The following is a 54,332-nucleotide window of genomic DNA, read 5'->3' on the forward strand; positions in this document are numbered from 1 at the left end:
GAACGGCCTTCCTGCACTTCTTTGGCTTTCACGGAAACGACACGCTCATCGCCCGACAGCATTAACATCACAGGCACGACTCGTCGGATGTTCACGCATGGCCGGGAAAGGTGGCGGATGCGCACGAAGCGGAGGACCTGTTTCCCGTGTTAACCGAATATGAGGGAAGCGATTCAGCCTCGGCATGAGTCGGCGACCACCGCCGGTAAGTTTTGAGCACTGGTTCGGCGGCGCAGCCGCACGGGCTGCGCTCCCCGCGGGCACCGTGCTGTAACCGATCGTATGTGGCTGGCGCACAGAACATTTGAACTTCTTGTTGGGTATTTCTCAGCAGCGGCGGACGCGCTAACGTGACGCAGGTAACACTGCACTGCCGGCATTCGCCGCCGTGCACGTCTTATGCGAGAAAGGCACGCTGATGAGAGCTAGAGGTACGAAGACAACGGCAAGAATCGTCGGCGCCCTGCTGGTCGCCGCCTTCGCCGCGGCGTCTGCCGGATGCACCGACCTGGTGAGAAATCCGGCGCCTGCGGTACCGGCCCCGCCAGTTCCGCCGCCACCATCGGAGGTTCCCAGCTGACTCACGAATCCCGCGACGGCTGCACCCTCAGGTACGCCTGAATGGTGGTGCCGTTGGCGGCGGTGTGAGTTCGCACCAGATCCGCCATTGCGTTGACCAGGAACAAACCTCGACTGGCGGTGGCGGTGGCACTCGGGCGGCGAAGCCCGATGAACGGGTCGTGAAGCCGCCCATCGTCGCGGGCCTCGCACACCAGATGGTCGTTGTGGCGCCAGAAGGCGAGGTGACAGGCGCCTCCGGTGTACTGCAAGCTGTTGGTGGCCAGTTCGGTGGCGATCATCTGCAGGTCGTCCAGCCCGTCCCTGGACAGACCCACCCAGTCGGCGTAGTCGGCCGCGAACAAGCGCGCCGAACGCAGGTCCGCGGTGCGGCGGACCATGTAGGTCACCGCACCCGGATGCGGCGGGAGGGGCTGGTTGCAGCGCTCCAGGACATCGTTGGGGGCGTAGCTGTCGCTGCGGTAGGGCGACCCGCCTCTCCAGAGCACCGGGTGTGTGCTGCATGCGTCCGCCAGGACGTTGTCTCGCAGCTGCGTTTCGTCGTAAAGACACAACCCCGTGACGTTCCGATTCTGCAGTGCCCCATTGACCAGGGCTTCGTGCTCCAAGCATGCCAGGCACTCATCGTCGGTGCGCCCGGGAAAGACGAGCTGGCTGACAATCCGCACGGTGTGGCCGGGGTGTTTGTCGGCAAACGCAAGTTCCATTGCGAGGAAGCGACTGGGGTTGCGCGCGACCTCGGTGATATCGATCAAACGTAGATCGGCGTCGGTTCCGGCGCGCGCGGCGCCCAGGGCCGGTCCGAGCAACGCGAGTTTGTCCCCCGGCACCGCTACCAGCACCGGCTCATCGACGGCGAAGCCGTCGGCGGCGAACCGGACCACGAACTCCAAGCACTCGCGTTCGGCTTGAAAAAACAGCGCGCCATGGTCGAAGCCTCGCGTCGAACCAAGGGGATTGGTCTTCGGGCTGGTAGCCATGAACACTCCCCCTCGACGCCGCCGGCACGCCGCTGTACCGGCTGTCACCCAAGTATCGCTGTACCCCGCCGAAGGCGTTGCTATGCGCCGCGTTTGCGGTTGCGCGTGTCGCGGCTTACCGCCACCAGGACGCCGCGGCGTCCAAATGGCGGCGGATGCGGTACCGGGCGAGACTGTCATCTCCGTCATCGATGGCTTCGACGATCCGCCGGTGGGCGGTCGCTACGGCGACCACATCGGTTCCGGTCAGCCGAGCCTGCCCGGTGCTGGACCAATGCCGGGCGAACAGTTCAACGATGATGCGCAGAAAGAGGTCCAGCAGCGCGTTGCCGGCCAACTGCGCGAGACCCACATGGAACGTCAACTCCTCAACGGCCGCGTTGCGCACCTCGTCGTCACCTTCGACCGCCGCACTCGGCCGGGCATGCGCGTCGAGAAAGGCCGCCACGTCGGGTTCGGCGCGACGCTTCACGACTTTGGCGACGTTGTCGATTTCGATCGCGTCGCGCACGCTGCGGAGGTCTTCCCGAGTCGGTCTGCGGTATTGCAGGTAGAGCGCGATGGTGTCGATGCTGGCCTGTGCTTGCGGTGTGGCAACGATCAGACCGCCTCCGGGTCCCCGGCGCATATGCGCCACGGCGTGGTATTCGAGCAGCCGCACCGCTTCCCGCAGTGCCGCACGACTCACCCCATAGCGTTCCAACAGCGCCGTCTCAGTGCCGAATACCGAGCCGACCTGCCAGCCGTCGGCCGCGATGTCGTCGGCGATGTTGGCCGCGAGTACTTCGGCGAGCTTGCCGCGCGGCGCGTCGGAGGCCAGCCGCATCCGCTGACCGGCAAAAAGGGATCCGGCCTGCCTTGCCGGGTGCCGGTGTTCGGCCAGCCAGGCCGTCACGCGCTCCACATGCCGTTCACTGAGCGTCTTCGCCCTGGCCGAGTCACCCGTGGTGACGGCTTCGACGATGTCGGCATGGGCGCCGCGCAGCCGGTGGGCGGCGTCGGCCGCCTCGTCGGCGGACTCCGTTCGCGCCGCACGGGCATAGCGTTTGGTCAGTCTCATCAGGACATCGATAAAGAGTTGCAGCACCGGGTTTTTCGATTGCTCCGCCAGCGCGATGTGGAATTCCTCCGGGGGCGCGGGCAGGCCCGGCCGCCACCGTTCCTCGGCGCTGAGCACCGATCGCAGCCGGCCGATCCCGGCTTCGTCGATATTCTCGGCGGCCAGCGCCGCCGCCAGCGGCTCGAGCACCAGACGCGCGTTGAGCAGGTCTGCCAGTGTGGTGCCCAGATATTCGAGGTAGATGACGACTGCGCGGGTCGCCGGGCCGGCGTCCGGCTCACAGATCAATAATCCACCATTGGGTCCGCGCCGCATCCGGGCGACCTGGTGGTGCTCGACGAGACGGACGGCTTCCCGCAGGACCGACCGGCTCACCCCGTAACGTTCTTGCAGCGCCGCTTCCGAGCCGAGCGACTCCCCCACCGCCCAGCCGCGGCGAACGATGTCCTCCTCGATGCTGCGGGCGATCTTGGCGGCCCGCTTGTCCGCACGGACCGCATCCGGACCGGTCGTCACAGCCGGCTCAACATGTGAGCAGCATGCATCCTGCGACGGGACCACCGCCCACGGACACCACGCCGACCTCGGGACGCTGCGAAACCTGCCGCTCGCCCGCTTCACCGCGCAACTGCAAGCACCCTTCGTGCAACGCCCAGTATCCGTGCATGCGGCCGGCCGAGAGCTGGCCGCCGTAGGTGTTCAGCGGCAGCTGACCGTCTCCGGCGATGCGGGCACCGCCCTCGACGAACGGGCCGGCCTCGCCATCACCGCACACCCCCAGGGCTTCCAGCCACGCGAGGGTGAGATAGGTGAAACCGTCGTACAACTGAACGACGTCGAGGTCGCCGGGCGTCAGGTCCGTCCGAGACCACATCTGCGCCGCCGCATCCGACATCGCCATCTTCGGGTAGTCAGCGCGATGAAACCAGCCGCCGGCACCGTCCGAGCCGCCGATGGCCTCGACCCGAACGGCGCGGTGTGGGCAGTCGTCGGCGTAGTCCGCGTGTGAAATCACCACCGCGATCGAGCCGTCAATGGGCACATCGCAGTCCAGCAATCCGAATGGCGTGGACACCGGTCGGGCACTGAGATAGTCGGCCATCGTCATCGGGTCCCGGTAAACGGCAAGAGGATTCAAGCCCGCGTTGCGACGGCCGTTGAGGGCGATCCAGCCCAGCTGCTCCTTGGTGGTTCCGTAGATTTCCATGTGCCGACGGCAGTTCAGCGCGAGCCAATTGGCTGCCGAATACGCGTGCGCGGCAACCAGATCGTTGATGTCGTCCATGGCTCCGACGGCGGGACGCTCACCCTCGGGAGCGTCGAACATGCGGGCCAGCGGTGGAGCAGGAGCGTCTTTGTCCTGCAGGACAGTGCCGCCCAACATTTGAATGGTGCGGTAGACCACCACATGGCGGGCCCGTCGCTCGGCGACGGCACGGCACGCCGACATCACCGGGCTCAGCAGACCTCCCGTACCGAACCCGGAACCACAGTCGGCGGCATCGATACCGAGCTCGGCGTTGACCTCCGAGGCCGGAGTATCGCCCAATGTCGCGATCCCGTCGATGTCGGCGGCCCGCAGGCCGGCATCGCCGCTGGCCGTCCGCACCGCCTCCATCGTCAGATCCAGACCGGCAATTCCGGTGCGACGTCCGATACGCGAGATACCGATGCCGGACACGATCGCGTCTTTCTCGAAGTAATTCATCCGCACCGTCCGTAGGCCAAACCCCGACATACCAGTACGAAATGAGTGTACTGTATTTGTCGTGTCGACCTCCCCACTGCTCGTCGAGCACTGCGACAGGTGCGCGCACTGGGTGCATCCCGCCGCCGGCGAATGCCGCGAATGCGGCGGACCGTTGGTTGCCAGGCCGGTGTCCGGCAACGGCACGGTGTTCACCTACACGGTCAACTACCACCCCTATAACCCTGAGATCCCAACACCGTACGTCATCGCCCTGGTCGAGCTGACCGAACAGGACGGGCTGCTAGTAGCGGCCAATATCGTTGACTGCGAACCGGATTCGGTGAAGTGTGGAATGCCTGTCGTCATCCGGCCGGAGCTCGGCGCCGCCGGCGCGCCTTTGTTCGCACCGGCACCTTAGCTGCGCGAGCAGACGCGAAATCGCACAAAATCTTTGATTTTGGTGCGATTTCGCGTCTGCTCGCCGGGGCCCAGCCTCAGGGGCCCAGCTCGCGGGGCCCAGCTCGCGGGCCCAGCCTCAGTTGATCAGCGGGTCCCGCGGCATGCCGAGAATCCGCTCGGCGATCTGGTTGCGGGTCACCTCGGAGGTACCACCGGCGATCGCCATGCCGCGCGCACCCATCACCATGCGCCCGGCCAGCGCGGCCGGCCCGTCCAGCAGCGCGGTCTCCGGCCCGGCCAGCGCCGTCGAGATGGCAGCGCCTTCGATCATGTGATCGGCCAGCTTCAGCTTGGTGACGTTGCCCTCCGGCCCCGGGCCCGCGCCCTCGACGCTGCGGGCCGCCCGGCGCAGGTTCAGCAGCCGCAGCGCGTTCTCCTCCGCCAGATAGGAACCGACACGAATCACTGTGCTCCCCAACTGATCTGAACGCTTCTGCGCCTGTTTTACCAGTTCCACCGCCAGCCCTTCGTAAAACGACCCGCTGCCGCCGATGCTGACCCGCTCATTGCCCAGGGTTGCGCGCGCCACGGTCCACCCGGAGTTGGGGGCGCCGACCACGTCCTCGTCGGGCACGAACAGATCGTTGAAGAACACCTCGTTGAACTCCGCCCCCCCGGTGATCTGCCGCAGTGGACGCACCTCGACCTCCGGGGCCTTCATGTCCACGATCACGGTGGTGATGCCCGCGTGCTTGGGCGCCTCCGGGTCGGTACGCACGGTGGCCAGACCACGCGCACAGTACTGCGCCCCGCTGGTCCACACTTTCTGCCCGTTGATCTTCCAGCCGCCGTCCACCCGAGTGGCGCGGGTCTTGACCGACGCCGCATCCGAGCCAGCCTCCGGTTCGGAGAACAACTGGCACCAGATCTCGTCCTTGCGCAGCGCCTTCTCCACGAATCTTTCGATCTGCCAGTCGGTTCCGTGCTGGATCAGCGTGAGGATGACCCAGCCGGTGATCCCGTAGTCCGGACGTTTGATGCCTGCCGCGCGAAACTCCTCTTCGATCACCAGCTGCTCCACCGCGTCGGCGGCCCGGCCCCACGGCTTGGGCCAGTGCGGCATGACATAACCCGTCTCGATGAGCTTGTCGCGCTGCGCCTTCTTGTCCAGGGCGGCGAGCTCGGCGGCGTCGGCACGGATCCGGGTCCGCAACTGTTCGGCCTCCGGCGGTAGGTCCAGACTGTTTTCCCGGACTATGCCGGCCGCGGTGAGGTCGAAGACATCGCGGGCCGGGGCGTCCCCACCGAGCAGCGCCGACGTCACCAGTGCGCGCCGCAGATGCAGATGCGCGTCGTGCTCCCACGTGAAGCCGATGCCGCCGTGCACCTGGATGTTGAGCTCGGCATTACGCGCATACGCGGGGAACGCCAGGGTGGCGGCGACGGCAGCGACTAGCCGAAACTGGACTTGCCCTTCCGATGAATCCTCCGACGCCGCGCGGGCGGCATCCCACACAGCGGCCAGCGCGGATTCCGCGGACACCAGCATGTTCGCGCAATGGTGTTTCACCGCTTGGAAAGTGGCGATGGTGCGGCCGAACTGCTTGCGCACCTTGGCGTATTCGACCGCCGATTCGACGCAGTCGGTGGCACCGCCGACCGCCTCGGCGGCCAGCAGCGTCCGCGCCCGGGCGAATGCCGACGCGGCCGCCCCGGGCAGGATGTCGTCGTCGGTCACCTTCACGTTCTCCAGCCGAACGCGTCCGGAGCGTCGGGTCGGATCGAGGTTCTCCGGCACCTCAACGGAGATCCCGGACCGCCCTCGGTCCAACACGAGCACGTCATCACCGGCCGCCAGCATCAGCACATCGGCCAGTCCGGCGCCGAGCACCACCCCGGCGTCACCCTCGGCGATGCCTTCGGAAATACGCACGCCGCCAACCAATCCGACGCCGGCGATGACGGTTCCGTCGATCAGGCCCGGCAACAGGCGGCCCTGCTGCTCGGCGGTGCCGTCGTGGGCGATCACCGCCGAGGCGATCACGGTCGGCACGAACGGCCCCGGCGCCACGGCCCGGCCGAGCTCTTCGACCACGACCACCAGTTCGGGCAGCCCGTAACCGGATCCACCGTGCTCTTCGGCGATGTGCAGGCCGAGCCAGCCCAGTTCGACGATGCCCTGCCAGAATGCGGGTCGCGCCTCCTCGGGCGCGTCGAGCAGCGAGCGCGCCGCCGCGCGCGCCTTCTGCGAGGTCAGGAACCCGCGCGCCACCTCGGCGAGTTCGCGATGGTCGTCGGTCAGTGCGATACCCATGCGGGTCCTCCTCGCGGCGCTGCTAATTCCTTAAAGAGTGTACTCAATGCGCCGCGGGGAACCGCCCCGGGCGGCGTCTACTTAGGCGCGAAGCGCTGTCCGGCGTCCAGCCGCAGGCACTGGCCGTTGAGCATCGGGTTGTCCACGATGGCGGCGACCAGCTTGGCGTACTCCTCGGGCCGGCCGAGGCGCTTGGGGAACGCCGCGTCCTTCGTCAGGGCCGCGGCGAACTCGTCGGGGATGCCCTGGGTCAAGCCCGTCGCGAACAGGCTGGGTGCGATCGCCAGCACCCGGATCCCCAGCGAGCCGAGGTCGCGGGCCATGGTCAGGCACATGCCCGCGATGCCGGCCTTGGCGGCGGTGTAGGCGACCTGGCCGATCTGGCCCTCGAACGCCGCGATAGAAGCCGTGTTGATGATGACGCCGCGCTCATCGTCTTCAGGATCGTTCCGGCTCATGTGCGCGGCGGCCAGGCGGCTGATGTTGAACGTGGCGATCAGGTTGAGGTCGATCACGGATTGGAAGGATTCGAGGTCGTGCGGGCCGGACTTGGTCATGGTCCGCTTGGCGATGCCGCCTCCGGCGGTCGTCACCGTGACGTGCAGGCCGCCGAGATCGTCGACCGCGGCCTGCAGTGCCTGCTCGGTTCCGGCGAAGTCGGTGACGTCGACCGGATAGAACTTGCCATCGATCCCGTCAGCGACCGCTTTGCCGTCCGAACTCTCCCGGTCGAGCACCGCGACCTGGGCACCGCGCTGGTGCAGAAGTTCGGCGCTGGCGCGTCCCATCCCCGAGGCGCCGCCGATGACGACGACCTTCTTCCCGCTGATCTCCACCCGAACCTCCAATATGTGGGTTGTCACTTTGACTGGAATGTGTAACGTTAACCCGTCACGGTAGCTTGTCTTCTCCGAAACCTTGTCACCGAGCCATGCCAAGCTCGAAGGCGTGCTCCTTGTGGACGTAGCAAGCACTTCGCTCAATGTGGGCGCGACCTCGTCGCGGCTGACCAAGGTCGGCCATATCGCCGACCTGTTGCACCGCGCCGCCACCGATCCCGAGCTGGTCGCGACCGTCGTCTCCTGGCTTTCCGGCGAGCTGCGCCAGCGCCAGATCGGCGTCGGCTGGGCCGCGTTGCGGTCCCTTCCACCGCCCGCATCAAGCCCCACGCTGACCGTGGGACAGGTGGATGCGACCTTCACCGAGATCGGCGCCGTCTCGGGCAAGGGATCTCAGACGCGGCGCGCCGCCCTGATCACCGGCCTGTTCGCCGCGGCGACCGAAACCGAGCAGACCTTCTTGCTGCGGCTGCTCGGAGGTGAACTGCGCCAGGGCGCGCTGATCGGCATCATGACCGACGCCGTGGCCAAAGCCGCTGGACTCCCTGCTGCCACGGTCCAGCGGGCGGCGATGCTGGGCGGGGATCTGCCGGCCGTCGCGGCGGCGGCCCTGACCGGCGGGGCGCTGGACGCGTTCACGCTGCAGGTCGGCCGGCCGGTCGGCCCGATGCTGGCGCAGACCGCGTCCGACGTCGCCGATGCGCTCGAACGTCACGATGGCACAACGATTTTCGAAGCTAAGCTGGACGGCGCGCGAGTGCAGATCCACCGCCGCGGCGACGCTGTCACCGTCTACACCCGCAGCCTCGACGACGTCACCGCGCGCCTGCCCGAGGTGGTGGAGGCCACGCTGGCCCTGCCCGTGACAGACCTCATTGCGGACGGCGAGGCGATCGCGCTGCGCCCGGACAACCGTCCGCACCGCTTCCAAATCACCGCATCCCGGTTCGGGAGATCGGTGGACGTGGCAGCCGCGCGCGACAAGCAGCCTCTTTCGGTGTTCTTCTTCGACATCTTGCACCGAGACGGCGCCGACCTGCTGGATGCGCCGACCACCGAGCGCCTCGCCGCGCTGGACGCGTTGGTGCCGGCGCGCCACCGGGTGGATCGACTGGCCACCGCCGATCCGTCGGCCGCCGGGGCGTTCCTGGATGCGACGCTGGCCGCGGGTCACGAAGGGGTGATGGCCAAGGCACCCGGCGCGCCGTATCAGGCCGGCCGGCGGGGGGCGGGCTGGTTGAAGGTCAAGCCGGTGCACACTCTCGATCTGGTGGTGCTGGCCGTGGAGTGGGGCTCGGGCCGTCGGCGCGGCAAGCTGTCGAACATCCACCTCGGCGCGCGGGATCCGGAATCCGGCGGATTCGTGATGGTGGGCAAGACGTTCAAGGGCATGACCGACACCATGCTGGCCTGGCAGACCCAGCGGTTCACCGAGTTGGCGACGGACGGCACCGACGGCTACGTCGTGCAGGTCAGACCCGAGCAGGTGGTAGAAATCGCCCTGGACGGGGTGCAGGGGTCCACACGGTACCCCGGCGGCGTGGCGCTGCGGTTCGCGCGGGTGGTGCGCTACCGCGACGACAAGAGCCCCGCTGAGGCCGACACCATCGACGCCGTGCGCGCCATGTACTGACGCCCCGCGTCGAGTGTGGATTCCACGGCGCGACACGCGGGTCAGGCGTCGGTAGATTCACACTCGCTGACGACGGAGGAGGGGCCCGGGTGGACGACCGGCAGATCAGTTACCTCACCACCGAACCCGATCTGCCGCCCGTCGCAATCGTCGACCGCTCCCCGATCCAGCTCAGACACAAGGTGGCCTTCGGCCTGGTCGCGGCCATCGGTGCCGTCGCCTGGTCGGTCATCGCCTTCGCCCGCGGCGAATCCGTGAACGCGGTGTGGGTGGTGGTCGCGGCGGTCTGCACCTACGTCATCGCGTTCCGTTTCTATGCCCGGTTGATCGAAGCCAAGATCGTGCGCCCACGCGACGATCTCGCCACCCCGGCCGAGATCCTGGACGACGGCACCGACTACGTGCCCACCGACCGGCGGGTGGTGTTCGGCCACCACTTCGCCGCGATCGCCGGCGCGGGTCCGCTGGTCGGGCCGGTGTTGGCCACCCAGATGGGTTACCTGCCCAGCAGCATCTGGATCGTCGTGGGCGCAGCGCTGGGCGGCTGCGTGCACGACTACCTGACGCTGTGGATCTCCACCCGCAGATGCGGCCGCTCACTGGGTCAGATGGTGCGCGACGAGCTCGGCGCGACGGCCGGGACGGCAGCTCTGGTGGGCATACCGGTCATCATCACCATCATCATCGCCGTGCTGGCGCTTGTCGTCGTTCGGGCGCTGGCGCAAAGTCCGTGGGGCGTCTTCTCGATCGCCATGACCATCCCGATCGCGCTCTTCATGGGTTGCTATCTGCGGTTCTGGCGCCCCGGCCGAATATCGGAGGTGTCGGCGATCGGGGTGGCACTGCTCCTGCTGGCGGTGATCTCCGGCGACTGGGTCGCCCGAACATCTTGGGGCGCAAGCTGGTTCACGCTCTCGCCGGTCAAGCTGGCCTGGCTGCTGATCATCTACGGCTTCGCGGCATCGGTGTTGCCGGTGTGGCTGCTGCTCGCACCGCGTGATTATCTGTCGACGTTCATGAAGGTCGGCACCATCGCGCTGCTCGCGATCGGCGTGTGTGTCGCGCGTCCGGTTCTGCAGGCGGCTGCTGTCTCGCGCTTCGCCATCAGCGGCGACGGTCCGGTGTTCGCCGGATCGTTGTTCCCGTTCCTGTTCATCACCATCGCATGCGGTGCGCTGTCGGGTTTCCACTCGCTGGTCTGCTCGGGCACGACACCGAAGCTGCTGGAAAAGGAAGGACAGATGCGCCTGATCGGCTACGGCGGCATGATCACCGAGTCGTTCGTCGCTGTCATCGCATTGCTCACCGCGTCAATTCTCGACCAGCACTTGTACTTTGCCATCAATGCGCCGTCGCCGCAGACGCACGACACGGCGGCCGCCGCCGCCCGGTACGTCAACGGGCTCGGTCTGGCGGGCCCGCCGGTGACCGCGGACCAGGTGAGCCAGGCCGCCGCCGGCGTCGGCGAAAACACGATCGTTTCGCGTACCGGCGGCGCACCGACGCTGGCCTTCGGCATGTCGGAGATATTGCACCGGGTGTTCGGCGGAACCGGCCTCAAGGCGTTCTGGTACCACTTCGCGATCATGTTCGAGGCGCTGTTCATCCTGACCACGGTCGACGCCGGTACCCGGGTCGCACGTTTCATGGTTTCCGACGCTCTCGGTAACTTGGGCGCCCCGATGCGCCACTTCCGCAATCCCAGCTGGCGGCCCGGCGCATGGCTGTCGAGCGTGGCGGTGGTCGCCGCGTGGGGCGGCACGCTGCTGCTGGGGGTGACCGATCCGCTGGGCGGCATCAACTCGCTCTATCCGCTGTTCGGCATCGCCAACCAGTTGCTTGCCGCGATTTCGTTGACGGTCATCACGGTGATCGTGATCAAGAAGGGCTACGTGAGGTGGGCCTGGATCCCCGGTGTGCCGCTGCTGTGGGATCTGGCTGTCACACTGACCGCGTCCTGGCAGAAGATCTTCTCCGGCGACCCCAAGGTCGGGTACTGGACGCAGTACTTCCAGTACTCCGCGGCCAGACGGGCGGGCAAGACCGCTTTCGGGTCGGCGACCAATGCGCGTCAGCTCGACGACGTCGTCCGCAACGCCTTCGTGCAGGGCACGTTGTCGGTCGTTTTCGCGACCGTGGTCGTCGTTGTGGTCGTGGCGGGAATTGTGTTGGCGAGCAAGGCGCTTCGCGGTGCCGGCCGCCCGCTGACCGAGGATGAGCCGGTCCACTCCAGAAGATTCGCCCCGTCGGGTTTGATTCCCACCGCCGCCGAGCGCGATGTGCAACGGCGATGGGAAGCGACGTCCGCCTCGCATCCCGACTGAGTAGTCGCTCAGTTGCCGGTGGGCGGCAGCACGTCGATGGCCACGTCCATGCCGTCCCCGTGCCCTGGCCGGATAGCTGACTGCCGGCGCCGCCACGGCGCGCAGGTGGCGTGGGCTGCTGTCGAACTGCCCTGCCGGGTCCTAGAATCGTGCGGAATGAGAGTCGGTATCGACTTCGGCACCACCCACACCGTCGCTGCGATCGTCGACCGTGGCAACTATCCGGTCGTGGCCTTCGACGGGGTCGACGCGTGGCCGTCGGTGATCGCCGCCAACGCCGGGGGCGAGTTGCGCTTCGGTTTGGATGCCGCGGCTGTCCGCCACGAACCCGGATGGGAGTTGCTCAGGTCGTTCAAGCGGTTGCTCAACGACGCCGGACCACAGACCGCGGTGCGGCTGGCCGGGCGCGAATACCGGTTGGTTGAGCTGCTCACCGGGTTTCTGGCCCAACTCAAAAGCGATCTTCTCCAGCGCTCGAACACGGGCGCAGCCAGCGGCGAGGCCGTCGAGGCAGCGATCAGCGTGCCCGCCAATTCGTCGAGCGCGCAACGCTTTATCACACTGGACGCCTTCGCCGCGGCGGGCTTTCACGTGATTGCGCTGCTGAACGAGCCATCCGCCGCGGGACTGGAATACGCCCACCGCTACCGCTCCACGATCACCGCCAAACGCGAGTACGTCCTGATCTACGACCTGGGCGGCGGCACGTTCGACGCCTCGCTGTTGAAGATGGCCGGGCACGTCAATGAGGTCGTGGTCAGTGAAGGAATTCAGCGCCTGGGCGGCGACGACTTCGACGACGCGATCGCGCAGTTGGTCTTGGCGGACTCCCAGCTGCCGCCGTTGCAGGGGGCACCCTATGAGCTTCTCCTCGAAGAGTGCGCCACGCGCAAGGAGGCGGTCGGCCCGCAGACCCGTCGTTTCCTGGTGGACCTCACCGTGGTCGACGGCGTCGACCGGCCCCCGTTCTCGTGTCCGGTCGACGACGTCTACGCGGCATGTGCGCCACTGGTCGACCGGACCACCGAGCTGCTGTCGCGGGTCCTGCACGACCCGGTCGGTGACGGCCGGGATGTGCCCTGGTCGGAGGTGGCGGGCATATACGTCGTGGGCGGCGCGGGCAGCTTCCCGATCGTTTCGCGGATGCTGCGCGCGAGCTTCGGCGACAAACGGGTCAAACGCTCCCCGCACCCGTTTGCCGCGACGGCCATCGGGCTGGCGGTGTTTCTCGATACGGAGTCCGGTTTCGTTCTCTCCGAACGCTTTTCGCGACATTTCGGAGTGTTCCGGGAGGCGCATGCCGGCGCCGACGTCGTCTTCGACCCGATCGTGCCCAAAGACGCCGCCCTGCCTGCCGATGGTCGCAGCCCGCTTGTGGTCAGCCGGAAGTACCGGGCGGCGCACAACGTCGGGCACTTCCGGTTCGTGGAGTGCAGCCGCGTGATCGACGGACGGCCCGACGGCGACATCACGCCCTACGACCCTGTGCTGTTCCCGTTCGATCCGGCGCTGCGTGAGAGCGCGGACCTTCGGTGCCAGCCGGTGGGACGATGGCACGACGGACCCGACGTCGAGGAGATCTACACGGTAGGCCCTACCGGGGCGGTAGAAGTGACCCTCACCACCGAGCCGACCGGAATTCAGCGCACCTTCCGGTTGGAACGGCGGGGCCATGGAGTTCTATGACGTCCTGCGAAGCACTTTCGCGGCACGAGAGTTCACCGACGACCCGCTGCCCGACGACGTCTTGTACAGGATCTTCGACAATGCCAGATTCGCCCCCAGTGGCGGCAACCGGCAGGGCGCGCACATCACGGTGGTACGTGACGCCGGCACTCGCCGTCGACTCGCAGACCTCGGCGCACCCGCCGCGCGTCGCTATTTCGCGCAGCTGACTGCCGGTGAAAACCCCTGGAACGCAGTGCATCCCAGCGCGGTGCCGCAAGAGCTCATCGACGATACCGAGATCCCCGAGACGTTCGTCGCGCCCATGATCAACGCCCCTGTCGTCTTGGTCGTCTCGGTAGACCTCGACGTGGTGGCCGCTGTGGACCAGGACCTGGGCCGCGTCGGCCTCGCCGGCGGAGCGTCGGTGTATCCCCTGGTGTGGAGCATCCTGTTGGCCGCGCGCAACGAAGGATACGGCGGCACCATCACGACCATGGCGATCCCACGCGAAGACGCGGTCCGCGATTTGCTGGGGATTCCCGACGGGCACGCCGTGGCGGCGTTGGTACCGCTCGGCAGGCCCCTGCGCCAGCTGACCAAGCTGCGGCGCCGGGCCGTTCCCGACTTCGTCACGCAGGAACGCTACGACGGAACGGCATTTGCCGGCTGACCGCCATTCTTAAACGGTCTTGGTGGTGCCGACGTAGGACAACACCACGTCGGATTCGTCGGTGATCCGGGTCAGGGTCGAATAGGAACGGATGAACGACTGGCCGACGCATCCGTCGATCTTGATATGGAAGTCGCTGACCATGATCCAGGGGTTCGGGCTCTTGAACTCTTTCCTGACCACCGGCACCACGACGACGAACCCGGGTTTGAGCCCCACGCTGACCAGACCGTTGTATGACGGGGTGATCAGCGGCAGGAGAACCGGAGGCTGACCGGGCCCCAGGGGCAGCTGGGCGCCGATCGAAGGGGCGAAGCCGCCGCCCTGGGTCTGGGTGACGCCGTTGGCCGTGCTCATATCGATGCCGCAGCCGATCTCATAACCCACCTCCAAGATGCCGTGCGGTGGTTCCGGCCCGGATAGCGAAGCGACGAACACGCCGCTGGAAAGGTATTCTCGTGACGACACTGCAGTGATCAGAGCCGGGACGGGCACCTGTTTTTCGTCCCTGGCGCCCAGTGCCAAAGTCCACCCGTCGGGGGTACTGATCCGCGCCGGCGTCCCCGGCGGCACGGACCCGTCGGCCGACTGTGCCGCACCGGACACAGGCTCGGCGTCGGGTTGCGCGTTCGCCGGCGCCGCCGTCAGCGTTGAGACGCACATAGCGATTAGCGCGGCACGGCGAACCACCGCGGGAATCCGCATCACGACCTCCACGGTATGCAGCGGTACCTCGCTCACGACTGTCGCCGCGTTGTGGCAACTCGGAGTTGTTGTGCGTTTGTAGCTCATTTGCGATGTGGACGCGCCGGGCTGGACGAACGCGTGGCGAGTAAACTCGCGAGGAATGCGGCCCGATCGTGAGGGAGGGCAACCGATGACACGCCACAGATGGGCTTCGGCGCTCTTGGCCATCATGGTCGCGGTGACGGCGCTGCTGGGTAGCTGCGGCGTCGCTCGCGCCGACCCCGACGATGGCGACACGCCAATCCTCGACGACCTGCTGATCATCGTCGCTCCTGGATTGACTCGGGGTCCGGGGGACCGGCCCGCGAAGGAGCACGGCGTCGGCCCGCAAGACTGGACCGGCAGCGGAATGTACTGTCAGAACCGCAACGTCCGGTGTCAGAAGATGGGATTTTAGGCCAAGTCGCGGAATCGGTCCGCCTACTGGCTTAAGCGCCGTTGGAAGGAATCCTGTCCATGTCGACCTGGCTCATTACCGGTTGTTCGACTGGCCTTGGACGGGCCCTCGCCCAAGCGGTTATCGACGCTGGCCACAATGTCGTCGTCACCGCACGCGACGTCACGAAAGTTGCCGAACTGGCCGGCACTGCGTCCGACCGCACGCTGGCCGTGGCTCTGGACGTCACCGAGCCTGAGCAGATCACCAAGGCCGTGCAGCAGGCCACGGAGCGGTTCGGCGTAATCGATGTACTGGCGAACAACGCCGGCTACGGGTATCGGGCCGCCATCGAAGAGGGCGACGACGCTGACGTCCGCGCCTTGTTCGAAACGCACTTCTTCGGCGCCGTCGCCATGATCAAAGCTGTGCTGCCGGGCATGCGGGAGCGCCGGGCCGGCGCGATCGTGAATATTTCCTCGATCGGCGTCCAGTTGACTCCGGTGGGATCGGGCTACTACGCGGCTGCCAAAGCCGCCCTCGAAGCAATGAGCGGTGCGCTACACGGTGAGCTTGCGCCGCTGGGCATTTCGGTCACCGTCATCGAACCGGGGGCGTTCCGTACCGATTTCGCCGGACGTTCGCTGACCCAGTCATCCGCCGTCATCGCCGACTACGCCGACACCGCGGGCCGCCGCCGCAAGGAGAACGACTCCATGCACGGCAATCAGGCCGGGGACCCCACCAAGGCGGCCGCGGCGATCATCACTGCGGTCGAGTCCGACGAGCCCCCCACCTTCCTGCTACTGGGCGAGGACGCCCTGTTCTCCTATCGGCACATCGCCGAGCGGCGCGCGACCGAGATCGCGGCCTGGGAAGAGCTCACTACCAGCACCAACCTGGACAGCTGATGCGGACGCGGAAAGAAGCGTCATGACTGTCATGTATCTCGGAGTCGCCGGTGCGCTGGTGTTCACCGCGGTCGGCCTCACCCTGCTCATCATCGGATTGCGCAGTCGTTCGGCGGCACGCCACCAGCCACCTGTCGGCTATCCCCCCGCGTATCCGGGGTATGCCGGTGGATACGGGCCGCCGCCCTGGACACCCCAACCCCCACCCAGGTCTGGCGGCGCGCTGATCGTCACCGGCGTGGTGTTGCTCGCGGTGAGCGCAATCGGCGCCATCGGCACGGTGGCCCTGGTCGCCGGCCGCAGTTCCCGGCTGGCGGTGGGCGACTGTTTCACCAACGAGATTCTGGACAACCAGCACTGGAAGTCCACCAACTGCCGCAAACCCGAAGCGGTGCTGGAGTACGCCGCGACGGCCGACTCCAACGGCAACTGCCCGGACGGCAAGCTCGACAACAGCTCATACCTGTCCGTGGAACACGACGGCTCTCGGCGCTGCTTCATCCCCAATCTGCTCGTCAGCCAGTGCTATTCGTCTGACCACAACGGCGAGACGATCCGGGTGGCGAGCTGCGGCGCCGGTGGATCGGTTGTTCGGATCATCAAACGGCTGGACAACACGATCGACACGTCGGCCTGTCCGTCGGGCACGCGCACGGTCACCTTTCCGCTGCCCAAGCGGACCTACTGCAGTGAGCGCGCGGGCGGAATCATCTGAGCCGCAGGCGACTTGACGCGCCGACGGCGTAGCGCCCCGGCCCCAGAAAGATGAGCAGCAGAAAGCCGAAGCAGAAGAGGATGGCCGGCGTCCCGCCGTTGCCCTCGGGGGGATTACCGACGGGCCACAGAGCCAGCGGCTGATGCATCCAAAAGTACGCGACCGCCATCTGGCCGCAGGCCACGAATGCCGCGCCGCGGGTGAGCAGTCCCGCCGCGATCAACAGCCCGGTGGCGAGTTCGATCACCCCGGCGTACCAGCCCGGCCATTCACCGAGCTGGACCGGATGCCCGGATGACACGGGCCAGTCGAACAAGATCATCGAGCCGTAGCCGGCGAAGAGCATGCCATAGACCACCCGGAACACACTGATCACCATCGGCGATGCACCGGCCAGGCGCTGATTGAGAGCGTTCTGCATGCCTTCAACGTTACGGTCGCTCGGCGCCACGTCCGAATCGGTGGGATCGATGTCCTTTACGCCACTCACGACAACCTTGCCGCAGCCCCTAAGCTCGACGGCATGCAACCGATCGACTCACAAGTCGCCTGTGCCGCAGTTGATTTCGCGCGATCCACCGAATCGACCCCGGTGTTCAACCACAGCGTGCGGAGCTATCTGTTCGGCGAGTTGCTGGCCGCGCACGAAGGTTTGCGCGCCGGCACCGATTTCGACAGCGAGACCTTGTTCCTGGGTTGTGTCCTGCACGACCTCGGAGCCGGCACGGCCGCCGCCGGCACCCAACGCTTCGAGATCGAGGGCGCCGACCTGGCCGCCACCCTACTGACCGAAAACGGTTGCGACCGCGCGGTGGTGGATGCGGTATGGGAAGCGATTGCGTTGCACAGTTCGTTCGGCATCGCCCAGCGCCGGGGACCGATCTGCTACCTGGTCAACGGCGGCGTGGGCATCGACTTCGGCCGCAACGCGGACTTCATCGACGACCACGCGGCGGTGGAAATCCACGCGCGCTATCCGCGCCTGTCGATGGCGAAGTCGTTGATGGACGCGATCGTGGCACAGGCACAACGCAGTCCGGAGGCGGCGCTGCCCTACACGATGGCCGGCGAGGTGCTGCGCGAGCGTCACGACACCGGAATCACCAGGCTCGAGCAACTTGCCGCGCTCGGCCGTTGGGGTGACTGACCGGGCCGAAGCGCACTGCGGCAATCCTTAGTGTACATTTGTACATGTACGTTTGTGCACAAGGAGAGGTTTCGTGGCTTATCTGTTTTTGTTGATCGCAATCTTCGCGGAGGTGGCGGCGACCAGTCTGCTCAAGAGCACCGACGGTTTCACCCGCCTGTGGCCGACGGTGGTGTGCCTGCTCGGCTATGCCTTCTCATTCGCTCTGTTGGCGCTGTCCATCGCGCGCGGCATGCAGACCGACGTGGCTTACGCCCTCTGGTCGGCGATCGGGACAGCCGTCATCGTATTCATCGCCGTGGCCTTTCTCGGGTCACCGTTGTCGGCGGCGAAGTTGATCGGCGTCGGACTGATCATCACCGGGGTGGTCACCTTGAACCTGGGCGGTGCCCATTGATTGATCAGCCGGTGCCGGGACGTCGTCCCCGCGACCCCGCCGGTCGCCGGCAGGCGATCGTGGAGGCCGCGGGCCGGGTGATCGCCCGCCGCGGCCTGGGCCGGCTGACGCATCGGTTGGTGGCCGCTGAAGCGGATGTGCCAGTGGGCTCGACAACCTACTACTTCAGCGATCTTGCCGAGCTGCGGCAAGCGGCTCTGAGGCACGCAGCCACCGCCTCGGCCGAGTACTTGGAACAGTGGCGGCGCGAACTGGACGCAGGCAGTGACCTGCCGGGCACCCTTGCAAAACTCACCGCCGACTATCTGGCCGACCACGACCGGTACCGGACGCTCAACGAGCTGTACCTGGCGGCCAGTTACAACGCCGAGTTGCGGCCGCTGGCGCGGATCTGGAACGAAGGTGTCGTCGGGTTGCTGGAACCGCGCGTCGGACGCCGGGCCGCTGACGCCATCGCCGTCTTTCTCGACGGGGCGATGCTGCATCCGCTGGCCACCGGTACCCCTCTGACCGTTGCGGCGCTGACCGATGCCATTGCCCGGTTGGCCGCGGCCGATTCTCAGGAGACGTGAGAGCCCAGTCGGCCCAGGCAGGACAACAGGATCAGCCCGGCCAGGACCGCCCCCGCGATGGCCCAGGTCTTGGCGGTGTTCGCCGAACTCGTCGCCTTTGCCCACAGCCCGTCGACCCGGCTCGCGGACGCCCTGGCCACGATGCCCGGGAGCAGGTGCCCCTTCCACCATATAGCGGCACCCGGGGCTTGCGGCAAGGCCAGGGTCATGCCGCACAATGGCTGGCCGGACACGGGGCACCGGAGCGAAGCCCTGAATTGGGGGAAGTGAATTGCCGAGAACGACCACGGAATACGACGCGGAACTGCGGCTTGAGCAGGACTACGTCACCGGCCTCTACGCGCGGCTCGACGACGAACGGGCGCGGGCGACAGCGAGGTACAGCGCCGCCCTGCGGGGCGACGGCGAAACACCCATGGATCGCGATGTCGAGGTGCGGGCACTGGCCCGGCGGATGAAACGGTTGGACGTCGCTGACGACGGACTGTGTTTCGGCCGGCTGGATGATGTTTCGGGAAAACGGACCTATATCGGCCGGATCGGGCTGCTCGATGAGGACGACGAGTACGAACCGCTGCTGCTCGACTGGCGGGCGCCGGCGGCTCGTCCGTTCTACACGGCCACCGCGGCCCAGCCCGAGGGTGTCCGGCGCCGCCGTCAGTTCCGCACCCACAGTCGTCGCGTCGTCGGTTTCTCCGACGAGGTCCTGGGCCGTCCGGGCGACGGCGACCAGCGTGAAAGTTCAAGTGACGCAGCCCTGCTCGCAGCGGTCAACGCGCCGCGCGGCGAGGGCATGCGTGACATCGTGGCGACCATCCAGGCCGAACAGGACGCGATCATCCGACTCGATCACCCGGGCGTGCTGGTGATCGAGGGAGGCCCGGGCACCGGCAAGACAGTGGTGGCGTTGCACCGCGTCGCGTACCTGCTCTACACCCAGCGGGAGCGCATGGAACGGCACGGGGTGCTGGTGATCGGACCGAATGCGGCGTTCCTGGACCACATCAGCCGCGTCCTGCCGTCGCTGGGCGAGTCCACCGTGGTGTTCATGACCGCCTGCGATCTGGTGCCCGGCCTGCACGTCACCATTGAGGACGAGTCGGCCGTCGTACGCCTCAAGGGTTCGCTGAGGATGCTGGATGTACTGGCCGCGGCCATCAGCGACCGGCAGCGGCTGCCGCAGGATCCGCTTCCGATCACACTGTCCGACGTCGAGGTCCGCATCGACGCTGAGACCGCGCGATGGGCCCGAGAAGAAGCGCGGGGCAGCAAGCTTCCACATAACGAGGCGCGCGCCGTGTTCACCGAGATCGTCACGTGGACCCTGACCGAACGGGCCATCGCCAAGATCGGCCGCGGCTGGCTGACCCGCTCGGACACCGGCGCGTGGGAGGCGTTGCGTGCCGACCTCATCGAGGAACTCGCGGACAACGACGCCTTCGTCGCCGCGCTCGACGAGCTGTGGCCGATCCTGACGCCAGAAGCCCTGTTGTCCTCGCTGCTCGAGTGTCCCGAGAGGTTACGAGCGGCCGGTGCCGACCCGGCATTGCTGCGAGCGCCGGGCGACGCGTGGACGGTGTCGGACGTACCACTGCTCGATGAACTTATCGACCTGCTGGGCGTCGACAAGGTCACGACCGAGCGCGCCCGGCGTGCCGCCGAGCAGGAACAAGCGGAGGAAGCCGCGTATGCGGCCGGCGTGCTTGACCTCATGGTCAGCCGCGAAGACCTGATGGACGACGAGGACCAGCTGCTGGCCCAGGACCTTCTCTACGGCGAGGAGCTGGCCGACAGGTTCGTCGAGCGCGACATGCGTGAACTTGCCGAACGTGCTGCGGCGGATCGGAATTGGACGTATCGGCATGTGGTGGTCGATGAAGCACAGGAGCTGTCCGAAATGGACTGGCGGGTGCTCATGCGACGCTGTCCGGCCCGGTCCTTCACCGTGGTGGGCGACCTCGCGCAGCGTCGCTCGGCGGCCGGAGCGACGTCCTGGGAGGAGATGCTGCGGCCGTATGTGCCGGGCCGTTGGGTGTACCGCCCGCTGTCGGTGAACTACCGCACGCCGGCGGAGATCATGTCGGTCGCCGCGGCGGTGCTGGCCGAGTTCGCGCCGGAGGTTGCACCGCCTGAATCGGTCCGCGCGTGCGGCGTCCGGCCGTGGGCGCGGCACGTCGAGCACGACGAATTAGATTCGGCGATAGCCGAATTCGTCCGCGAAGAAGAATCGCGCGAGGGCACCAGCGTGGTCATCGGACCGCCTGGAGTCCGTTGGGCGGTCCTTCCGTCGGAGATCAAGGGCCTGGAGTTCGACGCCGTGCTGGTGGTGGATCCGCAGCGCATCCTCGCCACCGGCCCGCGCGGTGCCGCCGAACTCTACGTGGCGCTCACCCGCGCAACCCAGCGCCTCGGTGTCGTGCACCGGGATCCGTTGCCCGCGGTCCTGAGCGGCCTGGTGGAGCAGTCCTCTAGGACATAGCGGGGTCGGGCGGTGCCGACGATGGTTCGGTTGTCCTCCCGCGCTTAGGGCGCCGCGCTGGAATAGCCATCGGCCGGGGCGGTCAGTTCCCCGTCGATGTAACGCTGGACGTTGGGCGCGATGGCTGCCACCAGCTCGTCGTCGGACATCGAGGCGACAGGTTCGATGCGCCAGATGTAACGGATCAGAGCCAGACCGATCAGCTGACTGGCGATCAGCCCGCTGCGCCGGAGCCGGTCGGTCTCGTCGGTTCCCAGCGTCGACCCCCCGATCAGGCTGCGCTCCACCACCATTCGCAACTTTTCCCGGGTCCGGTCGTCGTGTGCCGCTGTCAGGACCACGGCGCGCAATACCGGACCGATGTCGTCGTCGGCCCAGGCGCCGAGAACGCTACGAACCAGTCGGGTGCCCAATTCATCGCGCGGCGTGGCCCAGGTCCGCGCAACCGTTTCCAGCCATTTCGCCGGCGGATCGGTGGCCGCGTCAAGCAGGCGCTCCTTGGACCCGAAGTAGTGGTACACCAGGGCCGGGTCGACATCGGCGGCACGCGCGACGGCACGGATCGTGGTGCCGGCCCAGCCGTGGACGGCGAATTCCTGCCTGGCAACGGTGAGGATTCGCGCCTGCAGCACGCCACGTTCGTCGCGCGGCCCAGGGGTCAGCACCCTTTTCGCCATGTTTTTCATCGTAGCGTGAGACTCGGGGTGAAGGCTGCGGGCGCCGCCGGGGATGCTTAGCGAGTACATAGCCTGCTGTTCATGTTTCGGAAGGCATTAGCGCGTTGGTTGTGCAAACATCGCTGCCAGACTGACGTGCCTGCCCGTCTCTGGGCGCATCCGTGCGAGACCTCTAGGGAGTAAGACTAACGATGACTGATGTCGATCAGACCCCCTCCGACGAAATGCCGGCCAGCGGCCCGGGTCGGGCCGAACTGATCGAGCACTCCCGGACGGGGATGGGTGCGGCCGCGCTGCAACGCGCGATCAGCGATCATCTGCGCTATTCGATCGGCCGCCCGGCCGCGGCGCTGCGCCCCGAGCACTACTACAAGGCACTCGCACTGGCGGTGCGCGACCGCATGCAGGACCGCCGGGTGGCCTCGACACAGGTCTCGCTCGACCTCGGCCGCAAGGTCACCTGCTACCTGTCCGCCGAGTTCCTGATGGGTCCCCAACTCGGCAACAACCTGCTGAACCTGCGCATGGAAAGAGCTGCGAAACAAGCGCTGTCGGCGATGGGCCAGAACTATGACGAGGTGCTGGCCTGCGAGGAGGAACCGGGCCTGGGCAACGGCGGTCTGGGCCGCCTCGCCGCGTGCTACCTGGATTCGCTGGCCACCCTGGAGCGTCCGGCGATCGGCTACGGAATCCGCTACGAGTTCGGCATTTTCGATCAGGAGATTCACGATGGTTGGCAGGTCGAGCAGACCGACAACTGGCTGGACAGCGGTAACCCTTGGGAGATCGCCAAACCCGACGTCAACTACTTGGTCAAGTGGGGCGGCTACGTCGAGCACCACACCGATGACGCGGGCCGGGAGCGCGCCCGGTGGGTGCCCGGCCTGATGCTCAAAGGCGTCGCCTACGACACCCCCATCCAGGGATACGGCGTGAACACCTGCAACGTGCTGACGCTGTGGAGCGCCCGCGCGGTGAAGTCGTTCGCGCTGGAAGCGTTCAACACCGGCGACTACTACAAAGCGGTCGAGGACGAGGTCACCTCCGAGACGGTCACCAAGGTGCTCTATCCCAATGACGAGCCCGAAGCCGGCAAACGGTTGCGCCTGCTGCAGCAGCACTTCTTCGTATCCTGTTCGCTGCAACACGTGCTGCACATCATGGACGATCTGGCCGACGTCTCGGTGCGCGAACTCCCCCAACGATTCGCGTTGCAGCTCAACGACACTCACCCGTCCATCGGGGTCGCGGAGCTGATGCGGCTACTGATCGACGAGCGTCATCTGGACTGGGAGGAGGCGTGGAACATCACGGTGGCCACCTTCGCCTACACCAACCACACACTGCTGCCCGAGGCGCTGGAAACCTGGCCGCTGGAGATGTTCGGCGAGTCGCTGCCCCGTCACCTCGAAATCATCTACGAGATCAACCGCCGGTTCCTCGACGAGGTGCGCATCCGGTTCCTCGGTGACAACGACCGGGTCCGCCGGATGTCGCTGATCGGTGAGGACGACACCAAGTTCGTCCGGATGGCGCACCTGGCGACCGTGGGCAGCCACGCGATCAACGGCGTGGCCGCACTGCACACCGAACTGCTCAAAGACAGTGTGCTCAAAGACTTTTACGAGATGTGGCCGGAGCGTTTCAGCAACAAGACCAACGGTGTCACGCCTCGGCGATTCCTGGCGCTGGCCAACCCCGGACTGCGAGAACTGCTGGACCGCACCATCGGCGAGGGGTGGCTGACCGATCTGGGCCGGCTGCGTGGCCTCGAACGGTTCGTCGACGACTCGTCCTTGCGCCAGCAGTGGCGGGACATCAAACGCACCAACAAGGCGCGCCTGGCGTCGTTCGTACGCAGCGCAGCGGGTGTCGAACTGAATCCCGAGTGGATCTTCGATATCCAGGTCAAGCGCATTCACGAGTACAAGCGCCAGCATCTCAACGTCTTGCACATCGTCGCGCTCTACTACCGGCTCAAGCAGAATCCCGGCCTGTCGATTCCCCCGCGAGCCTTCATCTTCGGCGGCAAAGCCGCACCCGGATACTTCCTGGCCAAGCGGATCATCAAATTGATCAACGCCGTCGCCGAGACGATCAACAACGACCCGGAAGTCAACAGGTACCTCAAAGTCGCCTTCATCCCGAACTTCAACGTCCAGAACGCGCACCTGATCTATCCGGCCGCCGATGTGTCCGAGCAGATTTCCACGGCCGGTAAAGAAGCCTCCGGCACCGGCAATATGAAGTTCATGATCAATGGCGCCCTGACGGTTGGCACGCTCGACGGGGCCAACGTCGAGATTCGTCAGGAGGCGGGACCGGAGAACTTCTTCCTGTTCGGTCTGACCGTCGGAGAGGTCGAAGCGCTCAAGGCGGGCGGGTATCGCCCGGCGGATTATATCGACAGCAACGCAGAACTCAGCGCTGTGCTGGATCTGATTGCCGGAGGGACGTTTTCGCACGGCGACCATCAGGTGTTCCGGCCGCTGGTGGACAACCTGCGCTACCACGACCCGTTCCTGGTATGTGCCGACTTCGCGTCCTACGTGGAATGCCAGGAGCGCGTCAGTGCGGCGTGGCTGGACCGTGATGCCTGGACGACGATGTCGATCTTGAACACCGCCCGCAGCGGCAAGTTCTCCTCAGACCGAGCAATCGCCGAGTACTGCGAGGATATCTGGAAGGTGTGGCCGCTGACCGTCAAGATCTGACGGCGGGCAGAGCCTGCTAGCCGGTCTCGTTTGCGACCCACACGGCGACGTAACCGATGGGGATGCCGGTCCGGCGTGCGATGCACTGGCGGGCCGCCAGCTCGACCGCCGACCGACGGCCGGCGCGGGCGATCCCGTCCACCTCGGGTATCCGGATCAACCATCCGTCCGAGTCACGGCTGATGTCGATGTCGAAGCACTGGCCAACCGTTATGCAGTTCATACGCTGGGTACGACCCCTGCGCGGGGAATGTGGGCGGCGCAGGGTGGGCTGAAGAGGCATAGGTGTGTTCCTGAGTCGATGACGGACCGCGCGCAAGACTAATGCGGGTCGGGAGTAAAACCTAATCGGAACCGTATGAGGGAGGCTTCGTGTCGATCGTTCTGGTGCATGGCAACCCGGAGACCGATGCCATCTGGGGTCCGCTGGTCGACGCCCTCGGGCGCGAGGACGTGGTGCGACTCTCACCGCCCGGATTCGGTGCACCACGTCCCGACCACTTCCCGGCGACCTACCTGGCCTATCGCGACTGGCTCGAGGACGAACTGGAACGTATCGGCGGGGCGATCGACCTGGTCGGTCACGACTGGGGTGGCGGCCATGTGGTGAACGTGGTGATGCACCGGCCGGAGCTGGTCCGCAGTTGGGCCAGCGACGCCGTCGGCCTGTTCGACCCGGACTACGTCTGGCACGACCTGGCCCAGGTCTGGCAGACGCCAGGCGACGGCGAGCAGCTCGTCGACACCATGCTGGGCGGCACCGTCGAAGACCGAGCCGCGCAAATGGGCGCGCTGGGCATACCGTCCGACATCGCCACCTCGATCGCGCGGGAGCAGGGTCCGGCGATGGGCCGGGCGATTCTGGCGCTCTACCGCTCGGCGCGGCAGCCGGCGATGGCGGAAGCCGGCCGGGCGCTGGCCAACGCCGCGGCCCGGCCCGGGCTTTCGTTGCTGGCGACCGACGACCCGTATATCGGCGGGGAAGCGACGCGGCGCCGCGCGGCTGGTCGTGCCGGAGCGCGCACGGTGGTCCTCGAGGGCCTCGGGCATTGGTGGATGGTGCAGGATCCGGCGCGCGGCGCGGCCGTCCTGACCGAGTTCTGGGATTCGCTACCTCGCCCCTAGGCCCTACGCTTCGTCTCGTGGGGAAATATCTCGTGCTGTACTCGTCGGCCCACCGCACGGGTCAGGAGTTGCGGTGGCGCCTCGCCGAGGACGCCGATGTGACTGACGTGCGCTTGCGCCTCGATAAGGCACAGCCTGGCGAGTTCGTGACCGTACCCGTGGTGCTCGAGGACGAACTGGACACCCTGCTGCTGCGTGTGCAACCCCATCAATTCGGTGCGTGGCTCGTTCTCGACCTGCCCGAAGCGCAACGTTCGACGGCTTCGCTTCCGGCTGCGCGCGCCCGGGTGCCCGACTTCGGCCAGATCTTCCGCGACGCGGCCGAAGCGGTGCGGGAATCCGCCCGGCAGCAGCGCAAGTGACGCAACAGGTTTGGCGATGAGCCACTTTGCTGAATTCCTGGGATTCCGCTACGTCCCGTCCGAGGCGCAGGACGCCGTGGTGGAGGCCTTGCCGACGGCGCAGCATTGCAACGAGCGCGGAACCGTCCACGGCGGATTCCTCGCGGCCCTGCTGGACACCAGCACCGGGCTGGCGGTCCACTCAGCAGTTGGTGATGGTATTGCGGCTCCGCACTTCGACTTGACGATCCAGTACCTGCGGCCGGCCGTTGCCGGGACGCTTCTGACGTGCAGGGCGCGCACGACCAAGGCCGGTCGCCGCGTTGTCGCCTCGGAGGCGGAGGTTTTTCAGGACGGCAAGTTGGTCGCTCGCGCGATCGGCAGTCACGCGGTCGTCTGACCGCGGCTGTCGGTCAGGCGCACGACGATGACGACCCGGCCTTTGTCGTCGCGTGTTGCTACCGCATGCCCGGCCCGTTCGGTCCCGTCGAGTTGCAACGTGAGTGGGCCGCCGTCGCCGAGAAAGTTGCGCCACCACGTCTTGGTCTCGGGCAGGTTGGTGTTGATGATGATCGCGTCCGCGCTGCGCCGATACGCCACCGGGATGCTGAATCGGCGTCCGGAACGCCTCCCGGTGTAACTGAGCATCGTGATGTTGCGATTGACCAGGCCGCCGAAGCGTCGCGATCTGGCCACGGCAGCTACCGGCGCGTTGATAATCGGCGCGGCGCGCATCAGCAGTCGCCCTATGGTTTTCGGTCGCGCAGTCATGATTGGAGCGATCCTTTCAGATGCGAATCGGCGCGTGGAGTCAGGCGATCAGGGCGAGGCACAATGCGGCCAGTGCCAGACCCTGCAAGACGGCACGAGCGTTGATTATCCGGTCCCAATCAGCCTGCAGCCGGCGCACATTGGGCAATACCCGGGCGTTATCTGCGGCGGCAGTCAGCTGCCGATTGATCGGCGCACTGACGCGGATGTAGAGCAGCAACCAGACCGACAGCAGCACAACCGCCAGACCGGCGGGGACGGCCTGGGCCCAACGCTCGGCCAGTGCGGCGAGAGCGGCGCTTGACGCGGCGGCAAGCACGCCGACTACCCCCGGCACGGGCATTCTCCGATCACCGTAGCGGTACACGAACCCGCTTACCGCGGCCAGTGCCCGGTCGTCGACGTGGGCCAGCGCCGGGCGCAACACGATCGCGCAGAACACGTCCGTGCCGTAGACCACCGCGTTACCGATGACGGCGATCAATGCCGCGAGTTGAGCGAACTGCGTAAGCGACATTCCAACGTTCCTTCTTATCGGCGCTAGGGATGTTAGCGATGCTAGGAGGCACGGCAGAGGCTGTCAATAGCGGCGCTATGAGTTCTAGCGGTGCTATTGTCGCGTATGCCCGCCGAAGACCGTCGCACGCGTGAGCGCGCCGCACGGCAGCGGCTGATCGTCGCTACCGCGCGCCGGCTGGCCGAAACCGAAGGGTGGGACGCCGTCACCACCCGACGGCTGTCCGCCGAGATCGAGTACAGCCAGCCCGTGCTCTACTCGCACTTCACCAACATGGATCAACTGGCAAGGGCCGTCGCCCTCGAAGGGTTCGGCGAGCTCACCGCGAAACTGCGTGCCGCGCGCGCCGGCGCCATGACCCCCACCGACGCGCTGAGACGATTCGCGCGCGCGTATGTCGACTTTGCCCGGGAAAATCCCGCCCTGTACGACGCGATGTTCACCCGTGCCACCACCCTGCACTTCGCCCACGAAGACACGCCGCCCGAATTGGAAGCATCTTTCACCGAGCTGTTCGAGGTGGTTGCACCACTTGCCGAGCACCGAGACGCGGCCACCCTCGCCGAGGTGCTCTGGTCGGCGCTGCACGGACTGGTCAGCCTCAGCCGCACCCGCCGGCTACGTCCGGACTTCGACGCCGACCGCCTCGACCTTCTGATCGCGCAGCTTTTCGGCGCTGAGCGCCCCTGACCTGTATCTCCCCGTCCTTTTTTCGACGCGTAAAAACCTGCGCAAGGGGTAAACACACGTGGAATAGTCGCGTTGCAGAAGCGGAGGGCTGCACGGTGAGGTGGGTACTCGGTGTTGTGGGCGCCGCGGCTGTGCTCGGGTCACTCTTCGGGCTGACGTTGCCGCTGTCTTTGCAGGCCGTCGATCGCAGCGGTTCACCAATTGCCTGTGGTACGGGATTTCACCCGGACCATCGCCGTGCAGCGCGGGAAGACGCCGTTAATCTTGATCTGCACAACGGCTTTGGCGCACCGTACGAACTCAGCGACTACCGCGCTCAATGTGATGCACTTGTTTCCGCGAGACGAAACATCTCGGTTGGTGTCATGTTCTTCGGCGGCGCGTTGCTCGGTACCGGCTGCCTGATGGCATTGCGGGCAGCCGGGTACATCGAACCGTCCCGCGCGCGTGGACGTCGTCCCATGCCGGCAAAGCAGCCTGAGAGTCACCGGCTCGTTCCGATAGCCCCGTCGTCGAGCGTCCGCTATCGCGATGATCTGAACACAGCCCTCGCCACCATCGGCATCCGCGCCCAGCACTGAGCCGAGGATCGAGCCGGAGCTTGCCACGCGAACGATGTCCACGAAAGGTCAAGAACGTCAACCTGTCTCGAAGGGAAGCAATGGACCGACCGCCTGGCATCGCGGTGCAGAACTTCTCCCACATCCGCGTCGGCCTATCGGCTACATGTCGCCTACGGCAACGTCCAGCGCCATCATCGCGAGGTCCGTGTGGCGCCGGCCGTCGATATGGGTGCAATAATCGAACTGCCCCGCGGTACGTCCAGCACGGTCGAACTTTGGCGTCCCGAGTCCTGAATCGACGACGGCCGGACTGTTAAACAGCCAGGTGCATCGCGTCATACACATACGAGCGATCGCGCTTGAAACTCACCCATACGCCTTCGGGGGGAAGGCCACCGTGCCCCGGCTCACCAAACGGCCGACTCGACACCGCACCGGATTCATCACAGACCACCCACCCGAAGTCAGGCAATCGCAGGCACCAGATCTCACGGTCAACCCGACGGAATGCCGGAAAACCATGCGCCTCGCCCTGGCGGACGAACTCGTAGGCCAAACCATCGATGCGCCGCACGAACCGCACACCCAACATCGAGCCATTGTCAGCGGCAGATCCCACCGCCTCAACCGATTTAGCGCCGGCCGATACGTCCTTGCGAGTCGCGCGGCCGATCGCGTAACGCAATGCCTATCCTCGGCGCATGGTCGACAACGTCCGGGACCTCGTCGTCATCCACACCGACGGCGGGTGCAGACCCAACCCCGGTCCCGGCGGGTGGGGGGCGGTGCTGCGCCAAAACCACCATGTCCGCGAAATGTACGGCGGTGAGTCCACTCCGACCAGCAACAACCGGATGGAACTGACGGCGCCGATCATGGCGCTGGAGGCGCTGACCCGAGCGGTACAAGTCCACCTCCACACCGACAGCACCTATGTCCGGAACGGCATCACCAAGTGGGTTCTCGGCTGGGAACGCAACGGTTGGATGACTGCCGCGAAGCAGCCGGTGAAGAACGTCGACCTCTGGATGCGGCTCCAGGCGGCTTGCGCGCGGCACCGAGTCCAGTGGTTCTGGGTGAAGGGGCACGCGGGCGTCGCCGACAACGAACTCGCTGACCGACTGGCGACCCGGGGTCTGCGGGAAGCAGTCGCCTCAGTCCGGTGAACCGGACGGACCGATTTGGTATCAGCTGTCAAACACCACTTCTGTTAGCAACAGGCAGATACTTAGCATCACGCGATGCAGGACTTGTCGTTCCAATTCTGCGTCCCGCCGTCGCGCCCTCTTGCTCGGCGCGACGTCTTGCGCTACGCCGTCGCTCTGTCGGTACTGCCGGGGCTGTCTGCGGCATCGGCTATTGCCGCCGTTCCTGCGGCGGCCGCCACGCCACCCAAACTGATCGACTTCGCCATGCACCAAATTCCAGCGGAGCACATCAAGGCTGCCGGCTACTCCGGGGTCATCAACTACGTTTCGCTGTCACGTCCCGGCTCGTCTTTCGGCGCCAAGCCGATCACCCGGTCCTACGCCGAGCAACTGACCGCAGCTGGGCTGATGATCGTCAGCAACTACCAGTACGGCAAGCCGGGCGGGACAGCGCAATCGGACTTCAAGCGCGGGTTCGCCGGCGGCGTCGAGGATGCCCGCACCGCCTGGAAGCTCCATACCGCGGCGGGGGGTGGACAGAGCGCCCCGATCTACTTCACCATCGACGAGGACATCAACCGCGACACCTGGAACACTCTGGCGCTGAAGTGGTTTCGCGGAATCAACTCGGTGCTGGGAGTGCAGCGCACCGGTGTCTACGGCGGTATCGATGTGTGCCAGTGGGCGGCCGCCGACGGGGTCATCGGAAGTTCGCGCACCCCCGGCCACCGCTGGGCCTGGCAGACCAAAGCCTGGTCCGGCAACAAGATCGACCCCGCCGCGGTCCTCTACCAGCGCGTGGTCAGTACGGCGTCGAATCCAGGCCCCAAAGTCGGAGGACAAGAAGTCGACGTCAACGATGTGCTTGCCGAGGATTGCGGTCAGTGGAACCTGCATCGCTGAGGCCGGGGAAGGGTCGAAATTGGTGCGATGGGCCTGTCCCCGCTTATTGCAACTGATCCAGAATCAAAGAGCGAAAGACCCGGCCGACGGCCGGGAATCTGTAATCGATGACGCGACTCATCACCATGGTGGAGCTAAGGGGACTCGAACCCCTGACCCCCACACTGCCAGTGTGGTGCGCTACCAGCTGCGCCATAGCCCCGTCGTGCTCATCGAAGCTACACCACCGGCCACACGCGTTCAAAGTCGCTGGTGAGCACCGCGTGATGTCGCCGGCAATATCGAGTTCGCCAACGGCTTACCGCTTCCTCGAAGCCGCTGGTGTGACCAAGTTACAAGCAGACAACTCCTACCCGATCACGCCGTTGACGACCTCCCGCGCCGTCGCCTGCACCTGCGCCAGGTGCTCCGGTCCGAGAAACGACTCGGCGTAGATCTTGTAGACGTCCTCGGTCCCCGACGGCCGGGCGGCGAACCAGGCGTTGGCCGTGGTCACCTTCAACCCGCCCAACGGCGCACCATTGCCGGGCGCGGTCGTCAGTTTGGCCACGATCGGCTCCCCCGCCAACGAGGTGGCAGTCACCTCCGAGGCCGAAAGCCGCCCGAGACGGGCCTTCTGCTCGCGGTCGGCGGGCGCATCCACCCTGGCATACACCGGCGCTCCGTACTCAGAGGTCAGCTGTTCATACCGCTGTGACGGCGTCAGACCGGTCACCGCCAGGATCTCCGAGGCCAGCAACGCCAGGATGATCCCGTCCTTGTCGGTGGTCCACACCGAGCCGTCGCGCCGCAGGAACGAAGCCCCCGCCGACTCCTCACCGCCGAACCCGATGGTCCCGCCGATCAATCCGTCGACGAACCATTTGAATCCGACCGGCACTTCCACCAGCTCCCGGCCGATCCCTGCCACCACGCGGTCGATGATGGACGAGCTCACCGCCGTCTTGCCCACGCCAACCCCGGCCGGCCACGACGGCCGGTGGGTGTAGAGGTAGTCGATCGCCACCGCCAGATAATGGTTCGGGTTGAGCAGCCCCCCGTCGGGCGTGACGATGCCGTGCCGGTCGGAGTCGGCGTCATTGCCGGTGGCGATCTGGTAGCGATCCCTATTTGCGATCAGCGAGGCCATCGCGTCGGGTGAGCTGCAGTCCATCCGGATCTTGCCGTCGTGATCCAGCGTCATGAACCGCCACGTCGCGTCCACCAGCGGGTTGACCACCGTCAGATCCAGGCGATGCCGCGAAGCGATCTCAGACCAATAGTCCACGCTCGCCCCGCCGAGCGGGTCCGCGCCGATGCGCACGCCGGCGTCCCGGATCGCGTCGATATCGACGACATTGACCAGGTCGTCGACATATGCGCCCAGGTAATCGTGACGCTGCACCGAGCCCAGCGCTCGCGCCAGCGGCACGCGCCGCACGACGGACAGGTCACGCAGAATTTCGTTGGCGCGCTTGGCAATCACACCGGTCGCGGCACTGTCGGCCGGGCCGCCGTTGGGCGGGTTGTACTTGAAGCCGCCGTCGGGCGGCGGGTTGTGGGAGGGCGTCACCACGATCCCGTCGGCCAGTCCCTCGGTACGGCCCCGGTTATAAGTGAGGATCGCGTGACTGATCGCCGGAGTCGGGGTGTAGCGGTCGCGGCTGTCCACCACCGCCGGGACACCGTTTCCGGCCAGCACCTCCAGCGCCGACACCCATGCGGGCTCCGAAAGGCCGTGCGTGTCACGGCCGATGAACAAGGGCCCGGTGGTCCCCTGCGCCGCGCGGTATTCGACGATCGCCTGGGTGGTCGCCAAAATGTGCGCCTCGTTGAACGCGCCGTTCAACGCCGAACCCCGATGACCCGAGGTGCCGAACACCACCTGCTGGGCGACATCGTCGGGATCGGGCGCCAGCGAGTAATACGCCGTGACCAGGTGCGCCAGGTCGACGAGGTCTTCGGGCTGGGCCGGCTGACCGGCTCGGGCGTGGGCCATGGTCATTGATTCTGCCGGTTGGACGTAACACCCTTTAGGCTGCGTAGGCGCATAGTTGGCACACCGGAAGGAAACAGCCCGTGGCACGGCCTGACTATCGGGAGTTGGCGGCCATCTTCGCCGGCGGCGCGCTCGGCTCGCTGGCACGGGCCGCGCTGGCCACCCTCGCCGTCCCCGACCCGGCGCGCTGGCCGTGGCCCACGTTCGTCGTCAACATCCTCGGCGCGTTCCTGGTGGGCTACTTCACCACCCGACTGCTGGAGCGACTGCCGCTGTCGAGTTATCGGCGTCCGCTTCTGGGCACCGGATTATGCGGCGGCTTAACGACTTTCTCCACAATGCAGGTCGAGACCATCAAAATGGTCGAACACGGTCACTGGGTTCTGGCCGTCACCTACACCGTCATCAGCATCGTGCTGGGACTCCTCGCGGTGTACCTGGCCACCGCCCTGGTGCGGCGGGTGCGCATCCGATGACGACGGCCCTGGTCTGGCTGGGAGTCATGCTGATCGGCGGCCTCGGTTCGGTGACCCGGTTTCTGGTGGATCGGACGGTGGCGCGGCGGGTGGGCCGGCCATTCCCCTACGGCACGCTCACCGTCAACATCAGCGGCGCCGCCCTGCTCGGGTTTCTCACCAGTCTGGCTCTGCCCAAGGACGTGTCGCTGTTGATCGGTACCGCGTTCGTCGGCGCCTACACCACGTTCTCCACCTGGATGCTGGAGACGCAACGCCTCGGCGAGGAGCGTCAGCTGCCGGCGGCGTTCGCCAACATCGCCGTCAGCGTCCTGCTCGGACTAAGTGCGGTGTTGCTGGGACATTCGATCGCGGGGCTGATATGAGCGAAAAGAGCCTGAAGCTGACCGCCTACTTCGGCGAGCGTCAGCGTGCCGTCGGCAAGCCACGACGATTCCTGGCCGACGAGATGCTGGACCTGTTCGGCGCGCGCGGGGTGGCCACCAGCGTCATGATGCGCGGAGTCGCGAGTTTCGGGCCCACCGGCGGCCTGCACAGCGACGTGTCGCTGAGCCTGTCCGAGGACCCTCCGGTGACGATTGTCGCCGTCGACGTCGAATCGAAGATCCGCGCCCTGGTAGACGATGTCACCGCCGTGACAGGCCATGGGCTGGTGACCCTGGAACGTGCGCGCCTGATCACCAAACACAGCGGCACCGATGCGCTCAGCGAGATCGACAGCCGGACCGGAGACGCCGCCAAACTGACCGTGTACGTGGGGCGTCAGGTACGCATTGCCGGAAAGCCGGCCCATCAAGCGGTGTGCGAATTGCTGTATCGTCACGGATTCGCCGGTGGGACAGTGCTTCTGGGGGTGGACGGCACGGCGTACGGCCGCCGCCAGCGAGCCAGATTCTTCGGCCGCAACGTCAACGTGCCACAGATGATCATCGGGATCGGACTGCCTCCGCAGGTCTCCGCCGCGGCCACCGAACTCGCGACCCTGTTGCCCAACCCGCTGCTGACCGTCGAACGGGTGCGACTGTGCAAACGCGACGGCGAATTGTTCGCCCGCCCGCAGGAGCTACCGCCCACCGACCACCAGGGACGCACCCTGTGGCAAAAGCTGATGGTGCACACCGCCGACGGAGAACACCAAGAGGCACAACCGATTCACCGCGCGATCGTCCAGCAATTGATGCGATCCAAGACAGCGCGGGGCGCGACCGTACTGCGCGGCATCTGGGGCTTTCACGGCGACCACAAGCCGCACGGGGACAAGCTTTTCCAGCTGGTCCGTAAGGTCCCGTTGATGACCATCGTGGTGGACACTCCCGACGCCATCGCACGCAGTTTCGACATCATCGACGAGCTGACGACCCGCCACGGGCTGGTCACCAGCGAGATGGTGCCGGCAGCCATGTCGCTGGACGGCCTGCAGCGCATCCCGGAAACACCACTTGCCGAGTACGACTATTGATCGCGCAGCCGGGGCACGTCGTCCAAGGTGCGCGGCAACACATACAGCGCCCGCCGCCGGTTGACGCTGTCGTGTTCGCCGAGGAAGACACAGCCACCGTTCTCGCAGAAGTCCCGCAGCAGCGTGTTGCGGTGGTCTGGATCGAACATGATCCGCCGGCACTCCGGTTCGGCATTGAACGCGCTGGCCACAAAGTGCGGCAACAGCAGCAGCACCATTCCCCGGTCGAGCACTTCCAGGTCGGCCAGCGCCGGCCGCACACCGAGGTCGCGCGGATCGCACTCATACACGGTCGAAATCAAATCCTTTGCGGCCCTGTATAACTCAACATAGCCATGATCATGCCCGGCAATGCTGCCGATGAAGGGCCGACAGTAGGTGCCGTCGAGTTGGGTGCGCAGGTACTCGCGCCACCGAGCCGCCGGCCATGCCTGCGCCCACCCCCGTCGCAAGTGAGGCCTGCTCATCCACTCGGCAATCATCTCCGCGTCGAGCTCCGGATCAGCCAACCGGCAGCCATAGGGCGGGGGCACCTCGGGCATCGGGGGGGCGGGCACGTCGCGAATGTGCGCGGGCAGGTCGGCCAGCTCTCGCGGAAGCAGATTGTCATTCACAGCGCCGAGCCCCATTCGTCTGCCAATGCCGAAATCCAGGCCGGTACCGCATCGGCAGTGTCTGGCGGCGACTGCACCAGCACCACCTCGTCGATGCCACACGCGGCAAGCGCATCAAGGTCGCCGACCCGAGGTTCGGCCAAGGCTACCGCCAGTCGCAACCCGCTGCGGTCACGCCCCAGTTCGGTACACATCTCGCTGAGTAGGCACACGCGGTCCCGTACCTCCCCGACGCCGTCGAGGTTGAATCCGTACCAGCCGTCGCCCCAGGTGGCCACCCGCCGCAGCGCCGCGTCGCTGTTGCCACCGATAACGACCGGAATCCGACGTCGAGCAACAGGTTTGGGGTTGACCCGGATCGAGTCGAAGCCGACGAACTGCCCGGCGAATGAGGCGACGTCCTCGCGCCACAACGTGCGCATTGCTGCGACATACTCCGCGGTGCGCGCGGCCCGCCGCTCAAACGGCACGCCGAGTGCCTCGAATTCCTCCCGGGACCAGCCGACGCCCACTCCGAGCGTCAACCGTCCGCCACTCAGCCTGTCCAGACTGGCCGCCTGCTTGGCCACGATCACCGGGTTGTGCTCGGGTAACAGTAGTACCCCGGTAGCCAACCGGATCCGCGAACTGGCCGCGGCCGCGAAGCTCAGCGCAACCATCGGGTCCAGCCAGTCCGCGTCCGCGGGAACGGCGATGACGCCGTCGCGCGAGTACGGGTACCGGGACTCGGAACGGTCCACCATCACGACGTGTTCGCCCGCCCACAAGGTCGCGAACCCGTGGCTATCCGCAGCGGCGGCGACAGCGTCGATCACAGTCCTCTCGGCGCCGGCTCCGATTCCCAGCGCATGCAATCCCAGCTGCATCTGTCGATGGTCTCACGTGCGTCAGCGGCCCCCGAGGAGCTTGGCCAAGACAGTCGCATGACTGCCCTGCACGTCGCGACTGGCCGTCACCAGGGTGACCACCCCACGCCGGACGAGCTCGCGAAGCTCTGCCAGTGCCGGACTGCCGGCGAGCTCCGTTTCATAACGCGAGGCAAACTCATCGAACTTCTCAGGCTGGTGGTGATACCACTCCCGCAACTGCTTCGACGGCGCGACGTCCTTGCACCAGATGCCGACCCGCGGGTCGCCCTTGCGGATGCCGCGTGGCCAGATGCGATCGACCAGGACGCGCTGCCCGTCCTGCGGGCTGAGGTCGGAGTAGATCCGTTCGATGCGAACCCCGGGCACTCTGGCACCGCCCGATCAGTAGTGATAGGTGTCCGACGGAGCCGGGGAGTGCACCTGTTCGTCCTCGAATTCCGACGCGACGATGCCGTACGAGCGCGCCAGGTCGAGTATCTTGGTGGCTCGGGCGATGCGCGGCAGGTCCGATCCGTTGCGGATCTCTCCGCCGTCACGCTCGAACTCCGCGAAAAACTCTTTGGCCCAACCGATTTCATCCTGCGACGGGGACAGGCCCTCGTTCACCACGACACATTGGTCAGGCGACAGGCAGATCTTGCCGGTCATTCCGAACTCGACGGAAACCGCGGTCGCCTCGATCAGTTTCAGCGGGTTGGAGCCGATGGTGGGCCCGTCGATCGCACTGGGCAGCCCGGCTGCCTTGGCCGCGATCGTGAATCGCGACCGGGCATAGGCCAAGGTGGCCGGTTCTTCGCCGAAGCCGGTGTCGCGCCGAAAGTCACCGATCCCGAATGCGAGGCGGAAGGTGCCTTTGGCCGCCGCGATCTCGGTGATGCGTTCCAGCCCGCGGGCAGTTTCAACCAGAGCCACGATCGGCACATTCGGCAGCCGTTTGGCAGTCTCGGTGACATGGTCCACCGATTCGACCATCGCCAGCATCACCCCGCCCACCGGGGTGTCGGCCAGCTGTGCAAGGTCGTCGGCCCACCACGGGGTGCCGAAGCCGTTGACCCGGACCCAGTCGCTGTTGTCGGCCGCCAGCCACCGCACCACGTTTTCGCGGGCGCTGCCCTTGTCCTTGGGCGCCACCGCGTCCTCGATGTCCAGAACCACGATGTCGGCGCGGGAGTGAGCCGCCGCCTCGAACCGGTCGGCGTGCGCACCGTTGACCAGTAGCCAACTCCGGGCCAGGACCGGGTCGATGCGTGAACCGACGTCGGCGGGATCCGTCGCGTCGTAGTTGGCTTGGTCATACATTGCGTGCTGTGCCGCCTTCTCGTCCCGATCGATGACTGGTCGCCCATTACCGTAGCGACAGCGCATCTCCGACAGCACCGTGACCTGTGAAGTTCAGGGGCAGGGTGTCGAGAAGCCCGACAGAAATGCGACCATGGTGTTGGATGACGGGGTGGGAGATATCAGCCGCAGCCGAACGGTGATGGCCCCAGCGCAGGCGATTTGGGACGTCCTGGCCGACTTCGGAGCCCTCAGTTCCTGGGCCGATGGCGTCGACCATTCCTGCGTACTCCGGCACGGTCCCGACGGCGGGGCCGTGGGCACCACCCGCCGGGTGCAGGTGGGTCCCAACACGCTGGTGGAGCGGATCACCGAGTTCGACCCGCCTACGACCCTCGCCTATGACATCGAGGGCCTGCCCACCCGGTTGCGTAAGGTCGCCAACCGCTGGACGTTGCGACCAGTGGGTGCGCAGACGGCGGTCGCGCTGATCAGCACGGTCGAGGTCGGGACCGGCAGGCCGGCGCGGATGGCGGAATGGGTTGCACTGCGGGTCCTGGCCAAACAGTCCGATGCGCTGCTCGCCGGGCTGGCCCGACGAATGGAGAACACGCATGTCTGAGCGCCCCGACATCGTCATCATCATGACCGACGAGGAGCGCGCGGTACCGCCCTACGAGTCAGAGGGCCTGCTGGCCTGGCGCCAGCGGACCTTGACCGGCCGTCGCTGGTTCGACGAGCACGGTGTCAGCTTCAGCCGGCACTACACCGGGTCGCTGGCCTGCGTGCCCAGCCGGCCGACCATGTTCACCGGTCAGTATCCGGACCTGCACGGCGTGACTCAGACCGACGGCATCGGCAAGCGCTTCGACGATTCGCGGCTGCGCTGGCTGCGCGCCGGCGAAGTGCCCACCCTGGGCAACTGGTTCCGCGCGGCCGGTTACGACACCCATTACGACGGCAAGTGGCACATCTCCCACGCCGATCTTGAAGACCCGGCGACCGGCGGATCCCTGGCGACCAACGATGACGACGGCGTCGTCGATGCGGCTGCCGTACAGCGCTACCTCGACGCCGACCGGCTCGATGCCTACGGCTTCTCCGGCTGGGTGGGACCCGAACCGCACGGCGCAGGCAACGCCAACAGCGGGTACCGCCGCGACCCGTTGATCGCGGACCGGGTGGTGGCATGGCTGGGCGACCGCTATGCGCGGCGCCGTGCCGGTGACATGCGAGCGCTGCGGCCGTTCCTGCTGGTGGCCAGCTTCGTCAACCCGCATGACATCGTCCTGTTCCCGGCCTGGGTGCGGCGCAGCCCCATTGCGTCCTCTGAGCTGGACCCGCCGCCGGTTCCGGCGCCGCCGACCGCCGAGGAGGACCTGTCGACCAAGCCGGCAGCGCAGATCGCCTTCCGGGAGGCCTACTACTCCGGATACGGACCTTCTCCCGCGGTCAGACGTAGCTACCAGCGCAACGCGCAGCGCTACCGCGACTTGTACTACCGGCTGCACGCCGAGGTCGACACGCCGATCGACAGGGTGCGCCGCGCCGTCACCGAAGGCGGCTCCGACAACGCCGTGTTGGTGCGCACCTCCGATCACGGCGATCTGCTGGGCGCACACGGCGGCCTGCACCAGAAGTGGTTCAACCTGTACGACGAGGCCACCCGGGTTCCCTTCGTCATCGCCCGGGTCGGCGCGAACGCGACCCGGGCGCGCACCGTCACCGCACCGACATCGCACGTCGATCTGGTGCCGACGCTGCTCGGCGCCGCCGGCGTCGACGTCGAGGCGGTGGCCGCGCAGCTTGCCGAGTCGTTCTCCGAGGTGCACCCGCTGCCCGGACGCGACCTGATGCCTGTCGTTGACGGCGCACCTGCCGACGAGGAGCGCGCCGTCTACCTGATGACCCGCGACAATGTGCTCGAAGGCGACACCGGGGCGTCGGCGCTGTCCCGCCAACTGGGCCGCGACGTGAATCCGCCTGCGCCACTTCGGATTAAGGTTCCTGCGCACGTGGCCTCCAACTTCGAGGGCCTGATCGTGCGGGTGCCGGACGAGGATGGCGGCTCGGGGCATCTGTGGAAACTGGTCCGCACCTTCGACGACCCGGCCACCTGGACCGAGCCCGGCGTTCGCCACCTGGCCGCCAACGGGATCGGTGGCGAGGCATACCGGACCGATCCTATCGACGACCAGTGGGAACTCTACGACCTGACCGCCGATCCCGTTGAGGCGCAGAACCGTTGGGCCGACCCAGAGCTGCACCAGCTGCGACAGCAGCTACGCATGCAACTCAAACAGGCCCGGGCCGGCTCGGTGCCCGAGCGCAATCACCCTTGGCCCTATGTGAACCGGCAGCCTCCCACGGGTGAGTCCGAGGGCTTGGTGCGCCGGGTCCTGGACCGCTTCCGCTAGAGCACGCGGCACCCACATTGCCGTCATGGTCGCGTCATCGCGGCATGTACGACCGTGGCGGCAATCTCAGCAGCGCCTGAGCCAGTTCGGCGCTGATGTCTGGTGCCACCCGGGCAGGTCGCCCAGAACGTCACGTGCGGGACAGATCCGACATACACGCCGCGCAGGTCGGCCAGCACTTCGACGCCGGCTTCGACGAGGCAGCAGATCGGACCCGATAGGGACGGGTTCTTCGCCCCATCGGAGCGCGACGTGCTCCCTGCGCGGCGTAGCAAGTGCCGTCGAGATTGCGGTAGTGGTCGTGGCGTAGGCACCGATCACTGCCATAGCGGCAATCTCGACACGGTCCCGCGCACTATCCAGGGCGTCCGTCTGGCCATCAGCGCCACCCGACACCTGGTAGGCGCGCCATCCTTTCCTATCTGCACCGCTACGCAGAACTATTCGACCGCGCGCCGCGAATACGACTGGGTACGCCGGTCGATCGGCTGCGGCGGGCCGACAGAGGATGGTTAACTGAGCCACTCCGGCACTGAAAAACGCTTCGACCGGATTGTCACTGCACCGTCGCAATTCGCCGATGCGGTCGCCGCTTTCGGAGCGGTCACATCTGAGGAACTCACTGAATCCGAGCGTCGCCGTTGGTCACTACTGGACCGGTGCAGCTGACGCCATCGCGGGAGAGCAACCCCCGCCCTGCGTCGGCGTCCGCCGCACGCTGCTGCCGCGCGGCATACAAGATCGAACCTGCGGTCTGAAACGGCACCGTGTCGCGGTGGGGGGCGGCGACGGGCAGGTCGGCGGCCAGCCGCAACATCATCAGCGCGAGCGTGCCGTTGGTGGAGTATGGGACGATCAGCACATTCGCCAGGGCGTCCGCACCGGTCACCGTCATCACGTGCTGCTGCTTGTGCTGCCAGCCCTGCCAGTTCAAGTCAGGCGGCCGCTGCAGCGGCGGCCAGTTCACCGCGATGTCGGTGATCTCGCCGAGTCGTGCCCGAAGCGCGAGGATCAACTCGGGCAACTCGACACCGATCCGGTCGGTACGGGGCCACCATGCGCCGTCGATCTCGTGCCCGAGCTCGCTTGCCAGCGTGAGGCGGATCGGGGTGGAGTGACGTCGCGCCCCCAGCGAGTAACTCACCGGCCCGTCTTCATCGGCGGGCCGGACCGCAGGTCAGGGCGGCCTGGTGGCCTGTCACAGGCAGGACTGCGGGGTTCACGAGGTTGTTCCTTCATGCTGGGCATCGTCGTCTCGCGGCTGCGGAACGGCGGAGGAATCACATTGCCCTGAGGCACGGCCCGTAGCGAACTACCGGTCACCATCGCTGACAACGAAAAGACTCATCGATGACGGTACGCCACCTCAAGAGACGTCCAAACCCGGGTCATGAATCGTGATAGGCGACGGTTACCGACGGTATAGGGGAGGATGGAAGCATGGCCACACAAAACTGGTGCGATGCACCCGAGATTCACCCGTCGGAGATCCGGGTAGGTGACACCATTGGCACGGTGGCTCCTGACCATCTCCCTTACCAGGTGAGGATGATCAGCACTCCGCAAGCAGGTTCGACTCGATGGACGTTCTTCGGCCGCGACAAGAACGGTCAACAGCACTCGGACACGTTCCGCGACGGCCAACTGGTCCGCCGGTACGCCACCGCTTCGTGACCGCCTGACGCGTGAACGATCGATGCCGAAATTCTTGTTACCGACGTCGCGGTCTGCAAGCTGACCAACTGGCGGAGCGAAAACAACTGGGGCATCGTCTCGGGATTCCGAAAACCCGGTGCCGCCGTTGCTCCTCGAGCACCGTGGCGGCAAGTCCGGCAAGCTCGTCACCCTCCGCTGCTCTACCGGTGCGACGGCGACAACTTCGTGATCGGGATTCGACCCGCACTCACGTCAAAGGCCAACAATCTTGCGGACTCGGAACGGGCAGATTGGATGAAGATCGCGCTGCGTTGTGGCCTCGACCAGTCGATCTCTATGCCGATTTCCAGAAGTACCAGAAGCGGACCAACGTTCATCCTCGCGCCGCGTTAGCCGTCAGCCGGAACAGGGCGCGGTCCAGCGTCGGGAGGATTTCGGTGATGGGGATTTCTCCGGCAGCAAATCGCGCGACCAGGCCGTAGGCCAGGTTGGACACGATCGGCGGCACCTCTTCGATCAGGTCAGGTTCGGCATCGGCAAGCACCGCCATCGCCGCGGGCACCACCGCGTCCAGGCCGCGGCTCACCAGTTGTTGTCCTCCCGGAGCCGAGCGCGCGCGAAAGTATGCCCGCAGCATGTCAGGATGACGCTCCCAAGGCTCGAAGATCGTTCGGAAAAGCCGGCTCAGGCCGTCGTAGATCGATTCGGTGGACCCCCGCGTGTACGACGTCAGGCCCGCATAACGGTTCTCGTCCATCCACCGCTGGAGGGCGGCCAGTATCAGAGCGTCCCGGGTGGGGAAAAGTTTGTAGATGGTGGCCAACGAGGTACGCGCCCGCTTGGCGACCTCGCGCAGTTGCACGGCCTCATACCCCTCGGTTTCCAGGATTTCGACCACCACGTCGAGAATCAGGTCCAGGACGCGGTCGCCAGAACGACCGGCTTCGCCGTTCGCCGCTGCCGCACGGACCACACTCACCCTTGCCCCAAACCTTGCCCAGTGTTGGTAACGCGGTTACTCTACCGACTGTAACCTAGTTACTCAACGAGAGGTCGCCGATGCCCGGCCGAGTAGCAAAGTCGCCCACGCCGATATCGGCACGGGTGGCGTCCGGCTGGACCGGAGGGCCGAAGACCTGTGGCAGGAGATGATCGACGTCGATCTCGCCGGAGTTTGGAGTCGGTGAAAGCCGCTGTGCCGCATCTGCTTTCCAACGGGACGGCTCGATCGTGCGCACCGGTTCGGCGGCCGGCCTCAAGGCTAATGTGCGGCGGGTCCCGTGGGTCAATGCCGAGGACATCAGCAACGCGGTGCGGCTTCTGGCCTCCGACGAGGCGCGCTACATCACCGGCGTCACGCTGCCTGTCGACGCGGGAAGTTGCCTGAAGTAGTGAAAGGACTTGGCATGACCATCACTTCGGACACCGACGTGTACTACGACCCCTACGACGTCAATATCACCGCCAACCCCTACCCCACCTACGCCCGGCTGCGCAGCGAGGCGCCGCTGTATTACAACGAGCGCTATAACTTCTGGGCGATCTCCCGCCACTCCGACGTCGAGAAAGCGCTGTCAGACTGGGAAACGTTCTCCAACAGCCGAAGTGACATATTGGAACTGATCCAATCCAAGTTTCCCATGCCTCCCGGCGTGATGATGTTCGAAGATCCGCCCACCCACACCATGTTGCGGGGGGTCATGTCGCGGGTGTTCACTCCGCGCCGGATGGCCGCCATCGAGGACCAGATCCGGGCCTACTGCGTGCGCTGCCTCGATCCCCTGGTGGGCTCGGACGGTTTTGACATCATCGCCGAACTTGCGTCCATGATGCCGATGCGTGTCATCGGCATGCTGCTGGGCATCCCCGAGGACGACCAGATCGGTGTGCGCGACGCCAACGACGCCAACCTGCGCACCAAACCCGGCACGCCGATGAAGGTGACCGACCCCGATTCGATCGCCGACGGCCGCATTTACGCCGACTACGTCGACTGGCGAGCCAAGAATCCCTCGGACGACCTGATGACAGAGCTGCTCAACGTCGAGTTCGAGGATGGAACCGGGGTGACGAGAAAGCTCAGCCGCAAGGAGGTGCTGCACTATACGCAGGTCGTCGCGGGCGCCGGCAATGAAACGACCGGCAGGTTGATCGGTTGGCTGGCCAAGGTGCTCGCCGAACACCCCGATCAGCGTCGCGAAGTCGCCCAGGACCGCTCGCTGTTGACGCGCGCGGTGGACGAGACATTGCGCTTCGAACCGACCGGCCCGCACGTCGCGCGCTACACGATCCGCGACTTCGAGAGCTACGGCAAAACCGTGCCCGCCGGCAGCGCGATCCTGCTGCTCTTCGGATCCGCGAATCGGGATCCGTTGCGCTACGAGGATCCTGACACCTTCAATCTGCACCGCGACAACGTTTCTCACCTCACGTTCGGCAAAGGCGTGCACTACTGCCTCGGCGCCAATCTGGCGCGCCTGGAAGGCAGGGTCGCGCTGGACGAACTACTCAACCGTTGGCCGCAATGGGAGATCGACTACGACAGCCTCAAGCTGGCGCCCACCTCGACGGTGCGGGGCTGGGAGCGGTTGCGGATAGTTCTATCCTGAGGGTTCAGCGTAATTGCGCCAGCGCTGCCAGTTCGTCGAGATGACGCAGCGTCTCGTCACGTGGCACGGTCTCCAACTCCAGCAAGACCCGCTCCACACCCAGCGGCGCGTATCCCTCCAGCGTTTGGGCCGTGGCGTCACCCCATTGACACACGGTCACTTTGACGTCGACACCGGCGACCGCACGCAGCTCTTCGATGGGACCCGCCAGCACATCGGGGGACGGGCTGAGCGCGATCCACCCGGCATTGAACTCGGCGATGCGCTTGAAGATGGCCGGTCCCCCGCCCACGTACACCGGCGGGTGGGGCTTGGTCACCGGCTTCGGCCAACTGTAGATCGGGTCGAAATTTAGGTACCGACCGTGAAACTCGGCTTGCTCCCGGGTCCAGATCTCGATCATCGCCCGCAGTCGCTCGTCGGCCACCCGGCCGCGCACCGCGGGATCGACGCCGTGGTTGGCGATTTCCTCCCGCAACCATCCGACACCAACCCCGAACACGAATCGGCCCCCGGACACCAGATCCAGCGACGCGACCTCTTTGGCCGTCACGATCGGATCCCGTTGCGGGAGCAATGCGATCCCCGTTCCCAACAGCAGCGTGTCGGTGGTGACGGCCGCCGCCGTCAACGCTATGAACGGATCCAGCGGTCGGTAGTACTTGCGCGGAATCGGGCCGCCGCTGGGGTAGGGGCTGTTGTGACTGACCGGAATGTGAGTGTGCTCGGCGACAAACAGCGAATCAAAGCCCCGCTGCTCGAGTTCCGGGCCCAGGACGCTGGGGCTGATCCCCTCGTCGGTGATAAAGGTCAGAACCCCGAAGCGCATGTTTTCCCTCTCGTCGGTCCACCGTACCGAGAAGTGCCCCCGGGAGGGAATTATTCCCGGACTGCCGCCGTAGAACAACGCATGAAGCTCAACGACGCGGCACGTCAATTCATCGGCAACGGCACCGACGCCACGCTGGTCACCCTCAATCCCGACGGCAGTCCCCAGGTGAGCCTGGTCTGGGTCGCCCTGCAGTCGACGCCCGACGGCGACGAACTCGTCACCGCCCACCTGGCCGAGCACAAGAAGGTGCGCAACGTCCGCAGCGATCCCCGCGTGGCGGTCACCGTCGTCTCGACCGACGACCCGCACGGCGACATGCGGCCGTACCTCGCCATCAACGGGACGGCGCGCATCGTCGAGGGCGGTGCGCCGGAACTGCTGAGAGAGCTCGCACGGACGCTGTCGGACCCGGACGTGTTTCCGCCGGACGGTGCTCCGCCGGGGTTCCTCACCCGCATCCGCATCGACAAGGTGGGCGGCATCGGCCCCTGGAACTAGGCGTCGGCGGGCATCTGCACATCCCGCTTAACCGGGCGCGCCGCACCCCAAAGCCCAACGCCGACACCGATAATCGCGCCTCCGAGACCGATAATCCGTTGAGAACGTTTGAGTTGACCGTGCACGGACAAACCGCCCAGCAGATCAGCTGCGTCCGCGCCGCCAGAAGCCAGGAACCAGCCGCGAGTGTTCTTGCCGCGCAACGCCGATGTGGCGAGCAATCCGCCGATCAGTGCGTCGCGGTAGCCCATTGACCGCAACAGCAGTTGCGTCGTCGGCGTCTGGTCGTCCGGGTCACCCCAGAGCTTGTTCGCCGTGATCGGATCGACGAGGAATGAAATGCCGGAGGCGAGGCGAATGCTGCCCGCAACGAGCGCGGCACGGTCGATAGCCATGGCCCGCAGCTTAGAGTCTTCCCACACAGCTGAGAAGGAGTGTAGGGATGACGTGGCAGATCGTGTTGTTCGTGCTTTGCCTGGCCGTCGCAGGTGTTGCGGCCCTGGGTTGGGTCTTGACTCGCAACGATCAAACTCGACGCCGCCGCCGAACGGTCGCGCTCGGGGCGGTGGCCGCCGCCGTCCTGGTATTCCTGCTGGGCTGTTTCACCATCGTGGGGACCCGCCAGATCGCCATCGTCACCACCTTCGGCCGCCCGACCAGTGTGAGTCTCAACAACGGATTCCACGGTAAGTGGCCCTGGCAGATGACCCATCAGATGGATGGTGCGGTGCAGATCGACAAGTATGTCAAGGACGGCAATCACGACGAGCGCATCATGGTGCGGCTGGGCAACCAGTCCACCGCCTGGGCGGACGTCAGCATCCGCTGGCAGCTCAAACAGCACGCCGCACCCGAACTCTTCCAGCAGTACAAGACTTTCGACAACGTGCGCGTGAATCTGATCGAGCGGAATCTGTCGGTTGCCCTCAACGAGGTGTTCGCCGCGTTCAATCCGCTGGACCCGCAGAACCTCGACGTCTCCCCACTGCCGAACCTGGCGAAGCGCGCCGCTGACCTGATGCGCCAGGACGTCGGCGGCCAAGTCGACATCTTCGACATCAACGTGCCCACAATCCAGTACGACCAAGGCACCGAGGACAAGATCAACCAGCTCAATCAACAGCGCGCCCAGACCTCGATCGCGGTGGAGTCCCAGCGCACGGCCGAAGCCCAGGCCAAAGCGAACGAGATCCTGTCGCGCTCCATCAGCAACGACCCCAACGTGGTTGTGCAGAACTGCATCACAGCCGCGATCAACAAGGGCATCAGCCCGCTGGGGTGCTGGCCGGGCGCCGCGGCAATGCCCACGGTGCCCGTCCCCGGACGGTAGTCATGACCGGGAGCTGCCCATGAGAGGGTGATTCCTCATGGAGATCCCGTTCGCCGACGTGCTGCGGGGCCGTTTCGGGCCTCGCAGGGGACGCCACGTGCCCGAGTTTGATCTCACACCCGTCCTGGAGGACCTCGAAGACGACGAGACCAAAGCCACCGATGCCGCGCTGGACACCGTCGACCTGCCGTCGGCCGACCCCGCGCTGGTGCTGCAGAAGATGGAAAGCCGCCTGGTGCGCCACCACCTGGCCAACCCCGATGTGCTCAGCGGCGAGCAAGTGCGGAAACTGCGTTACATCCTGAACTTCGCCCGGTTGGCCGATTTCGAACCTGGGGCCGCAGGTCCGGGCGGCGGTCGCGGACGCGGCGACATCGCAATTGGCGCGGAGGTCGGACCGTGGCGGTCCAGGGTGGTCGATGCCCTGTTCGCGCCGTTGCGTGAGGAACCCGACCAGATCAAGGCGCTGACGGCGGCCCGCGAGATCCTGGCCGGCTTGACCGACGACCAGGACGATCAGCGGCAGGTACTCATCGACCGCCACCGCAACGATTTCTCGGCCGCCGAACTCGACGCCGAGGTGGGTTACAAGAAGCTCGTCACCGTCCTCGGGGGCGGCGGCGGTGCGGGGTTCGTCTACATCGGCGGCATGGCGCGACTGCTGGAAGCCGGCCAGGTGCCCGACTACCTGATCGGTTCGTCGTTCGGGTCGATCATCGGCAGCCTGGTGGCTCGCGAATTGCCGGTCCCCATCGAGGAGTACGTGGCCTGGGCCAAAACGGTGTCCTACCGGGCGATCCTCGGGCCGGAACGGGTGCGTCGCCGCCACGGCATGGCCGGCCTGTTCGCGCTGCGCTTCGACCAGTTCGCCCACGCACTGCTCAGCCGCGAAGACGGCGAGCGCATGCGAATGTCGGATCTGGCCATACCGTTCGACGTGGTGGTCGCCGGTGTGCGCCGGCAGCCGTACGCAGCACTGCCCTCGAGGTTCCGCCGTCCCGAGCTGGCGGCGCTGCAATTTCGCTCGCTCCCCTTCCGCCCCATCGGGATTGGGCCACTGGTGGCGGCGCGGATGTGGCAGGTGTCGGCATTCATCGACCTGCGCGTGGTCAAGCCGATCGTCGTCTGCGGCGACGACCCGGCACTCGACTTCGACGTGCTCGACGCGGCGTCGTTCTCGTCGTCGATTCCTGGTGTGCTGCACCACGAAACGAGCGACGACCGGATGGTGCCGTTGCTGGAGGACCTGTTCGCCGAGCGGGATATCGCGGCACTGGTCGACGGCGGCGCGGCCAGCAACGTGCCGGTCGAACTGGCGTGGAAGCGGGTCCGTGACGGCAAACTCGGCACCCGCAACGCGTGCTATCTGGCGTTCGATTGCTTTCACCCACAATGGGATTCACGGCATCTGTGGCTGGCCCCGATCCTGCAGGCGATCCAGCTTCAGATGCTGCGCAACCTGCCCTACGCCGACCATCTGGTCCGTTTCGAGCCCACCCTGTCGCCGATCAACCTGGCCCCGTCGACTACGGCCATCGACCGCGCGTATCGGTGGGGACGGGCCAGCGTCGACCGTGCGATCCCGGTGACGTCGGCGCTGTTGCAGCCGACCTGGTGGGTCGGGGACGCGCCGCCGGTTCCCGCGGCGCACCCACGGGAGCACGCCAAGTCGGTGGCGTCTTCGATGAGTTCGGTGATGGCGGCGATTCAATCACCGAGCGGCCGACTCTCCCGCTGGCGCAACCGCCACCTGACCTGAGGCCGGGCCGGGCCGACTAGCATGACCCCATGGTCGACCCGGTCGGAGGTGGTGACTACAACGCTGGCGAGACGGGGGCAAACCTGGCCTGGTCGCGCGGTAACGAGGTGCCGGATATCCAGGATGCCGCGGCCGCCGGGCGCAGCCCGAGCGGGGCGAACCCCGCCGTGCCACCCGACGAGGCCGACGTCGACCAGTCCTGGACCACCGCGTGGACCCGCGCCGCGACGGTCCTGCTGATCTGTCTGGCGCTGGCCGTTGTGATCGTGGTCGCGGGCTGGGTGATGAGTAAGAGCAACACGTCCAAGAACGCCTCCCAAACCGGCGGCACCACGGCCGCGCCGGCGACGACGAAGGCACCGGCGACGACCACGACCATCGCCTCGACGCCCGACCAGGACGACCGCTACATCGCCGCGCTCAACGAGAAGGGCATCGCATTCGCCAACCCGCAGGCCGCAGTGTTCAACGGCAAGACGGTGTGTCAGAACATCGGACAGGGGATGACGGTGCAAGAGGTGGCCACGCAGTTCAGGTCGAGCAGTCCGGCGTTCGCCGACCACGCCGACGACTTCGTCGCCATCTCGGTCCGTGCCTATTGCCCGCAGTACAGCAAGCTGGTTGCCGCGATCTGAGTCAGTCGGTGACTTCCCGGAAGGCGCTGACCAGTTCGCCCAACACCTCACGCGCCTGTTCGTAATCCGGCGGCAGCGACCCCGAGAACCGAATGTCGGTGGCGCCCTCGGCCACCATGCCGGCAACCGCGGCAACGGAAGCCCGCACGTCGATTCTGCGATCGGACCCTTTCACCAAGGCCGCCGATCCTTGCACCTGCAGACCGCCCGGGTCCGTACCGGCGTCGGCGATCGCGCGCTTCATCGCCGGGATAGCGCTGCCGAGGTCGGTGATCGCCGGGCCCCACGGGATCCAGCGCTTGCCGAACCGGCTCAACCGGCGGGCAACGGCCGGGTTGACGGTGCCGCTGACCCAAATGGGCGGTCCGCCCGGCTGAACGGGCTTCGGCATCTGATGAATGCCCTCGAACGACAGCTCCGGGGAGCTATAGGTGGCGCGCTGCTGAGTCCACAGCGTCTGACACACCTCGAGCGTGTGGTCCAGCAGACGGCCGCGGCGCTCGAACGGCAGGCCGGCGGCGTGGTACTCCTCGCGTTGCCAGCCGATTCCCACACCCAGGTCCACTCGCCCGCCGGACAGCACGTCCATGGTGGCCAGTTGCTTGGCCAGCACGGCGGGGCGCCTCAGGGCTGCCAGCAGCACCGAGGTGCCCAGGCGGATCCGCGTGGTCGTCGCTGCAATCGCCGTCAGCAGGATGAGGGGTTCCAACCACTGGCCGTCGGGACCGGTCGGTTGTCGGCCACCGGTGGTCCCTCCCACCGCCGGATCGGCGTAGGCGTCCAGGTTCTCGCCGAACACCACATGGTCGGACACCACGACGCGATCGACACCCGCGGCATCCATGGCGCGGGCCGTCCCCAGTGTGGCATTCCAGTCCACGTACGGGTCGTCGCTGTAGCTGCGCAAATAGAGCGAGACTTTCGGACGGTCCGTCATGCACCCATTCCTGTCACCTGCCGAGTATCCCGGATGCGCCGCGCGCGCCCGTAAGGGCGCGACGTTTATGTTGATACCGATGAGCGCCAAACCGTCCGTACTGTTCGTCTGCGTCCACAACGCCGGTCGCTCCCAAATGGCCGCCGGGTTCCTTTCGGCGCTGGCCGGTGACGCCATCGAGGTCCGCTCAGCAGGCAGCGCGCCTGCGGACGCGATCAACCCCGCTGCGGTGGCCGCCATGGCGGAGGTCGGCATCGACATTTCCACTCAGAACCCCAAGATTCTGACCGCGGACGCGGTGGCGGCCTCGGACGTGGTGATCACCATGGGCTGCGGAGACGCCTGCCCGTTCTTTCCCGGCAAGAGCTACCGCGACTGGGTGCTCGAGGACCCCGCCGGCAAAGGTGTGGAAGCGGTGCGGCCTATCCGCGATCAGATCAGGGGCCGGGTGGAAGACCTCATCGCCGAGCTGTTGCCGGACCCGGCGAGTCTCTGAAAGCTGTTCTAGCTGCAGCATTCCGGGTCGAGGACCATCACCAGTGCGGCCACGGCAGCGCGGTGCGGGCGGTGATACACACTGGTGCCCTGTCTCGTCGACTCGACCAGTCCGGCGTTTCGCAATTGACTCAGATGGTGGCTGACCGTGGACTCGCTGACTCCGATCGCCGCGGCCAACTCCCCGCTGTTGCATCCGTCTCCGGTCGCACCGAACAGCAGGGACATGATCTTCACCCGCGCCGGGTCGGCCAGCGCCTTGAGTCGCAGCGCGACCTGCAACGCGTCCTCGTCACTCATCGCGCCCGCTGCCACGGGTGCACAACATACCGGCGCGGAGATGTCGATCACCGGCAGGGCTTTGGGCATGAACCCCATCATGCCATAGGGTTTGACATATATCGAAAAGGTGGCATGCTATGCCTTATCCGATTAGTTCGACATATGTCGTAAAGGTTCCCAGGAGGCATCATGTCCCGTGTCCAGTTGGCACTCAACGTCGATGACATCGACGAGGCCATCACGTTCTACTCCAAGCTGTTCGCCACCTCACCCGCCAAGGTCAAACCGGGCTACGCCAATTTCTCCATCGAAGAGCCGCCACTGAAGCTCGTCCTGCTCGAGAACCCGGGTCAGGGCGGCACGCTCAACCACCTCGGAATGGAAGTGGAGTCCAGCGACCAGGTGCACGACGAAATCGCCCGCCTCACCGGCGAAGGCCTGTTCACCGAGGAGGAGATGAGCACCACGTGTTGCTTCGCCACCCAGGACAAGGTGTGGGTGAACGGCCCGGGCGGCCACCGCTGGGAGATCTACACCAAGCTGGCCGATTCCGAGACCTTCTTCGGGCCCGCCACCGAGGAGGCCGGTTGCTGCGGCGCCCAGGCGACGGCGCAGTGAGGACGCCGGTCCGGGCGCCCTCGGTGTGGACGCCCGGAGATTTCCCCGACGAGACGCTCTGGTCGTTCGACCTGTCCCCGGCAGATCGGCAGGCATTGATCGACTACGGGCAGGGCGGCGAAATCATTGATCTGAGCGATCATTTCAGCGACCGCGCACCGGACTGGGCTCAATTGCTCACCCATGGGCCCGGTTTCGTGCGGCTGCGGCGGTTCCCGATCGACGGGCTCACCGAGGTCCAGACCGAGCGTGCTTACCTTGGTCTCGGCCGACTGCTGGGCGAGCCGGTCGGCCAGGACCGCGACGCCAACGTCCTGACTCACATCCGGGACGAACGCCGACCGGCCGCCCCGGGTGTGCGCAAATACCGCACCAACCTCCGCCAGGATTTTCACAGCGACGGCTCCGACCTCGTCGGGTTGCTGTGCCTGCATCCGGCACGAAGCGGCGGTGAGTCCAGGATCGTCAGCGCGCACGCCGTGTACAACGAGATGTTGCGGCGCGCACCGCATCTGGTCGACGTGATGTACCAGCCGATGCCGTGGGACCGCAACGAGGAGCAGGGCGCCGGCGAGCCGCCGTTCTTCGAGCTGCCGCCCATCACCGACATCGACGGGACACCGCGACTGTTCTTCATCGCCTGGTACATCCGGGACTCCCAACGCCACCCCGACGCGCCCAGGCTCACCGAGAACCAAAGCGCCGCATTGGATCTCGTCGAGTCCATCGCTAACGACCCGGCCTTTCACATCAAGATGCGATTCGAACCCGGGGATGTCCAACTGCTCAACAACGCCGTCGTCCTGCACTCACGGGAGGCCTACGCCGACGAGGACGACCCGGCCAGGAGGCGGCATCTGTTGCGGCTGTGGCTGAAGACCGCAACCGCCACCACCCATCAGCTGCTGCGCGCCGGAGTCCCCCACCGGAGCCAGCGATAAGCCATGGCTTCCTTGTCTTTTCGGCCGTGTCGCGCAAGTCTTGACTTGCCCCGTGCCATCGAGGACTGTCAGTATCGCCCGGATGCGGGCCAGGTTCTGTCGACCGCGCGGGTCATCGGCACTCGAACTATCTCAGGAGCTGCGTGAGCGACGTGACCGCATCATCGGAAACCCATACACCTGTGGTGGCCAAACTCTCCACGCTCGACCGGTTCCTACCGGTGTGGATCGGCCTGGCCATGGCCGCAGGACTGCTGCTCGGCCGATGGATACCCGGGCTGAACACCGCACTGCAGAAGGTCCAGATCGACGGCATTTCGCTGCCGATCGCCCTGGGCCTGCTGATCATGATGTACCCGGTGCTGGCCAAGGTGCGCTACGACCGTCTCAACACCGTCACCGCAGATCGGCGAATGCTGGTCAGTTCCCTGCTCCTGAACTGGGTCCTCGGACCGGCGCTGATGTTCACCCTGGCCTGGTTGTTGCTTCCGGATCTGCCCGAGTACCGCACCGGTCTGATCATCGTCGGCTTGGCTCGCTGCATCGCCATGGTCATCATCTGGAACGACCTGGCCTGCGGCGACCGCGAGGCCGCTGCCGTCCTGGTGGCGCTGAACTCGATTTTCCAGGTGCTCATGTTCGCGGTGCTCGGCTGGTTCTACCTGTCCGTGCTGCCTGGCTGGCTCGGCCTTCCGCAGACCACGATCTCCACTTCTCCGTGGCAGATCGCCAAGTCCGTCCTCATCTTCCTGGGCATCCCACTGCTGGCCGGCTATCTCTCCCGCCGCCTCGGGGAGAACGCCAGGGGCCGCGACTGGTACGAGACCCGTTTTCTGCCGACGGTAGGCCCGTGGGCCCTGTACGGGCTGTTGTTCACCATCGTGATTCTCTTTGCGCTGCAAGGCGATCAGATCACCAACCGGCCCTCGGACGTCGCCCGCATCGCCCTGCCACTGCTGGCCTACTTCGCCATCATGTGGGGCGGCGGCTACCTGCTGGGAACCGCGTTGGGTCTGGGATACGAACGCACCACCACCCTGGCCTTCACCGCCGCGGGCAACAACTTCGAACTGGCCATCGCGGTCGCGATCGCCACCTACGGCGCCACCTCCGGACAAGCCCTTGCCGGCGTCGTCGGACCTCTCATCGAAGTACCCGTCCTCGTCGCACTGGTCTACGTCTCCCTGGCGCTGCGGCGACGCTTTCCACCGCGGAGCCGAAGTACTCGGGTGCATGCTTGACGCTGTGAAGGTCGGCGTTCAAATTCATCCGCAGAACACGACGATGACCGATCTGCGCGCGGCGTGGCAGGCGGTCGACGAACTCGGCGTGGACAGCCTGTGGACCTGGGACCACTTCTTCCCGCCGCTGTACGGAGCCGCCGACGAGGCTCATTTCGAGGGCTGGCAGATTCTGGGCGCCATGGCGGTCACCACATCGAAGGTGTCCCAGATCGGGATGCTGGTCACCGGCTGCGGCTACCGCAACCCCGATCTGTTGGCCGACATGGCGCGCACCCTCGATCACCTTTCGGGCGGTCGCGCGGTCTTGGGCATCGGCTCGGGCTGGATGGACAAGGACGAGATCGAGTACGGCTACCCGGTGCGCACCCCCGGGCAACGACTCGACCTGCTCGCTGAAGCGCTCCCCCGCATCCGCCGGCGCCTAGCCTTGTTGCAGCCGGGACCGATCGGCCCGTT

The 54,332-nt window shown here is 66.2% G+C and carries 58 protein-coding genes, 1 tRNA gene and 3 pseudogenes (1 of these 62 running past the window's edge); 37 read left to right on the forward strand and 25 right to left on the reverse strand.

Features of this window, described 5'->3' with window-relative positions:
* Positions 1-581: 581 nt before the first annotated feature.
* The 3 genes from ACX9NE_RS24110 to ACX9NE_RS24120 form a co-directional block, all read right to left on the reverse strand.
* Complete coding sequence (locus ACX9NE_RS24110) at positions 582-1,559, reverse strand: anti-sigma factor RsbA family regulatory protein (RefSeq protein ID WP_459364203.1); 978 nt, start codon at positions 1,557-1,559, stop codon at positions 582-584.
* A 115-nt stretch (positions 1,560-1,674) separates the two neighbouring features.
* Entirely contained in the window at positions 1,675-3,135 is a 1,461-nt protein-coding gene (locus ACX9NE_RS24115; protein WP_459364202.1) for a FadR/GntR family transcriptional regulator, read from the reverse strand.
* 7 nt (positions 3,136-3,142) lie between these two features.
* On the reverse strand, positions 3,143-4,327 hold the full coding sequence (locus tag ACX9NE_RS24120; protein ID WP_459364213.1) for a thiolase family protein: 1,185 nt from the start codon (positions 4,325-4,327) through the stop codon (positions 3,143-3,145).
* 61 nt (positions 4,328-4,388) lie between these two features.
* On the opposite strand from ACX9NE_RS24120, the gene ACX9NE_RS24125 reads away from it, so the two are divergent.
* The gene (locus ACX9NE_RS24125) at positions 4,389-4,727 is read left to right on the forward strand and encodes a Zn-ribbon domain-containing OB-fold protein (RefSeq protein WP_459364201.1); all 339 of its coding nucleotides are present in this window, start codon (positions 4,389-4,391) and stop codon (positions 4,725-4,727) included.
* 117 nt (positions 4,728-4,844) lie between these two features.
* Here the strand turns inward: ACX9NE_RS24125 and ACX9NE_RS24130 are convergent, their stop codons facing one another.
* Together ACX9NE_RS24130 and ACX9NE_RS24135 are read right to left on the reverse strand one after the other, a co-directional pair.
* Positions 4,845-7,022, reverse strand: coding sequence for an acyl-CoA dehydrogenase (locus ACX9NE_RS24130; RefSeq protein WP_459364200.1), 2,178 nt, complete (start codon positions 7,020-7,022; stop codon positions 4,845-4,847).
* Positions 7,023-7,099: 77 nt separating this feature from the next.
* Positions 7,100-7,858, reverse strand: coding sequence for an SDR family NAD(P)-dependent oxidoreductase (locus tag ACX9NE_RS24135; RefSeq protein ID WP_459364212.1), 759 nt, complete (start codon positions 7,856-7,858; stop codon positions 7,100-7,102).
* Positions 7,859-7,970: 112 nt separating this feature from the next.
* On the opposite strand from ACX9NE_RS24135, the gene ACX9NE_RS24140 reads away from it, so the two are divergent.
* The 4 genes from ACX9NE_RS24140 to ACX9NE_RS24155 all read left to right on the forward strand — a co-directional run bounded on the left by ACX9NE_RS24140 (position 7,971) and on the right by ACX9NE_RS24155 (position 14,156).
* On the forward strand, positions 7,971-9,494 hold the full coding sequence (locus ACX9NE_RS24140) for an ATP-dependent DNA ligase (RefSeq protein ID WP_459364199.1): 1,524 nt from the start codon (positions 7,971-7,973) through the stop codon (positions 9,492-9,494).
* Positions 9,495-9,583: 89 nt separating this feature from the next.
* Positions 9,584-11,818: a carbon starvation CstA family protein gene (locus tag ACX9NE_RS24145; protein WP_459364198.1), complete on the forward strand. Its 2,235-nt coding sequence runs from the start codon at positions 9,584-9,586 to the stop codon at positions 11,816-11,818.
* 156 nt (positions 11,819-11,974) lie between these two features.
* Positions 11,975-13,504 (forward strand): Hsp70 family protein, encoded by a 1,530-nt coding sequence (locus ACX9NE_RS24150; protein ID WP_459364197.1) that lies wholly within the window; start codon positions 11,975-11,977, stop codon positions 13,502-13,504.
* Entirely contained in the window at positions 13,491-14,156 is a 666-nt protein-coding gene (locus ACX9NE_RS24155) for a nitroreductase family protein (protein WP_459364196.1), read from the forward strand. Before ACX9NE_RS24150 ends, ACX9NE_RS24155 begins: the two co-directional genes overlap by 14 nt.
* Before the next feature lie 9 nt (positions 14,157-14,165).
* On the opposite strand, the gene ACX9NE_RS24160 is transcribed toward ACX9NE_RS24155, so the two are convergent.
* Complete coding sequence (locus ACX9NE_RS24160) at positions 14,166-14,861, reverse strand: MspA family porin (RefSeq protein WP_459364211.1); 696 nt, start codon at positions 14,859-14,861, stop codon at positions 14,166-14,168.
* A gap of 172 nt (positions 14,862-15,033) precedes the next feature.
* Here ACX9NE_RS24160 and ACX9NE_RS24165 point away from each other — a divergent pair, with 172 nt between their 5' ends.
* Genes ACX9NE_RS24165 through ACX9NE_RS24175 form a run of 3 tightly spaced genes read left to right on the forward strand, consistent with a single transcriptional unit; the run spans position 15,034 to position 16,905 of the window.
* The gene (locus ACX9NE_RS24165; protein WP_459364195.1) at positions 15,034-15,300 is read left to right on the forward strand and encodes a hypothetical protein; all 267 of its coding nucleotides are present in this window, start codon (positions 15,034-15,036) and stop codon (positions 15,298-15,300) included.
* Between the two features lie 59 nt (positions 15,301-15,359).
* Positions 15,360-16,190: an oxidoreductase gene (locus ACX9NE_RS24170; RefSeq protein WP_459364194.1), complete on the forward strand. Its 831-nt coding sequence runs from the start codon at positions 15,360-15,362 to the stop codon at positions 16,188-16,190.
* A 22-nt stretch (positions 16,191-16,212) separates the two neighbouring features.
* Positions 16,213-16,905, forward strand: coding sequence for a hypothetical protein (locus ACX9NE_RS24175; protein WP_459364193.1), 693 nt, complete (start codon positions 16,213-16,215; stop codon positions 16,903-16,905).
* On the opposite strand, the gene ACX9NE_RS24180 is transcribed toward ACX9NE_RS24175, so the two are convergent.
* Complete coding sequence (locus ACX9NE_RS24180; RefSeq protein ID WP_459364210.1) at positions 16,898-17,326, reverse strand: DoxX family protein; 429 nt, start codon at positions 17,324-17,326, stop codon at positions 16,898-16,900. The genes ACX9NE_RS24175 and ACX9NE_RS24180 overlap by 8 nt on opposite strands.
* Positions 17,327-17,428: 102 nt before the next feature.
* Between ACX9NE_RS24180 and ACX9NE_RS24185 the strand changes: the two genes are divergently transcribed.
* The 3 genes from ACX9NE_RS24185 to ACX9NE_RS24195 all read left to right on the forward strand — a co-directional run bounded on the left by ACX9NE_RS24185 (position 17,429) and on the right by ACX9NE_RS24195 (position 19,021).
* The gene (locus ACX9NE_RS24185; protein WP_459364192.1) at positions 17,429-18,052 is read left to right on the forward strand and encodes an HD domain-containing protein; all 624 of its coding nucleotides are present in this window, start codon (positions 17,429-17,431) and stop codon (positions 18,050-18,052) included.
* A 73-nt stretch (positions 18,053-18,125) separates the two neighbouring features.
* Positions 18,126-18,449 (forward strand): DMT family transporter, encoded by a 324-nt coding sequence (locus ACX9NE_RS24190; RefSeq protein WP_459364191.1) that lies wholly within the window; start codon positions 18,126-18,128, stop codon positions 18,447-18,449.
* Positions 18,450-18,460: 11 nt separating this feature from the next.
* On the forward strand, positions 18,461-19,021 hold the full coding sequence (locus ACX9NE_RS24195) for a TetR/AcrR family transcriptional regulator (protein WP_459364190.1): 561 nt from the start codon (positions 18,461-18,463) through the stop codon (positions 19,019-19,021).
* Here ACX9NE_RS24195 and ACX9NE_RS24200 read toward each other — a convergent pair.
* Positions 19,009-19,230 carry a hypothetical protein gene (locus tag ACX9NE_RS24200; RefSeq protein ID WP_459364189.1) on the reverse strand — a complete coding sequence of 74 codons (222 nt, stop codon included), beginning with the start codon at positions 19,228-19,230 and terminating at the stop codon, positions 19,009-19,011. The genes ACX9NE_RS24195 and ACX9NE_RS24200 overlap by 13 nt on opposite strands.
* Positions 19,231-19,292: 62 nt before the next feature.
* Between ACX9NE_RS24200 and helR the strand changes: the two genes are divergently transcribed.
* Positions 19,293-21,500, forward strand: coding sequence for an RNA polymerase recycling motor ATPase HelR (gene helR / locus ACX9NE_RS24205; RefSeq protein ID WP_459364188.1), 2,208 nt, complete (start codon positions 19,293-19,295; stop codon positions 21,498-21,500).
* Between the two features lie 44 nt (positions 21,501-21,544).
* On the opposite strand, the gene ACX9NE_RS24210 is transcribed toward helR, so the two are convergent.
* Positions 21,545-22,177, reverse strand: a complete 633-nt coding sequence (locus tag ACX9NE_RS24210) for a TetR/AcrR family transcriptional regulator (protein ID WP_459364187.1) — start codon at positions 22,175-22,177, stop codon at positions 21,545-21,547.
* Between the two features lie 224 nt (positions 22,178-22,401).
* Here ACX9NE_RS24210 and ACX9NE_RS24215 point away from each other — a divergent pair, with 224 nt between their 5' ends.
* Entirely contained in the window at positions 22,402-24,891 is a 2,490-nt protein-coding gene (locus ACX9NE_RS24215; protein ID WP_459364209.1) for a glycogen/starch/alpha-glucan phosphorylase, read from the forward strand.
* A 16-nt stretch (positions 24,892-24,907) separates the two neighbouring features.
* Here ACX9NE_RS24215 and ACX9NE_RS24220 read toward each other — a convergent pair whose 3' ends face one another.
* Complete coding sequence (locus ACX9NE_RS24220) at positions 24,908-25,114, reverse strand: long chain fatty acid-CoA synthetase Faa4p (protein WP_459364186.1); 207 nt, start codon at positions 25,112-25,114, stop codon at positions 24,908-24,910.
* A 149-nt stretch (positions 25,115-25,263) separates the two neighbouring features.
* On the opposite strand from ACX9NE_RS24220, the gene ACX9NE_RS24225 reads away from it, so the two are divergent.
* From ACX9NE_RS24225 to ACX9NE_RS24235, 3 genes are read left to right on the forward strand one after another with little or no spacing between them, the layout of a single operon-like run.
* Positions 25,264-26,016 (forward strand): alpha/beta fold hydrolase, encoded by a 753-nt coding sequence (locus ACX9NE_RS24225; protein WP_459364185.1) that lies wholly within the window; start codon positions 25,264-25,266, stop codon positions 26,014-26,016.
* A 17-nt stretch (positions 26,017-26,033) separates the two neighbouring features.
* Entirely contained in the window at positions 26,034-26,378 is a 345-nt protein-coding gene (locus tag ACX9NE_RS24230; RefSeq protein ID WP_459364184.1) for a hypothetical protein, read from the forward strand.
* 16 nt (positions 26,379-26,394) lie between these two features.
* On the forward strand, positions 26,395-26,757 hold the full coding sequence (locus ACX9NE_RS24235; protein ID WP_459364183.1) for a PaaI family thioesterase: 363 nt from the start codon (positions 26,395-26,397) through the stop codon (positions 26,755-26,757).
* On the opposite strand, the gene ACX9NE_RS24240 is transcribed toward ACX9NE_RS24235, so the two are convergent.
* Positions 26,742-27,128 carry a PNPOx family protein gene (locus ACX9NE_RS24240; protein WP_459364182.1) on the reverse strand — a complete coding sequence of 129 codons (387 nt, stop codon included), beginning with the start codon at positions 27,126-27,128 and terminating at the stop codon, positions 26,742-26,744. The two genes, ACX9NE_RS24235 and ACX9NE_RS24240, sit on opposite strands and share 16 nt — an antisense overlap.
* A gap of 40 nt (positions 27,129-27,168) precedes the next feature.
* A complete protein-coding gene (locus ACX9NE_RS24245; RefSeq protein WP_459364181.1) occupies positions 27,169-27,645 on the reverse strand; it encodes a DUF1772 domain-containing protein in 477 nt (158 codons plus the stop codon).
* Between the two features lie 105 nt (positions 27,646-27,750).
* Between ACX9NE_RS24245 and ACX9NE_RS24250 the strand changes: the two genes are divergently transcribed.
* Positions 27,751-28,335 (forward strand): TetR/AcrR family transcriptional regulator, encoded by a 585-nt coding sequence (locus ACX9NE_RS24250; RefSeq protein ID WP_459364180.1) that lies wholly within the window; start codon positions 27,751-27,753, stop codon positions 28,333-28,335.
* 116 nt (positions 28,336-28,451) lie between these two features.
* On the forward strand, positions 28,452-28,916 hold the full coding sequence (locus tag ACX9NE_RS24255; RefSeq protein WP_459364179.1) for a hypothetical protein: 465 nt from the start codon (positions 28,452-28,454) through the stop codon (positions 28,914-28,916).
* A 295-nt stretch (positions 28,917-29,211) separates the two neighbouring features.
* On the opposite strand, the gene ACX9NE_RS24260 is transcribed toward ACX9NE_RS24255, so the two are convergent.
* Positions 29,212-29,583 (reverse strand): hypothetical protein, encoded by a 372-nt coding sequence (locus ACX9NE_RS24260; protein ID WP_459364178.1) that lies wholly within the window; start codon positions 29,581-29,583, stop codon positions 29,212-29,214.
* A 16-nt stretch (positions 29,584-29,599) separates the two neighbouring features.
* Here ACX9NE_RS24260 and rnhA point away from each other — a divergent pair, with 16 nt between their 5' ends.
* Positions 29,600-30,064 (forward strand): ribonuclease HI, encoded by a 465-nt coding sequence (gene rnhA, locus ACX9NE_RS24265; protein WP_459364177.1) that lies wholly within the window; start codon positions 29,600-29,602, stop codon positions 30,062-30,064.
* A 75-nt stretch (positions 30,065-30,139) separates the two neighbouring features.
* Complete coding sequence (locus ACX9NE_RS24270) at positions 30,140-30,949, forward strand: DUF1906 domain-containing protein (RefSeq protein WP_459364176.1); 810 nt, start codon at positions 30,140-30,142, stop codon at positions 30,947-30,949.
* 126 nt (positions 30,950-31,075) lie between these two features.
* On the opposite strand, the gene ACX9NE_RS24275 is transcribed toward ACX9NE_RS24270, so the two are convergent.
* Positions 31,076-31,151, reverse strand: a tRNA-Ala gene (locus tag ACX9NE_RS24275).
* Between the two features lie 147 nt (positions 31,152-31,298).
* A complete protein-coding gene (gene pgm / locus ACX9NE_RS24280; RefSeq protein ID WP_459364175.1) occupies positions 31,299-32,927 on the reverse strand; it encodes a phosphoglucomutase (alpha-D-glucose-1,6-bisphosphate-dependent) in 1,629 nt (542 codons plus the stop codon).
* A gap of 80 nt (positions 32,928-33,007) precedes the next feature.
* Here pgm and crcB (ACX9NE_RS24285) point away from each other — a divergent pair, with 80 nt between their 5' ends.
* Genes crcB (ACX9NE_RS24285) through ACX9NE_RS24295 form a run of 3 tightly spaced genes read left to right on the forward strand, consistent with a single transcriptional unit; the run spans position 33,008 to position 34,862 of the window.
* On the forward strand, positions 33,008-33,403 hold the full coding sequence (gene crcB / locus ACX9NE_RS24285; protein WP_459364174.1) for a fluoride efflux transporter CrcB: 396 nt from the start codon (positions 33,008-33,010) through the stop codon (positions 33,401-33,403).
* A complete protein-coding gene (crcB, locus tag ACX9NE_RS24290; RefSeq protein ID WP_459364173.1) occupies positions 33,400-33,768 on the forward strand; it encodes a fluoride efflux transporter CrcB in 369 nt (122 codons plus the stop codon). Before crcB (ACX9NE_RS24285) ends, crcB (ACX9NE_RS24290) begins: the two co-directional genes overlap by 4 nt.
* On the forward strand, positions 33,765-34,862 hold the full coding sequence (locus tag ACX9NE_RS24295) for a DUF190 domain-containing protein (protein ID WP_459364172.1): 1,098 nt from the start codon (positions 33,765-33,767) through the stop codon (positions 34,860-34,862). The genes crcB (ACX9NE_RS24290) and ACX9NE_RS24295 overlap by 4 nt, the downstream gene beginning before the upstream one ends.
* On the opposite strand, the gene ACX9NE_RS24300 is transcribed toward ACX9NE_RS24295, so the two are convergent.
* Genes ACX9NE_RS24300 through ACX9NE_RS24315 form a run of 4 tightly spaced genes read right to left on the reverse strand, consistent with a single transcriptional unit; the run spans position 34,856 to position 37,644 of the window.
* Positions 34,856-35,491, reverse strand: a complete 636-nt coding sequence (locus tag ACX9NE_RS24300; protein ID WP_459364171.1) for a GNAT family N-acetyltransferase — start codon at positions 35,489-35,491, stop codon at positions 34,856-34,858. The genes ACX9NE_RS24295 and ACX9NE_RS24300 overlap by 7 nt on opposite strands.
* Entirely contained in the window at positions 35,473-36,342 is an 870-nt protein-coding gene (locus tag ACX9NE_RS24305) for an LLM class F420-dependent oxidoreductase (protein ID WP_459364170.1), read from the reverse strand. Before ACX9NE_RS24305 ends, ACX9NE_RS24300 begins: the two co-directional genes overlap by 19 nt.
* A gap of 21 nt (positions 36,343-36,363) precedes the next feature.
* The gene (locus tag ACX9NE_RS24310) at positions 36,364-36,711 is read right to left on the reverse strand and encodes a DUF488 domain-containing protein (RefSeq protein WP_459364169.1); all 348 of its coding nucleotides are present in this window, start codon (positions 36,709-36,711) and stop codon (positions 36,364-36,366) included.
* Between the two features lie 15 nt (positions 36,712-36,726).
* Entirely contained in the window at positions 36,727-37,644 is a 918-nt protein-coding gene (locus tag ACX9NE_RS24315) for an HpcH/HpaI aldolase/citrate lyase family protein (protein ID WP_459364208.1), read from the reverse strand.
* A gap of 133 nt (positions 37,645-37,777) precedes the next feature.
* Here ACX9NE_RS24315 and ACX9NE_RS24320 point away from each other — a divergent pair, with 133 nt between their 5' ends.
* Positions 37,778-38,245, forward strand: coding sequence for an SRPBCC family protein (locus ACX9NE_RS24320; protein ID WP_459364207.1), 468 nt, complete (start codon positions 37,778-37,780; stop codon positions 38,243-38,245).
* A complete protein-coding gene (locus ACX9NE_RS24325; protein WP_459364168.1) occupies positions 38,238-40,040 on the forward strand; it encodes a sulfatase-like hydrolase/transferase in 1,803 nt (600 codons plus the stop codon). The genes ACX9NE_RS24320 and ACX9NE_RS24325 overlap by 8 nt, the downstream gene beginning before the upstream one ends.
* 703 nt (positions 40,041-40,743) lie before the next feature.
* Here the strand turns inward: ACX9NE_RS24325 and ACX9NE_RS24330 are convergent.
* A pseudogene (locus ACX9NE_RS24330) lies at positions 40,744-41,184 on the reverse strand (DUF5994 family protein); the annotation flags it as partial.
* 296 nt (positions 41,185-41,480) lie between these two features.
* On the opposite strand from ACX9NE_RS24330, the gene ACX9NE_RS24335 reads away from it, so the two are divergent.
* Entirely contained in the window at positions 41,481-41,714 is a 234-nt protein-coding gene (locus ACX9NE_RS24335; RefSeq protein ID WP_459364167.1) for a hypothetical protein, read from the forward strand.
* A gap of 355 nt (positions 41,715-42,069) precedes the next feature.
* On the opposite strand, the gene ACX9NE_RS24340 is transcribed toward ACX9NE_RS24335, so the two are convergent.
* Positions 42,070-42,669: a TetR family transcriptional regulator gene (locus tag ACX9NE_RS24340; RefSeq protein WP_459364206.1), complete on the reverse strand. Its 600-nt coding sequence runs from the start codon at positions 42,667-42,669 to the stop codon at positions 42,070-42,072.
* Between the two features lie 317 nt (positions 42,670-42,986).
* Between ACX9NE_RS24340 and ACX9NE_RS24345 the strand changes: the two are divergent.
* Positions 42,987-43,088, forward strand: a pseudogene (locus ACX9NE_RS24345) (SDR family oxidoreductase); the annotation flags it as partial.
* A 14-nt stretch (positions 43,089-43,102) separates the two neighbouring features.
* On the forward strand, positions 43,103-44,305 hold the full coding sequence (locus tag ACX9NE_RS24350; protein ID WP_459364166.1) for a cytochrome P450: 1,203 nt from the start codon (positions 43,103-43,105) through the stop codon (positions 44,303-44,305).
* Positions 44,306-44,309: 4 nt separating this feature from the next.
* Here ACX9NE_RS24350 and ACX9NE_RS24355 read toward each other — a convergent pair whose 3' ends face one another.
* Entirely contained in the window at positions 44,310-45,134 is an 825-nt protein-coding gene (locus ACX9NE_RS24355) for an LLM class F420-dependent oxidoreductase (RefSeq protein WP_459364165.1), read from the reverse strand.
* 81 nt (positions 45,135-45,215) lie between these two features.
* On the opposite strand from ACX9NE_RS24355, the gene ACX9NE_RS24360 reads away from it, so the two are divergent.
* Positions 45,216-45,635: a PPOX class F420-dependent oxidoreductase gene (locus ACX9NE_RS24360; protein WP_459364164.1), complete on the forward strand. Its 420-nt coding sequence runs from the start codon at positions 45,216-45,218 to the stop codon at positions 45,633-45,635.
* On the opposite strand, the gene ACX9NE_RS24365 is transcribed toward ACX9NE_RS24360, so the two are convergent.
* The gene (locus ACX9NE_RS24365; protein WP_459364163.1) at positions 45,632-46,030 is read right to left on the reverse strand and encodes a DUF4267 domain-containing protein; all 399 of its coding nucleotides are present in this window, start codon (positions 46,028-46,030) and stop codon (positions 45,632-45,634) included. The genes ACX9NE_RS24360 and ACX9NE_RS24365 overlap by 4 nt on opposite strands.
* A gap of 47 nt (positions 46,031-46,077) precedes the next feature.
* Here ACX9NE_RS24365 and ACX9NE_RS24370 point away from each other — a divergent pair, with 47 nt between their 5' ends.
* Genes ACX9NE_RS24370 through ACX9NE_RS24380 form a run of 3 tightly spaced genes read left to right on the forward strand, consistent with a single transcriptional unit; the run spans position 46,078 to position 49,359 of the window.
* Entirely contained in the window at positions 46,078-46,965 is an 888-nt protein-coding gene (locus tag ACX9NE_RS24370) for an Rv3090 family protease (protein WP_459364162.1), read from the forward strand.
* A 37-nt stretch (positions 46,966-47,002) separates the two neighbouring features.
* The gene (locus ACX9NE_RS24375) at positions 47,003-48,724 is read left to right on the forward strand and encodes a patatin-like phospholipase family protein (RefSeq protein ID WP_459364161.1); all 1,722 of its coding nucleotides are present in this window, start codon (positions 47,003-47,005) and stop codon (positions 48,722-48,724) included.
* A 29-nt stretch (positions 48,725-48,753) separates the two neighbouring features.
* Positions 48,754-49,359 (forward strand): DUF732 domain-containing protein, encoded by a 606-nt coding sequence (locus tag ACX9NE_RS24380; protein ID WP_459364160.1) that lies wholly within the window; start codon positions 48,754-48,756, stop codon positions 49,357-49,359.
* A gap of 1 nt (position 49,360) precedes the next feature.
* On the opposite strand, the gene ACX9NE_RS24385 is transcribed toward ACX9NE_RS24380, so the two are convergent.
* Positions 49,361-50,296, reverse strand: a complete 936-nt coding sequence (locus tag ACX9NE_RS24385) for a TIGR03619 family F420-dependent LLM class oxidoreductase (protein WP_459364159.1) — start codon at positions 50,294-50,296, stop codon at positions 49,361-49,363.
* A gap of 79 nt (positions 50,297-50,375) precedes the next feature.
* On the opposite strand from ACX9NE_RS24385, the gene ACX9NE_RS24390 reads away from it, so the two are divergent.
* Positions 50,376-50,792, forward strand: coding sequence for an arsenate reductase ArsC (locus ACX9NE_RS24390; RefSeq protein ID WP_459364158.1), 417 nt, complete (start codon positions 50,376-50,378; stop codon positions 50,790-50,792).
* An 8-nt stretch (positions 50,793-50,800) separates the two neighbouring features.
* On the opposite strand, the gene ACX9NE_RS24395 is transcribed toward ACX9NE_RS24390, so the two are convergent.
* Complete coding sequence (locus ACX9NE_RS24395) at positions 50,801-51,160, reverse strand: Rv2640c family ArsR-like transcriptional regulator (protein WP_459364157.1); 360 nt, start codon at positions 51,158-51,160, stop codon at positions 50,801-50,803.
* 102 nt (positions 51,161-51,262) lie between these two features.
* Between ACX9NE_RS24395 and ACX9NE_RS24400 the strand changes: the two genes are divergently transcribed.
* From ACX9NE_RS24400 to ACX9NE_RS24415, 4 genes and pseudogenes are all read left to right on the forward strand, one after another.
* Positions 51,263-51,691: an ArsI/CadI family heavy metal resistance metalloenzyme gene (locus ACX9NE_RS24400; protein ID WP_459364156.1), complete on the forward strand. Its 429-nt coding sequence runs from the start codon at positions 51,263-51,265 to the stop codon at positions 51,689-51,691.
* Positions 51,688-52,632, forward strand: a complete 945-nt coding sequence (locus ACX9NE_RS24405) for a TauD/TfdA family dioxygenase (protein ID WP_459364155.1) — start codon at positions 51,688-51,690, stop codon at positions 52,630-52,632. Before ACX9NE_RS24400 ends, ACX9NE_RS24405 begins: the two co-directional genes overlap by 4 nt.
* A 152-nt stretch (positions 52,633-52,784) precedes the next feature.
* Positions 52,785-53,834: pseudogene (arsB, locus tag ACX9NE_RS24410) on the forward strand (ACR3 family arsenite efflux transporter); the annotation flags it as partial.
* Positions 53,835-53,865: 31 nt separating this feature from the next.
* Positions 53,866-54,332, forward strand: the 5' portion of a protein-coding gene (locus tag ACX9NE_RS24415; RefSeq protein WP_459364154.1) for an LLM class F420-dependent oxidoreductase. Its footprint extends 307 nt past the window's final position; 467 of the gene's 774 nt are visible here — the first part of the coding sequence; it begins with the start codon at positions 53,866-53,868; its stop codon lies beyond the right edge, outside the window.

The organism is Mycobacterium sp. ML4, assembly GCF_054515735.1.

Excerpts from the sequence above, each read along its gene's own strand:
- ACX9NE_RS24210 (WP_459364187.1), bottom strand. The coding sequence starts at position 22,177 with ATGGCGAAAAGGGTGCTGACCCCTGGGCCGCGCGACGAACGTGGCGTG.
- ACX9NE_RS24370 (WP_459364162.1), top strand. The coding sequence starts at position 46,078 with ATGACGTGGCAGATCGTGTTGTTCGTGCTTTGCCTGGCCGTCGCAGGT.
- ACX9NE_RS24235 (WP_459364183.1), top strand. The coding sequence starts at position 26,395 with ATGAGCCACTTTGCTGAATTCCTGGGATTCCGCTACGTCCCGTCCGAG.
- ACX9NE_RS24250 (WP_459364180.1), top strand. The coding sequence starts at position 27,751 with ATGCCCGCCGAAGACCGTCGCACGCGTGAGCGCGCCGCACGGCAGCGG.
- ACX9NE_RS24160 (WP_459364211.1), bottom strand. The coding sequence starts at position 14,861 with ATGCGGATTCCCGCGGTGGTTCGCCGTGCCGCGCTAATCGCTATGTGC.
- ACX9NE_RS24315 (WP_459364208.1), bottom strand. The coding sequence starts at position 37,644 with ATGTATGACCAAGCCAACTACGACGCGACGGATCCCGCCGACGTCGGT.
- ACX9NE_RS24300 (WP_459364171.1), bottom strand. The coding sequence starts at position 35,491 with ATGGGGCTCGGCGCTGTGAATGACAATCTGCTTCCGCGAGAGCTGGCC.
- ACX9NE_RS24320 (WP_459364207.1), top strand. The coding sequence starts at position 37,778 with ATGGTGTTGGATGACGGGGTGGGAGATATCAGCCGCAGCCGAACGGTG.
- ACX9NE_RS24215 (WP_459364209.1), top strand. The coding sequence starts at position 22,402 with ATGCCGGCCAGCGGCCCGGGTCGGGCCGAACTGATCGAGCACTCCCGG.
- ACX9NE_RS24175 (WP_459364193.1), top strand. The coding sequence starts at position 16,213 with ATGACTGTCATGTATCTCGGAGTCGCCGGTGCGCTGGTGTTCACCGCG.
- ACX9NE_RS24335 (WP_459364167.1), top strand. The coding sequence starts at position 41,481 with ATGGCCACACAAAACTGGTGCGATGCACCCGAGATTCACCCGTCGGAG.
- ACX9NE_RS24395 (WP_459364157.1), bottom strand. The coding sequence starts at position 51,160 with ATGCCCAAAGCCCTGCCGGTGATCGACATCTCCGCGCCGGTATGTTGT.
- ACX9NE_RS24245 (WP_459364181.1), bottom strand. The coding sequence starts at position 27,645 with ATGTCGCTTACGCAGTTCGCTCAACTCGCGGCATTGATCGCCGTCATC.
- ACX9NE_RS24355 (WP_459364165.1), bottom strand. The coding sequence starts at position 45,134 with ATGCGCTTCGGGGTTCTGACCTTTATCACCGACGAGGGGATCAGCCCC.
- ACX9NE_RS24325 (WP_459364168.1), top strand. The coding sequence starts at position 38,238 with ATGTCTGAGCGCCCCGACATCGTCATCATCATGACCGACGAGGAGCGC.
- ACX9NE_RS24390 (WP_459364158.1), top strand. The coding sequence starts at position 50,376 with ATGAGCGCCAAACCGTCCGTACTGTTCGTCTGCGTCCACAACGCCGGT.
- ACX9NE_RS24165 (WP_459364195.1), top strand. The coding sequence starts at position 15,034 with ATGACACGCCACAGATGGGCTTCGGCGCTCTTGGCCATCATGGTCGCG.
- rnhA (WP_459364177.1), top strand. The coding sequence starts at position 29,600 with ATGGTCGACAACGTCCGGGACCTCGTCGTCATCCACACCGACGGCGGG.
- ACX9NE_RS24240 (WP_459364182.1), bottom strand. The coding sequence starts at position 27,128 with ATGACTGCGCGACCGAAAACCATAGGGCGACTGCTGATGCGCGCCGCG.
- ACX9NE_RS24120 (WP_459364213.1), bottom strand. The coding sequence starts at position 4,327 with ATGAATTACTTCGAGAAAGACGCGATCGTGTCCGGCATCGGTATCTCG.
- ACX9NE_RS24350 (WP_459364166.1), top strand. The coding sequence starts at position 43,103 with ATGACCATCACTTCGGACACCGACGTGTACTACGACCCCTACGACGTC.
- ACX9NE_RS24130 (WP_459364200.1), bottom strand. The coding sequence starts at position 7,022 with ATGGGTATCGCACTGACCGACGACCATCGCGAACTCGCCGAGGTGGCG.
- ACX9NE_RS24385 (WP_459364159.1), bottom strand. The coding sequence starts at position 50,296 with ATGACGGACCGTCCGAAAGTCTCGCTCTATTTGCGCAGCTACAGCGAC.
- ACX9NE_RS24110 (WP_459364203.1), bottom strand. The coding sequence starts at position 1,559 with ATGGCTACCAGCCCGAAGACCAATCCCCTTGGTTCGACGCGAGGCTTC.
- ACX9NE_RS24380 (WP_459364160.1), top strand. The coding sequence starts at position 48,754 with ATGGTCGACCCGGTCGGAGGTGGTGACTACAACGCTGGCGAGACGGGG.
- ACX9NE_RS24305 (WP_459364170.1), bottom strand. The coding sequence starts at position 36,342 with ATGCAGCTGGGATTGCATGCGCTGGGAATCGGAGCCGGCGCCGAGAGG.
- ACX9NE_RS24270 (WP_459364176.1), top strand. The coding sequence starts at position 30,140 with ATGCAGGACTTGTCGTTCCAATTCTGCGTCCCGCCGTCGCGCCCTCTT.
- ACX9NE_RS24180 (WP_459364210.1), bottom strand. The coding sequence starts at position 17,326 with ATGCAGAACGCTCTCAATCAGCGCCTGGCCGGTGCATCGCCGATGGTG.
- ACX9NE_RS24185 (WP_459364192.1), top strand. The coding sequence starts at position 17,429 with ATGCAACCGATCGACTCACAAGTCGCCTGTGCCGCAGTTGATTTCGCG.
- ACX9NE_RS24155 (WP_459364196.1), top strand. The coding sequence starts at position 13,491 with ATGGAGTTCTATGACGTCCTGCGAAGCACTTTCGCGGCACGAGAGTTC.
- ACX9NE_RS24170 (WP_459364194.1), top strand. The coding sequence starts at position 15,360 with ATGTCGACCTGGCTCATTACCGGTTGTTCGACTGGCCTTGGACGGGCC.
- ACX9NE_RS24360 (WP_459364164.1), top strand. The coding sequence starts at position 45,216 with ATGAAGCTCAACGACGCGGCACGTCAATTCATCGGCAACGGCACCGAC.
- pgm (WP_459364175.1), bottom strand. The coding sequence starts at position 32,927 with ATGGCCCACGCCCGAGCCGGTCAGCCGGCCCAGCCCGAAGACCTCGTC.
- ACX9NE_RS24375 (WP_459364161.1), top strand. The coding sequence starts at position 47,003 with ATGGAGATCCCGTTCGCCGACGTGCTGCGGGGCCGTTTCGGGCCTCGC.
- ACX9NE_RS24365 (WP_459364163.1), bottom strand. The coding sequence starts at position 46,030 with ATGGCTATCGACCGTGCCGCGCTCGTTGCGGGCAGCATTCGCCTCGCC.
- crcB (WP_459364173.1), top strand. The coding sequence starts at position 33,400 with ATGACGACGGCCCTGGTCTGGCTGGGAGTCATGCTGATCGGCGGCCTC.
- ACX9NE_RS24400 (WP_459364156.1), top strand. The coding sequence starts at position 51,263 with ATGTCCCGTGTCCAGTTGGCACTCAACGTCGATGACATCGACGAGGCC.
- ACX9NE_RS24220 (WP_459364186.1), bottom strand. The coding sequence starts at position 25,114 with ATGAACTGCATAACGGTTGGCCAGTGCTTCGACATCGACATCAGCCGT.
- ACX9NE_RS24295 (WP_459364172.1), top strand. The coding sequence starts at position 33,765 with ATGAGCGAAAAGAGCCTGAAGCTGACCGCCTACTTCGGCGAGCGTCAG.
- ACX9NE_RS24200 (WP_459364189.1), bottom strand. The coding sequence starts at position 19,230 with ATGACCCTGGCCTTGCCGCAAGCCCCGGGTGCCGCTATATGGTGGAAG.
- ACX9NE_RS24150 (WP_459364197.1), top strand. The coding sequence starts at position 11,975 with ATGAGAGTCGGTATCGACTTCGGCACCACCCACACCGTCGCTGCGATC.